Origin of the sequence: Microbacterium sp. NPDC086615 (assembly GCF_040686055.1) — a bacterium.
GTDB lineage: Bacteria > Actinomycetota > Actinomycetes > Actinomycetales > Microbacteriaceae > Microbacterium.
In genome coordinates this window covers 1-57671 of sequence record NZ_JBFBJJ010000019.1, presented here as the reverse complement: position 1 = coordinate 57671, position 57671 = coordinate 1, and the positions used below count along the sequence as shown (strand labels likewise).

Annotated in this window: 46 protein-coding genes (1 of these 46 running past the window's edge); 22 read left to right on the top strand and 24 right to left on the bottom strand. The window is 71.0% G+C overall.

Features of this window, described 5'->3' with window-relative positions:
- On the top strand, positions 1–2134 hold the 3' portion of the coding sequence (locus AB0O24_RS16090; protein WP_363376335.1) for a DEAD/DEAH box helicase. Its footprint begins 62 nt before the window's first position; 2134 of the gene's 2196 nt are visible here — the last part of the coding sequence; the start codon falls outside the window, past its left edge; the stop codon is at positions 2132–2134.
- 68 nt (positions 2135–2202) lie between these two features.
- Here AB0O24_RS16090 and AB0O24_RS16085 read toward each other — a convergent pair whose 3' ends face one another.
- Positions 2203–4338 (bottom strand): intein-containing Rv2578c family radical SAM protein, encoded by a 2136-nt coding sequence (locus AB0O24_RS16085; protein WP_363376332.1) that lies wholly within the window; start codon positions 4336–4338, stop codon positions 2203–2205.
- Between the two features lie 65 nt (positions 4339–4403).
- Positions 4404–5834 (bottom strand): ATP-binding protein, encoded by a 1431-nt coding sequence (locus AB0O24_RS16080; RefSeq protein ID WP_363376330.1) that lies wholly within the window; start codon positions 5832–5834, stop codon positions 4404–4406.
- A 135-nt stretch (positions 5835–5969) separates the two neighbouring features.
- On the opposite strand from AB0O24_RS16080, the gene AB0O24_RS16075 reads away from it, so the two are divergent.
- Positions 5970–7106: a M15 family metallopeptidase gene (locus tag AB0O24_RS16075; RefSeq protein ID WP_363376327.1), complete on the top strand. Its 1137-nt coding sequence runs from the start codon at positions 5970–5972 to the stop codon at positions 7104–7106.
- Between the two features lie 79 nt (positions 7107–7185).
- Here the strand turns inward: AB0O24_RS16075 and AB0O24_RS16070 are convergent, their stop codons facing one another.
- The 6 genes from AB0O24_RS16070 to AB0O24_RS16045 all read right to left on the bottom strand — a co-directional run bounded on the left by AB0O24_RS16070 (position 7186) and on the right by AB0O24_RS16045 (position 13140).
- Positions 7186–8424 (bottom strand): LCP family protein, encoded by a 1239-nt coding sequence (locus tag AB0O24_RS16070; protein WP_363376324.1) that lies wholly within the window; start codon positions 8422–8424, stop codon positions 7186–7188.
- A gap of 64 nt (positions 8425–8488) precedes the next feature.
- Entirely contained in the window at positions 8489–9280 is a 792-nt protein-coding gene (locus tag AB0O24_RS16065; RefSeq protein ID WP_307383085.1) for an energy-coupling factor transporter transmembrane component T, read from the bottom strand.
- Positions 9277–11034: an ATP-binding cassette domain-containing protein gene (locus tag AB0O24_RS16060; RefSeq protein ID WP_363376322.1), complete on the bottom strand. Its 1758-nt coding sequence runs from the start codon at positions 11032–11034 to the stop codon at positions 9277–9279. Before AB0O24_RS16060 ends, AB0O24_RS16065 begins: the two co-directional genes overlap by 4 nt.
- 64 nt (positions 11035–11098) lie before the next feature.
- On the bottom strand, positions 11099–11656 hold the full coding sequence (locus AB0O24_RS16055) for an ECF transporter S component (RefSeq protein WP_275796322.1): 558 nt from the start codon (positions 11654–11656) through the stop codon (positions 11099–11101).
- Between the two features lie 129 nt (positions 11657–11785).
- Entirely contained in the window at positions 11786–12805 is a 1020-nt protein-coding gene (locus AB0O24_RS16050) for a pirin family protein (RefSeq protein WP_363376319.1), read from the bottom strand.
- Positions 12802–13140: a GNAT family N-acetyltransferase gene (locus tag AB0O24_RS16045; protein WP_363376316.1), complete on the bottom strand. Its 339-nt coding sequence runs from the start codon at positions 13138–13140 to the stop codon at positions 12802–12804. Before AB0O24_RS16045 ends, AB0O24_RS16050 begins: the two co-directional genes overlap by 4 nt.
- Positions 13141–13570: 430 nt before the next feature.
- Here AB0O24_RS16045 and AB0O24_RS16040 point away from each other — a divergent pair, with 430 nt between their 5' ends.
- The 5 genes from AB0O24_RS16040 to AB0O24_RS16020 are packed head-to-tail and all read left to right on the top strand — an operon-like array spanning position 13571 to position 18153.
- The gene (locus AB0O24_RS16040; RefSeq protein WP_275800569.1) at positions 13571–13759 is read left to right on the top strand and encodes a hypothetical protein; all 189 of its coding nucleotides are present in this window, start codon (positions 13571–13573) and stop codon (positions 13757–13759) included.
- Entirely contained in the window at positions 13756–16020 is a 2265-nt protein-coding gene (locus AB0O24_RS16035; protein ID WP_363376312.1) for a carbon starvation CstA family protein, read from the top strand. Before AB0O24_RS16040 ends, AB0O24_RS16035 begins: the two co-directional genes overlap by 4 nt.
- 9 nt (positions 16021–16029) lie before the next feature.
- Positions 16030–16266, top strand: coding sequence for a YbdD/YjiX family protein (locus AB0O24_RS16030; protein ID WP_363376309.1), 237 nt, complete (start codon positions 16030–16032; stop codon positions 16264–16266).
- 13 nt (positions 16267–16279) lie between these two features.
- Positions 16280–17452, top strand: coding sequence for a histidine kinase (locus tag AB0O24_RS16025; protein ID WP_363376307.1), 1173 nt, complete (start codon positions 16280–16282; stop codon positions 17450–17452).
- A complete protein-coding gene (locus AB0O24_RS16020; protein WP_363376304.1) occupies positions 17449–18153 on the top strand; it encodes a LytTR family DNA-binding domain-containing protein in 705 nt (234 codons plus the stop codon). Before AB0O24_RS16025 ends, AB0O24_RS16020 begins: the two co-directional genes overlap by 4 nt.
- A gap of 227 nt (positions 18154–18380) precedes the next feature.
- Here AB0O24_RS16020 and AB0O24_RS16015 read toward each other — a convergent pair whose 3' ends face one another.
- Complete coding sequence (locus tag AB0O24_RS16015) at positions 18381–18896, bottom strand: CGNR zinc finger domain-containing protein (RefSeq protein ID WP_058597576.1); 516 nt, start codon at positions 18894–18896, stop codon at positions 18381–18383.
- A gap of 25 nt (positions 18897–18921) precedes the next feature.
- Here AB0O24_RS16015 and AB0O24_RS16010 point away from each other — a divergent pair, with 25 nt between their 5' ends.
- The 5 genes from AB0O24_RS16010 (at position 18922) to AB0O24_RS15990 (ending at position 25671) form a co-directional block, all read left to right on the top strand.
- A complete protein-coding gene (locus tag AB0O24_RS16010) occupies positions 18922–19113 on the top strand; it encodes a hypothetical protein (protein WP_363376301.1) in 192 nt (63 codons plus the stop codon).
- 49 nt (positions 19114–19162) lie between these two features.
- Positions 19163–19555 (top strand): heavy metal transporter, encoded by a 393-nt coding sequence (locus AB0O24_RS16005; protein WP_363376298.1) that lies wholly within the window; start codon positions 19163–19165, stop codon positions 19553–19555.
- Complete coding sequence (locus AB0O24_RS16000; RefSeq protein WP_363376295.1) at positions 19552–21006, top strand: cation acetate symporter; 1455 nt, start codon at positions 19552–19554, stop codon at positions 21004–21006. Before AB0O24_RS16005 ends, AB0O24_RS16000 begins: the two co-directional genes overlap by 4 nt.
- A 65-nt stretch (positions 21007–21071) precedes the next feature.
- Complete coding sequence (gene recQ / locus AB0O24_RS15995) at positions 21072–23105, top strand: DNA helicase RecQ (RefSeq protein WP_275800557.1); 2034 nt, start codon at positions 21072–21074, stop codon at positions 23103–23105.
- A 463-nt stretch (positions 23106–23568) separates the two neighbouring features.
- Positions 23569–25671 carry an acyl-CoA dehydrogenase gene (locus AB0O24_RS15990; protein ID WP_363376293.1) on the top strand — a complete coding sequence of 701 codons (2103 nt, stop codon included), beginning with the start codon at positions 23569–23571 and terminating at the stop codon, positions 25669–25671.
- A gap of 247 nt (positions 25672–25918) precedes the next feature.
- On the opposite strand, the gene AB0O24_RS15985 is transcribed toward AB0O24_RS15990, so the two are convergent.
- The 10 genes from AB0O24_RS15985 to AB0O24_RS15940 form a co-directional block, all read right to left on the bottom strand.
- Positions 25919–28810: a chitobiase/beta-hexosaminidase C-terminal domain-containing protein gene (locus tag AB0O24_RS15985; RefSeq protein WP_363376290.1), complete on the bottom strand. Its 2892-nt coding sequence runs from the start codon at positions 28808–28810 to the stop codon at positions 25919–25921.
- Between the two features lie 671 nt (positions 28811–29481).
- The gene (gene eda / locus AB0O24_RS15980) at positions 29482–30108 is read right to left on the bottom strand and encodes a bifunctional 4-hydroxy-2-oxoglutarate aldolase/2-dehydro-3-deoxy-phosphogluconate aldolase (protein WP_363376288.1); all 627 of its coding nucleotides are present in this window, start codon (positions 30106–30108) and stop codon (positions 29482–29484) included.
- Positions 30105–30830 (bottom strand): SDR family oxidoreductase, encoded by a 726-nt coding sequence (locus tag AB0O24_RS15975; RefSeq protein WP_363376285.1) that lies wholly within the window; start codon positions 30828–30830, stop codon positions 30105–30107. The genes eda and AB0O24_RS15975 overlap by 4 nt, the downstream gene beginning before the upstream one ends.
- A complete protein-coding gene (locus AB0O24_RS15970) occupies positions 30827–32338 on the bottom strand; it encodes an FGGY family carbohydrate kinase (RefSeq protein WP_363376282.1) in 1512 nt (503 codons plus the stop codon). The genes AB0O24_RS15975 and AB0O24_RS15970 overlap by 4 nt, the downstream gene beginning before the upstream one ends.
- Before the next feature lie 3 nt (positions 32339–32341).
- Positions 32342–33310: a shikimate dehydrogenase gene (locus AB0O24_RS15965; protein WP_363376280.1), complete on the bottom strand. Its 969-nt coding sequence runs from the start codon at positions 33308–33310 to the stop codon at positions 32342–32344.
- Positions 33307–33996, bottom strand: a complete 690-nt coding sequence (deoC, locus tag AB0O24_RS15960) for a deoxyribose-phosphate aldolase (RefSeq protein ID WP_363376277.1) — start codon at positions 33994–33996, stop codon at positions 33307–33309. Before deoC ends, AB0O24_RS15965 begins: the two co-directional genes overlap by 4 nt.
- Positions 33989–34591, bottom strand: coding sequence for a glucose-6-phosphate isomerase family protein (locus AB0O24_RS15955; protein WP_363376274.1), 603 nt, complete (start codon positions 34589–34591; stop codon positions 33989–33991). The genes deoC and AB0O24_RS15955 overlap by 8 nt, the downstream gene beginning before the upstream one ends.
- 276 nt (positions 34592–34867) lie before the next feature.
- Positions 34868–35797 (bottom strand): aryldialkylphosphatase, encoded by a 930-nt coding sequence (locus AB0O24_RS15950; RefSeq protein ID WP_275800803.1) that lies wholly within the window; start codon positions 35795–35797, stop codon positions 34868–34870.
- The gene (locus AB0O24_RS15945; RefSeq protein WP_275800805.1) at positions 35794–36750 is read right to left on the bottom strand and encodes an NAD(P)-dependent oxidoreductase; all 957 of its coding nucleotides are present in this window, start codon (positions 36748–36750) and stop codon (positions 35794–35796) included. The genes AB0O24_RS15950 and AB0O24_RS15945 overlap by 4 nt, the downstream gene beginning before the upstream one ends.
- Positions 36747–37664 carry an SIS domain-containing protein gene (locus AB0O24_RS15940; protein WP_363376271.1) on the bottom strand — a complete coding sequence of 306 codons (918 nt, stop codon included), beginning with the start codon at positions 37662–37664 and terminating at the stop codon, positions 36747–36749. Before AB0O24_RS15940 ends, AB0O24_RS15945 begins: the two co-directional genes overlap by 4 nt.
- An 82-nt stretch (positions 37665–37746) precedes the next feature.
- Between AB0O24_RS15940 and AB0O24_RS15935 the strand changes: the two genes are divergently transcribed.
- On the top strand, positions 37747–38505 hold the full coding sequence (locus tag AB0O24_RS15935; RefSeq protein WP_307383040.1) for an SDR family oxidoreductase: 759 nt from the start codon (positions 37747–37749) through the stop codon (positions 38503–38505).
- 685 nt (positions 38506–39190) lie between these two features.
- Here the strand turns inward: AB0O24_RS15935 and AB0O24_RS15930 are convergent.
- The 4 genes from AB0O24_RS15930 to AB0O24_RS15915 form a co-directional block, all read right to left on the bottom strand.
- A complete protein-coding gene (locus AB0O24_RS15930) occupies positions 39191–40030 on the bottom strand; it encodes a hypothetical protein (protein ID WP_363376268.1) in 840 nt (279 codons plus the stop codon).
- Positions 40031–40108: 78 nt separating this feature from the next.
- Positions 40109–40393 carry a hypothetical protein gene (locus AB0O24_RS15925; protein WP_363376267.1) on the bottom strand — a complete coding sequence of 95 codons (285 nt, stop codon included), beginning with the start codon at positions 40391–40393 and terminating at the stop codon, positions 40109–40111.
- 259 nt (positions 40394–40652) lie between these two features.
- Entirely contained in the window at positions 40653–43160 is a 2508-nt protein-coding gene (locus AB0O24_RS15920; RefSeq protein WP_363376264.1) for a family 78 glycoside hydrolase catalytic domain, read from the bottom strand.
- Positions 43157–44464, bottom strand: a complete 1308-nt coding sequence (locus tag AB0O24_RS15915; protein WP_275800812.1) for a DUF3863 domain-containing protein — start codon at positions 44462–44464, stop codon at positions 43157–43159. The genes AB0O24_RS15920 and AB0O24_RS15915 overlap by 4 nt, the downstream gene beginning before the upstream one ends.
- Before the next feature lie 179 nt (positions 44465–44643).
- Here AB0O24_RS15915 and AB0O24_RS15910 point away from each other — a divergent pair, with 179 nt between their 5' ends.
- The 8 genes from AB0O24_RS15910 (at position 44644) to AB0O24_RS15875 (ending at position 55636) form a co-directional block, all read left to right on the top strand.
- Positions 44644–45906: an extracellular solute-binding protein gene (locus tag AB0O24_RS15910; RefSeq protein WP_363376261.1), complete on the top strand. Its 1263-nt coding sequence runs from the start codon at positions 44644–44646 to the stop codon at positions 45904–45906.
- 68 nt (positions 45907–45974) lie between these two features.
- Complete coding sequence (locus AB0O24_RS15905; protein ID WP_363376258.1) at positions 45975–47240, top strand: extracellular solute-binding protein; 1266 nt, start codon at positions 45975–45977, stop codon at positions 47238–47240.
- Between the two features lie 266 nt (positions 47241–47506).
- The gene (locus AB0O24_RS15900; protein WP_363376256.1) at positions 47507–49576 is read left to right on the top strand and encodes a DUF6259 domain-containing protein; all 2070 of its coding nucleotides are present in this window, start codon (positions 47507–47509) and stop codon (positions 49574–49576) included.
- Complete coding sequence (locus AB0O24_RS15895) at positions 49573–50562, top strand: sugar ABC transporter permease (RefSeq protein ID WP_275800816.1); 990 nt, start codon at positions 49573–49575, stop codon at positions 50560–50562. The genes AB0O24_RS15900 and AB0O24_RS15895 overlap by 4 nt, the downstream gene beginning before the upstream one ends.
- Positions 50559–51425: a carbohydrate ABC transporter permease gene (locus tag AB0O24_RS15890; RefSeq protein WP_275800817.1), complete on the top strand. Its 867-nt coding sequence runs from the start codon at positions 50559–50561 to the stop codon at positions 51423–51425. Before AB0O24_RS15895 ends, AB0O24_RS15890 begins: the two co-directional genes overlap by 4 nt.
- Positions 51426–51429: 4 nt before the next feature.
- Complete coding sequence (locus AB0O24_RS15885) at positions 51430–54195, top strand: glycoside hydrolase family 2 TIM barrel-domain containing protein (protein ID WP_275800819.1); 2766 nt, start codon at positions 51430–51432, stop codon at positions 54193–54195.
- A gap of 2 nt (positions 54196–54197) precedes the next feature.
- On the top strand, positions 54198–54902 hold the full coding sequence (locus tag AB0O24_RS15880) for a peptidase E (protein WP_275800820.1): 705 nt from the start codon (positions 54198–54200) through the stop codon (positions 54900–54902).
- 161 nt (positions 54903–55063) lie between these two features.
- The gene (locus AB0O24_RS15875) at positions 55064–55636 is read left to right on the top strand and encodes a DNA-3-methyladenine glycosylase I (RefSeq protein WP_275800821.1); all 573 of its coding nucleotides are present in this window, start codon (positions 55064–55066) and stop codon (positions 55634–55636) included.
- A 12-nt stretch (positions 55637–55648) separates the two neighbouring features.
- Here AB0O24_RS15875 and AB0O24_RS15870 read toward each other — a convergent pair whose 3' ends face one another.
- Entirely contained in the window at positions 55649–55774 is a 126-nt protein-coding gene (locus AB0O24_RS15870; protein WP_275044487.1) for a hypothetical protein, read from the bottom strand.
- Between the two features lie 242 nt (positions 55775–56016).
- Between AB0O24_RS15870 and AB0O24_RS15865 the strand changes: the two genes are divergently transcribed.
- The gene (locus AB0O24_RS15865) at positions 56017–57564 is read left to right on the top strand and encodes a DEAD/DEAH box helicase (RefSeq protein ID WP_275800822.1); all 1548 of its coding nucleotides are present in this window, start codon (positions 56017–56019) and stop codon (positions 57562–57564) included.
- Positions 57565–57671 lie beyond the last annotated feature (107 nt).

Here is a 57671-nt window from a genome sequence, read left to right as displayed (position 1 = left end):
CGCGAAGACCTCGTTCCAGGACCGCAAGCGCCGCCCCGGCACCGACGCGCCCGCCAAGCCCGGCAGCAAGAGCCCGAACCACCGCGGTTACCGCCCCGAGGCCGAGGCCGCTCCCGACAAGCGCCGCTGGAGTGCGTCCGACCGCGCCGGTCGCGACGAGGCCCGCAGCATCCGTCACTCCGCTCGTGACGACCGCTTCGGTCGTTCGGATCGGGATGCCACGGCCGGCCGCCGCGACGAGCGTCCGGCGCGTTCGTTCGACGACCGCCCGCGTCGTGACTTCGGGGATCGCCCGGCTCGCTCGTTCGACCGTCCCGCGCGTTCGTTCGACCGTGACGAGCGTCCTCGTCGTGATGCCGGCGAGCGTCCCGCCCGGTCGTTCGACCGCAGCGATCGCCCGGCCCGGTCCTTCGACCGGAACGACCGCCCGGCCCGGTCCTTCGACCGCAGCGACCGCCCGGCCCGGTCCTTCGACCGTGACGAGCGTCCTCGTCGTGACGCCGGGGAGCGTCCGGCCCGTTCGTTCGACCGTAACGACCGTCCCGCACGCTCCTTCGACCGCGACGAGCGTCCGCGTCGCTCGTTCGACGACCGCCCGGCGCGCTCGTTCGACCGGAACGACCGTCCCGCGCGTTCGTTCGATCGTGACGAGCGTCCCCGTCGCGATGCCGGTGAGCGTTCGGCCCGTTCCTTCGACCGCAGCGATCGACCCGCCCGTTCGTTCGATCGTGACGAGCGTCCCCGTCGTTCCTTCGACGACCGCCCCTCGCGCTCGTTCGACCGCAGTGACCGCCCGCAGCGTTCGTTCGACGACCGTCCCCGACGCACGGACGGCCCGAGCCGCAGCGATTGGAGCGCCACCCCGAAGCGCTCCGCCGAGCACGAGCAGCGCGTCGACGTCGTCCACGAGCGTCTGCAGGCCGAGGCCGTCGACGCCGCGACCGTGACCGACGCCGGCTTCGCCGACCTCGGACTCGGCGACAACATCGTCCGCGCGCTCGTCGGTCTCGGTGCGGCGAGCCCCTTCCCGATCCAGGCCGCCACGGTGAAGCCGATCCTGGAGGGCCGTGACGTCCTCGCCCGCGGCCGCACCGGCTCGGGCAAGACCATCGCCTTCGGAGCCCCGCTCGTCGAGAGCATCCTGCGCGCGCAGGCGGGCAAGCGCCGCGAGTTCGGCCGTGCGCCGAAGGCGCTCATCCTCGCTCCGACCCGTGAGCTCGCGCTGCAGATCGACCGCACGGTCCAGGTCATCGCGCGCAGCGTGGGCCTGTTCACCACGCAGATCTACGGCGGCGTGCCGCAGGCTCGTCAGGTGGGCGCCCTGAAGAAGGGTGTCGACATCGTCATCGGCACGCCGGGCCGCATCGAGGACCTGCTCAACCAGGGCAAGCTCGACCTGTCCGACGTGCAGATCGCCGTCCTCGACGAGGCCGACCACATGTGCGAGCTCGGCTTCCTCGAGCCCGTGCAGCGCATTCTCCGCGCGACCGCCGACGGCAGCCAGAAGCTCCTCTTCTCGGCCACGCTCGACCGCGAGGTCGCAGCCCTCGTCGACGAGTTCCTCGTCGAGCCCGCTGTGTACGAGGTCGCCGGCGAGGACCAGGACTCGGGCACGATCGACCACCGCGTCCTCGTGATCGACCACCGCGACAAGGCCGAGATCCTCGGGTCGCTCGTCGACCGCGACGGCAAGACACTCGTCTTCGCCCGCACCCGCGCGTACGCCGAGATGCTCGCGGAGCAGTTCGACGAGGCCGGGATCGCCGCGGTCGCCCTGCACGGCGACCTGAACCAGCAGAAGCGCACGCGCAACCTCGAGAAGCTCACCTCGGGTCGCGTGAACGTGCTCGTCGCCACCGACGTCGCCGCCCGCGGCATCCACGTCGACGACATCGATCTGGTCATCCAGGCCGACGCGCCCGACGAGTACAAGACGTACCTGCACCGCTCAGGCCGTACCGGCCGCGCCGGTCGCAGCGGCACCGTCGTGACCCTCATCACGCGTCAGCGTCAGCGACGGATGACCGAGCTGCTCGACCGCGCCGAGATCGACGCCCCCTTCGAGCCGGCGCAACTCGGTGACGACCTGATCGAAGAGATCTCGGGTCGCCAGCTGGCCGACGTCACGTCCTGATCCGGCCGTTCCCGAGACCCCCGTCGCTCTCCGCGGCGGGGGTCTCGTGCGTTCGGAGTCCCGCGCGCTCAGAACAGCGTCGGCTCGCTCGCGGGGGCGACACGGGGTCTCACGGATGCCGAGCCCCCGGTGCCGCGCACCGGCCCGAGGCTGCTGGTCGTCGGCGTGCGCGCGGCGAGTCCTGGTTGGGGTCGCCCGCGGGGGTGGTCGTCTTCGTCCCAGCCGTCGAGGCGGTGCATCCGCAGGAGCGGGCGCATGCGCTTGCCGAGCCATGTGCGGTAGGCCTTGGGGGCCGAGACCGAGACCCCTGGGTAGAGCCCTCGGTACGACGACACGAGGTGCGGATGCTCGCGTTCGAGCCACTGGAGGAACCATTGCTTGGCGCCGGGGCGGAGGTGCAGGACTCCGTAGACCACGCGCGCGGCACCGGCCGCCCGGATGCGGGCCAGTGCGTCGTCGAGCACGTCGATCGAGTCGGTGAGGTGCGGCAGGATCGGCATCAGGAACACGGTGACGCGGAAGCCCGCCGCGGTCGCCGCGCGCACGGTCTCGAGTCGCGCCTCAGCGCTGGGGGTTCCGGGTTCGATCGACCCCTGCAGGTGGTCGTCGAAGACGGCGATAGACATCGCGAGAGACACCTTCACCTGTCGGGCGGCGTCCGACAGGAGCGGCAGATCGCGCCGCAGTAACGTGCCCTTGGTGAGGATCGAGAACGGGGTCCGGTTCTCGGTGAGGGCGCCGATGATCTCGGGCATGAGGCGATAGCGGCCCTCGGCGCGCTGGTACGGGTCGGTGTTCGTGCCGAGCATGACCGGCTCGCGGGTCCACGATCCCCGGCGCAACTCGGTGCGCAGCACGTCGGCGACATTGACCTTCACGACGATCTGCGAGTCGAAGTCGCTGCCGTAATCGAGGTCGAGGTACTCGTGCGTCTTGCGGGCGAAGCAGTTGTGGCTGACGACGCCGTTCGCGATGAAGTCGCCCGTCCCGGTCGTGATGTCGATCATGTCGATCTCGTGCCCGAGGTCGTCGATCGAGGTGATCCGGAGGTTTGAACTGGTCTTGACGGCCCCGCCGATCAGATCGAGCTTGCGGGTGATGGCGGGCCGGGCGATGCCGAAGAACCGATCGCGCGCTGCGTGACCGCCTCTCAGTCGGATGCTCGTGACGCCGTGGGGACGAAGCGGCTCCCTCACCGCGTCGAAATCGAATGCGCGCATCCCCTCGTCGATGAGGTCGAGAACCTCCGCATCGGCGTTCGAGATGCGGAGGATGCCTCGGGAGTGCGAGCCCTCGGCGTCGAAGATCCCGCCGAGAAACCCGGCCAGCCACTCCGTCGAACGGTCCTGCGGGATCGCGATGAAATTTTCGAGGCGTGCGATGGCTTCGCGTCGGGCGGTGTGCAGTGCCGTCATGGGTCGTCGACCGTGGGGGACGACGAACGGTCGCACCAACGTGGGCACCTCGATCTCGTCGAGGAGGACGCGAGTGAGTTCGAGCGCCTCGCGGTCGACCAGTGCGAGCCGGAATCGATGGATGTGGCGCACTCGACGGCCGTCGTCATAACTCTTGTGAAACAGCATTCCGTCGCCACGGACCATGCCCGTGAGATAGCCGCGCCTCCAGTCCGCGCCCTCGGTCGGAGCGCCCGCACGGGCTCCCGTGCCGAACCCCTGGAGTCGGTTCATCGCGGTGAGATGCGGACGCTGGTCGCGTCCGCTCATCGCCCCCGTCACATGCTTCCATCCGCGATTGCTGAGGAACCGGTGGTCGCCGCTCGCGACGATCTCGGTACCGTCCGCGAGGGTCACCCGGTGCGCGCGCTTGCGCGTCGACCACTTCGCCAGAACGGTCGTGCGGACGTAGTGACGGTACGTCGGTCCTTGTTCTGTTCCGATGATCTCGTCGCCGACGCGAAGCTCGGACAGCGGGACGTGGCGGCCGTCGGCGCGGAGGATCAGCGTTTCGGGGGACAGACAGTAAGCGCATGCGTGCGTGCAGCCCCGATACGGGTTCACCGTCCAGTCGAACGGCATCGCCGAGACGCCGGGCACGCGGTTCAGTGCGCTTTTGCAGAGCACCTCGTGAAAGGTCATCCCCGCGAACTCCGGCGTGGTCACCGAGCGGACGAGTCCGTCCATCCGCTCCATGCCGGGCAGCGCGGCGGTATCGTCGACGCCCAGCTGTTGCCCCTGCCACCTCATGAACACAGTCGAACACATGTTCTACGAGAGCGCAAGGCAGAGGGGGACCCCGTCGCAGATAAAGACTAGTGAGGGTGGTAAGACGCGCCGTGGTGGATCTCGACGTGGGCGGGGCTCGCCTCGCCGGTCCGCGCCCCGAGCAGCAGTCGCGTGAGAGCGGCGCCCGACGACAGCAGATCGTTCAGGGCCGTTTCCAGGTCGGCGTCGGTGACCGCGGTGCCGTCCCCGCGGACCGCGGCGAGGAGGACCGTGCGCCGGATCAGCTCCTTTGCGAATGACCCCGTGGTTCCCTCGGCGCGGGCGGCGGCGGCATCCAGAGCTCCATCCGACAGCGGAAGGTCGGCGGCGTAACGGCGGAAGAGCCGGCGTCGGGAATCCGGTCCCGGCAGGGGGATCTCGACGCCGAGGTCGACGCGACCCGGCCGGGCGGCCAGCGCCTCTTCGAGGATGTGCACGTGGTTCGTCGTCATGACGAACGCGACGTCGGCATCCCCCTCGAGGCCGTCCAGCGCGTCGAGCACCTCGAAGAGAATCGGTTGCGGCGAGTACCCGCGATCGGCGGCGACGAGGTCGATGTCCTCCAGCACGACGAGTGACGGCGGGAAGGTCCGGGCGATCTCGGCGGCGGCAGCGATGAAACGGATGCTCGACCCGGTGAGGACGACGGCCGTCGTCTCGGGGGTCCGCGTCAGGAGATGCCGAACGGTCAGGGTCTTGCCGGTCCCCGGCGGGCCGTAGAGGAGCACACCGCGCTTGAGGTGCTGTCCGGCCGCGCGAAGGGCCTCGCGGTGCTCGCCGACGCCGACCACGTGCTCGACGACCCGCTCGAGCACCCCCTCCTCGAGCACGATGTCGTCGGCGCGGACGTCGGGACGCTCGAGGAACGTCGCGCCCGCGTCGTGGCCGTACTCCGTCGGCACGAACGACAGCACGCGCCCCTTCAGGACGCTGCGTTCGACCATCAGGCGCCGCAGCTCGGCGATGAGAGAGGTCGCGGCATCCTGATCGGGACTCAGCACCTCGAGACGGGCCGTCTGCTCACCGTGGCGGGGCGAAGCGCCGCGTTGCACGACCACGATCGGGTGCCCCGCGAACGACAGCAGGCGCACGCCGAAGGCCACCACGCGACGCTCGGTGTGCGGTCCGGTCGCCCGCATCTCGTACGACACCGGCCCGGGGGCGAAGCGGGTGTGCGCGTTGGCGATCAGGTCGGCGACGGAAGAGTGCAGACGCTGCTCTCCGCCGGTGACGCCCAGGAGGGTCCCACCGCCCGCGGTCGTCAGCTCGTCGAGGGCGATGTCGGCGTCGACCAGCCGGTGGGGCGGGACGGTCTCGGTCAGGACGGGAACGGACGCGGCGTCCACGCCCAGGTGCTCGCTGAGCGCGACACCCAGGGGCGTGCGTTCACCGGCGGCTTCGGTGGCGGCGAGTCGTTCGACGTGTTTCAGGTAGCTGCGCACAGCGCGCATGAGGTCGCGATCGTCGTCGTCGAGCATGGGTGCTCCTCTTCCTCGGATCGGGACACGGTCTTCCCAGCGTGCCCCCGACCTCGTCGGGTCGCAACCGAGGATTCACCGAGTGCGCCCCCGCCCGGGTCGACCCGGGCGAGCGCTCGGGAGACAATGGGGTGAATGAACTCCTCCGATCCGACGTTCCCGACCCGTCGCGCCGCGCGCGCGGAGGCCGAGCGTCGGGCGACGGCGGCCATCCCGATCGCCGAGGCCGACTCCGGCCCCCGCCGGTCCACCTTCGAGGAGCACGTCCCCTCCGACCAGCCCCTCACGCGACGTGCGCGGCGTGACGAAGAGAGCCCGCGCACGGCCCTCGGCGCACTCCTTCTGCGTCGACGTCTCGCGGTCGCGGCCGCGGGGATCGTCGTCGTCGCGGCGTGCGCGGTCGCGATCGGTGCCGCCGCCACCGGAGGACGACAGGATGCCGCGGGTCCGGCCAACGCCGCCGGGGCCGACGCGGTGGCCGTGGTGCAGGGACCCCCGGCCGTTCCCGCCGAGGGGCTGCCGGTCCCCACCCTCGCCGCCGCCCCCGCGGCCGCGACGCCCTGCGACAACCCCGCATTCACCGCCGCTCTCGCCGCGAAGGACGACGGAGCGGCGATCGCCGCGGCCGGTGGGGGAGCGAAGTTCCGTGACGCCGTGGCATCCGGGATCGCCCCGTGCGTCTCGCTGAGCGATCCGACGCATCAGTGGGTCGTGGTCAACAAGCAGCGGCCCTACGACCCCGTCGACTGGCGTCCCGACGACCTCGTCATGCCCGACGGCGTCCGGGCGCTGGAGCAGAGCGCGATGCGTTCGTCGGCGGCGAAAGCGTTGTCGTCGCTCGTGCGCGCAGCCGACGATGCGGGTGCGGGCGAGATCGGATACCTGAGCGCCTTCCGCTCGTACGCGACGCAGCAAGAGACCTACGCCGGTCGCGTCGCGGTGGGCGGCGTCGAGGCGGCCGACCGCGAGAGCGCCCGCGCGGGGTACAGCGAACACCAGTCCGGAATGGCCGTCGACATCGTGCCGTGCAGCGGTTCGTGCGGGTCGCTCGATGACATCGCCGGCTCGTCGCAGGGCGCGTGGGTGCGCGATCACGCGTGGGAGTACGGCTTCATCGTCCGCTACGTGGACGGGCAGGAGAGCGTGTCGGGCTACGAGCCCGAGGCCTGGCACCTGCGGTACATCGGGCCCGAGCTCGCCCAGGCGTACCACGACGGCGGGTACTCGACCCTCGAGGCCTTCTTCAACCTCCCGGCTGCGCCGACGTACTGACGGATGCGGCCCGCGGCGTCCGAGTGGCGCGCGTGGCGCCTGCCCGCGCGTGAAACCGACCCGCGTGCGCGCTCGCGCGTCAGTTCACGACGCCGTTGCTGCAGGTCTGCTGCGCCGCACTCGAGCCGGTGATCGACTCGGGCAGGGCGACGGAGCCGGTGGTCGGGTCGACGGTGCCCGGCTCGACCTCGGGAGCGTCGGTCGGCGCCGCGGTCTCGCCGGGCGCGGGCTCCGCGACGACGCCGTCGTTCGCGCCCACCGCGCCCGTGACCTCGATCCCCTGGTTCGCCGAGAGCGCGTCCCACAGCACCTGCGCCGCGGCGTAGTTCGGCTCGACCCGGTTCGCGTCGGAACTCGCCGTCACCGTCGGGTACTGCACGAACACGATGTCCTCGAACGGCACGTCCTTGACCGCGGAGGCGATCTGGACGAGGGTCAGCGGATTGGTGAGGCTCTGCGTGGGCGTGACGTTGCGCAGTCCCGTGGATGCCAGACGGAACACCGTCGCGGGGTTGGAGAGCACCTCTTCGCTGACGAGCTTGCGAGCCAGGCGCGACATGTACTGCTGCTGGTTGCTGATGCGCGCGAGGTCGCTGCCGCCGACGCCGTAGCGCGTCCGGAGGAACTGCAGCGCCTCGTAACCCTGGATCGTGCGGGGGCCGGCGGGCCAGTCGATCGCCGTGTTCTCGTCGCGCATGGGGCTCGCGAGACAGATCTCGACACCGCCGATCGCGTTCGTGATCTCGATCACGCCGCCGAAGGTCACCATCGCGCCGAACTGCACCTGCTGCCCACTCATGTCGGACACCGCGGTCATGACGCACGACAGCCCGCCGTACGAGTAGATCTCGTTGATCTGCACGGGTCCACCGCCCCAGCGACCTCCGTCGGGGGTGTCGCACGCCGGGGCCTCGAAGAGCAGGTCGCGCGGGAACGACACGACGGTCACCCGGCGCGGGGCGTCGGAGATGTGCAGCAGGATGTTGACGTCGTTCAGCTGGCCCTCGGCATCCGGACCTTCGCACCGCTCGCCGAACAGGGCCTTCAGCTGCTCCTCGCACGCGTCGATGCCGACGACCATCATGTTCACGCCGCCCTCGAGCTGCCCGAGGTCGGGCGGGATCGCAGGCTGGTTCTCGACCACGACCGCCTCGGCGACGTACTCCGAGGTCAGATCCACCGCGGTGTACGCGGTGACACCGGCGACCGCGACGAGCACGACCGTGGCCGCGACGGCGAGCAGTTTGACCAGCTGCGTGAATGGGTGAGGGGAGCGCAGACGAGCGTGTTGCGCGACGGTGCGACGGCGCCGGGGCATGGCTTCTCCTGAGGTTTCCCCGAGTCTAGGGGGACGGATGCCGCGGCTTTGGCGCGCGAAACGCTCAGAACGGACGCACGACGACGAAGACCGCGGCCGACACCGCCCAGCAGAGCGCGACGAACACCGTGTCTCGTCGGCGCCACGGGACCCGGTGGCGCTCGGTGCGGTCGGGGTGGGCGCCGAAGGCGCGGGCGTCCATCGCGAGCGCGACGCGTTCGGCGTGCCGGATCGCCCCGGCGAGGAGCGGGACGACGTATCCCGCCCACCGTGCGGGTGCAGACAGCACCCCGCCGCGCGCGCCCCGGACGCGGTGCGCCTGCCGGATCACCGCGAGCTCGTGCCCGAAACGCGGGACGAACCGGATCGCGGCGAGGGCCGCGTAGCCGACCCGGTACGGCACGCGGAGCTGCTGGACGAGCGCGCGGACCAGGTCGGAGCCCTCGGTCGTGAGCCCGCCGATGAAAGCGAGGGCCATGATCGCCGCGAGACGCAGTCCCGTGGCGAGGCCGATGGCCAGCGCGCCTTCCGTGATCGCCCACGCGCCGAGGCGGAGGACTTCGCTCGTGCCCTCGACGCGCGCGGGGTCGACCCACAGCGCGAACCCGACGGCGACGACGACGGTCGCGGCCGGGATCACGGCGATCAGGATGCCGATCACCCGCCGGGTGAGACGGGCGCCGAGCAGCAGCACGACGTACGCGAGAGCGAGGAACACGAGCGGACTCGCGAGGTCGCGGACGAAGACGAGGGCGATCATCGCGGGCAGGGGCCCGGCGAACTTCGCGAGCGGATTCAGCACGGCGAGGCCGCGTCGCTCCTCTGCGCGAGCGGCGACCTCCGCGACCGCGGTCATCCCGCACCGCCGGGGAGGTCGCGCAGACGGGTGATCGCCGCGAGTTCGGGATGGCTTTCCAGTCCGGCGAACGCCTCGCGCAGGGGCGGCGGCCGGAGCCCGGCGCGCGCGAGGAGCGCGTCGTCCGCGAAGACGTGCGCGGTGGGGCCGTCTGCCACGATGCGCCCGTCGTCGACGACGAGCAGTCGGTCGGCGTGTTCGGCGACCACCTGCATGTCGTGCGTCACCACGATGATCGTCGTGCCGCTCTCGCGCAGGTCGTCGAGGAGCGCGAGCAGTTCATCGGCGCGGGCGCGGTCCTGCCCGAACGTCGGTTCGTCGAGCACGAGCAGCCGCGCACCGCCGACGAGCGCCGTCCCGACCGACAGCCGACGCTTCTGGCCCCCGGAGAGGAGGAAGGGATGGATGCCGGCCTTGTCGGCCAGACCGAAGCGGACGAGCAGGTCGTCGGTGCGCCGGCGCACCTCGGCGTCGGCGAGGCGGCGACCGTCGAGACGCTGCGCCCGCAGGCCGTGCGCGATCTCGTCGAACACCGTCGTCGCGATGAACTGGTGCTCGGGGTTCTGGAACACGAACCCCACGTGCCGCGACAGGGTGCGCGCGTGGACGCGGCGCACGTCGAGCCCGTGGATCCGCACGGTCCCGCGCGGGGGACGCAGGACGCCCGCGATCGCCTGGGCCAGCGTCGTCTTTCCCGCGCCGTTCGCGCCGACCACGGCGACGAACTCGCCCGTCGTCACTTCGAGGTCGACCCCGTGGAGCACGGGCGTGCGCCCGCGCGAGAGTCGCAGCCCCTCGACGCGCACCAGGACATCGCGACTGTGCCTCTCGCGCCGGGGAGCGAAGGCCGCGATCGGTGCCGGGGCATCGTCGAGCGCGGCGCGCAGCTCCGCCGGCGTGAGCGGCAGCCGGTCGAAACGATGGCCGGCGCTCTGGAGGCGGAGCGCCGCGAGGGTCGCGGTGGGGAGCCACACGCCGAGCGCGTGGAGATCGGCGGCGCGGTCGCGCAGGATCGCGTCGATCGGGCCGTCGGCGACGAGGCATCCGGTTTCGTCCAACACGACGACGCGGTCGACGAGTTCGACCGCCGCATCGAGGTTGTGCTCGACGAGGACGATGGCCCGATCGCCCGCGGCGACCACGTCGCGCAGCGCCGAATACACGTCGTCGACGCCGGCCGGGTCGAGGTTGGCCGTGGGCTCGTCGAGCACGAGGAGCGGCGATCCCATCGCGAGGGCGCACGCGATCGCGAGGCGTTGCCGCCCGCCGCCGGAGAGCACGTCCGGTGACTCGCGGCGCCGGTGCCAGAGTCCCATCCGCCGCAGGGCCGCCTCGGCGCGCGCGAGCACCTCGTCGACGGGGAGGCGTAGGTTTTCCGGGCCGAAGGCGACCTCGTCGAGCAGCGTCCCGGTGATCAGCTGAGCGTCCGGGTCTTGGAAGACCATGCCCACCGCGGTGGCGAGCTCGGCGACCGTCGCGGTCGCGGCATCCTGTCCCGCCACCCGCACCGTGCCCTCGACCGTCGCCGGGACCGCGTGCGGGACGAGGCCGTTCATCGCGAGGGCGAGCGTCGACTTGCCCGAGCCGCTCGGACCGAGAAGAAGCACGACCTCGCCGGGTCGCACGTCGAGACTCACGGCGGAGGGCGTCGCGCGTGGAGCGTCGAGGTGCGTGATCGTCACGTCGCGCAGGCTCAGCAGTGCCGCCGTGTCCGCCGCGGCGGAGGCGACGACGGGGTGGGGGCGAGTGGTCACGGGCGAGTCCTCGGAAGCGCGTACGCCCCCCAACTTAGTGCACCCTAACTCGGGTGGTTCGCGCTCATCTCGGCGTCGAGAGACCGCGCGCCACGCCCGCGCCGCGCAGTCCCGAGCCGATGGCCAGGCCCACGGCCGTCCACGCCACCGGACCCAGGATGCTGATCGCCACCGCCGCGACCCGGGCGATCGGGGCGAGGCTCGCGATGTCGCCCGCGAACCACACCGGGACGGCGATCACGACGCCGACGATGACCGCCGAGATGAAGAAGCGGGCCGCCGCCCACACGCGGTAGCGGGTGAGGGCGGCGACGCCCTCCTGGATCCCGCCGATCAGGATCGCGGTGCCGAGGAAGCGAAAGGTCCACTGCGGTGCCATGGCGCTCGCGACGAGGGCGGCGAGCACGTGGGTGACGAGCGCGACCCAGGGGCGGCGGATGACCTGCTGCGCGATGATCCCGGGCAGAACGTGCGAACCGAGGACGAGTCCGTACGCCCACGGCGCCGCCGCCAGGACCGCGAGGGTCAGCCATCCGGCCGCTCCGCCGAGGATGCCCGTTCCCACCCCGATGGCCGCGCAGACGAGCAGCACGCGGGTCGAGAGAACGGATGCCGAGGCCATGGGGCCAGCGTATCGGCGGTCACGCGGCGTCGGTGCTCGCGTCTCTCGACGTCGAGTGTCCAAGAAACCCGGAAAAGACGCACCCGATTACCGGGTTTCTTGGACACTCGACGGGGGTGCGCGGGCGGGTCAGCGCCGCCGACGCGGCGTCAGGCGCACCGCGGGCAGCGGCGGAGCGGGGATGCGCTCGGGGCCGTGGTCGACGACCTGCCCGAAGCGCGGGGCATGCGCCTCCCAGGCCTCGCGCGCCTCGACGATCTCGTCGTGCGAGCGGCCGACGAAGTTCCACCACATGACGATGTCGGCCTCGAACGGCTCTCCGCCGAGCAGGAAGACCCGAGCGCCGTCCGCGCTGACGATGTCGACGTGGTCGCGTCCCGTGCCGAGGTAGAGCAGGCGGGATCCGTCGACGGATGCCGTGCCGTCGTCCCTCGCCGAGGGTGAAGAGCGCCGTGCGGCGTCGGCGTCGACGGCATCCATTCCCGTCTCGACATCCGCGGTGCCGATCATTCCGTAGAGTGCATGCTCCCAGTCGGGTCGGAGAGGGATGCGCACTCTCACGCCGGCCGGGAGGCGCAGTTCAGCGCCGACGATCGGCGTGTGCACGGTCGCGGGGGAGGTCACCGTGCCCAGCTCGCCCATGACGACGACCGCGTCCGCGCCGTCGCCGAGATCGAGGACGGGGAGATCCTCGTGCCGCTCGAAAGCGGGAGCTCCGTGACGGCGCGACTCGGGGAGCGCGACCCACAGCTGCAGGGCGTCCAGCGGGATCGCCTCGTCGCCCACCGAGTACTCCGAGTGCGCGATGCCCTCACCGCTGGTCATGAGGTTGAGCGCACCCGGGCGCACCACGACGTCGCTGCCCACGGCATCCCGATGACGCACCTCGCCGATGATCGGCCAGGTCACGGTCTGCAGGCCGATGTGCGGGTGCGGCTCGACGCGCATGAGGGTCTCCTGCGGACCGAATCGGTCGAGGAAGCACCAGGCGCCGACCATCGGCAACGCGCGGTGCGGGAGCGTGCGGTGCACCTCCATGGCGCGCACGCCGCCCAGCGGAACCTCGCGCGCCTCAACCACGAGGGCGCGAGGCCCGTCGCACTCGACGGGGCCTTCGGATGCCTCTGGCGCGACGTCGAGTCGGGTCATGCCGGTTCGCTGGGGTCGGCCGAATCGGCCGCGTCGGTGTCGTGCGGCCACTCGATGATGAGGCCGGGAACGTCGTGCTCGCGGAGGTAGTGCGCCACGAACGGGCACGAGGGGATGACGCTGTCGCCGCGGCGGGCGAGATCGCCCAAGGCTTCGCTTGCGAGCGTCGAGCCGAGGCCGCGTCCCTTGAACGCGGAATCGACCTCGGTGTGCGGAAGGAAGACGCGGCCCTCGCCCGCGGGACGGAACTCGAGGAACCCGCCCAGCTCTTCGCCCACGTGGATCTCGTAGCGGTGGGCGTCGTCGTTGCGGGTCACGGTTAGTGCGTCGGTCATGGCGCCTCCTGTCGTCGGTCTCTCCAGCAACGTACGGGGGCCTCGCCGTGTTCCGCACCCCCTCGACAAACGTCGAGGTCGGTCCCGGTCCCTTCGACAGGCTCAGGGACCTCGCGCGGTTGGGTGTGGCGGAGGTGGCTGAGCGTGTCGAAGCCTCCGGTCCCTTCGGCAGGCTCGGGGATCTCGCGCGGTTGGGTGTGGCGGAGGTGGCTGAGCGTGTCGAAGCCCCCGGTCCCTTCGACAGGCTCAGGGACCTCGCGCGGCTGGGTGTGGCGGAGGTGGCTGAGCGTGTCGAAGCCTCCGGTCCCTTCGGCAGGCTCGGGGACCTCGGGTGGCTGGGTGTGGCGGAGGTGGTTGAGCGTGTGGAAGCCTCCGGTCCCTTCGGCAGGCTCGGGGACGTCGCGCGGCTGGGTGTGGCGGTGTGGCGGAGGTGGCTGAGCTTGTCGAAGCCTCCGGTCCCTCCAGCGAGCCCGGACAGTCGCAGGGTGAGAACCCCGCCCTGCCGCTCACCGCACCGTTCACGCCGTTCACCGCACGATCGACGGATGCCACGGCCTCGGGCGCGCGGCATCCGGTTCACTATGCGAGTCCGCAACGCCGCGAGCAGGAGACAACATGAGCGCTTCCGTCGACGACGATGTCGTCACCGACCCGACCCTTCCCCCGGTCGCCGTCCCTCCCGACAAGCTCCGGAGCAGATGGACCCCCGCGAAGATCGCGCTGTGGGTCGGCATCGCGCTGCTGGGCGGCCTCGCTTGGACGATGCTCGCGATCGTGCGCGGAGAGACGGTGAACGCGATCTGGTTCGTGTTCGCCGCCGTCTGCACGTACCTCATCGGCTATCGCTTCTACTCGAAGGTGATCGAGCGCTACATCACGCGTCCCGACGACCGTCGGGCCACCCCCGCCGAGCGCAAGGCGGACGGCAAGGACTACGTCCCCACCGACCGCCGCGTGCTCTACGGCCACCACTTCGCCGCCATCGCCGGCGCCGGTCCCCTCGTCGGGCCCGTGCTCGCCGCGCAGATGGGCTACCTCCCCGGCACGATCTGGATCATCGTCGGCGTGATCCTCGCGGGCGCCGTGCAGGACTACCTCGTCCTCTTCTTCTCGATGCGCCGCGGTGGCCGCACGATCGGTCAGATGGCGCGCGACGAGCTCGGCAAGATCGGCGGCACCGCCGCGATTCTCGCGAGCCTGCTGATCATGCTGATCATCGTCGCGATCCTCGCGCTCGTCGTCGTGAATGCCCTCGGTGAGAGCCCGTGGGGCGTCTTCAGCGTGTCGATGACGATCCCGATCGCCCTCTTCATGGGGCTCTACCTGCGCTACATCCGCCCGGGCCGTATCACCGAGATCTCGATCATCGGCTTCGTCCTGCTGATCGGCGCGATCATCGCCGGCGGCTGGGTCGCCTCGACCGAGTGGGGCTACGCCGCCTTCCACCTCGACCGCTCGGTCATCGCGTGGGGCATCATCGTCTACGGCTTCGTCGCCGCGGTGCTGCCCGTCTGGCTGCTGCTCGCTCCGCGCGACTACCTCTCGACCTTCATGAAGGTCGGCGTCATCGTGATGCTCGCCGGCGCCATCGTGCTCGTGCGTCCCGAGATCTCGGTACCCGCATTCAGCGAGTTCGCCGGGGGACAGACCGGTCCGGTGTTCAGCGGCCCCATCTTCCCGTTCCTCTTCGTCACGATCGCGTGCGGCGCGTTGAGTGGATTCCACGCGCTCATCGCCTCGGGAACGACGCCCAAGCTCGTCGAGAAGGAGCGTCAGACGCGCTTCATCGGCTACGGCGGCATGCTCATGGAGTCGTTCGTCGCGATCATGGCGCTCGTCGCCGCCCTCTCGATCGACCGCGGCATCTACTTCGCGATGAACGCCTCGCCGGCGGCCACCCTGGGCACGGTCGAAGGTGCCGTCGCGTTCGTGAACGGGCTGGGGCTCGCGGGCGTCAACCTCACGCCCGACATGCTCACGACCACGGCGGCGGCCGTCGGTGAGACCTCGATCGTCTCGCGCACCGGCGGTGCACCGACCCTCGCGCTCGGTCTCGCGCACATCATGCAGCAGGCCCTCGGCGGTCAGGCGATGATGGCGTTCTGGTACCACTTCGCGATCATGTTCGAGGCCCTCTTCATCCTCACGGCAGTGGATGCCGGCACCCGCGTCGCCCGTTTCATGCTCCAGGACTCGATCGGCACCGTGATCCCGAAGTTCAAGGACCTGTCGTGGCGCCCCGGCGTCTGGATCTGCACGGCGGTCATGGTCGCGGGATGGGGATCGATCCTGATCCTCGGTGTCACCGATCCGCTCGGCGGCATCAACACGTTCTTCCCGCTGTTCGGCATCGCCAACCAGCTGCTCGCGGCGATCGCGCTCGCCGTGGTGCTGGCGATCGTCGCGAAGCGGGGCCGGTCGTACTTCCGCTGGCTGTGGATCGTCGCCCTCCCGCTCGCCTTCGCCGCCGTCGTCACGATCACCGCCTCGATGTACAAGATCTTCTCGCCGGTTCCGGCGGTGGGGTACTGGGCGAACCACTTCGCGTTCCGCGATGCGCTCGCCGCGGGGAAGACCGAGTTCGGCACCGCGAAGACGGTCGCCGCGATGGAGGCGGTCGTGCGCAACACCTTCGTGCAGGGCGTGCTGTCGGTGATCTTCGTGACCCTGGCGATCGTCGTGATCGTCATGGCCGTGATCGTGACGATCAAGGCCCTGCGCAACGGCGGCGGTGCCGACCTCGAGGACGCCCCCGTGGCATCCCGTCGCTTCGCCCCCGCCGGCTTCCTCGCCACGAAGGCCGAGCGCGAGATCGAGAAGGAGTGGGAGGCCCTCCCCGCCGACCACCCCGCCCGTCCGACCGCGTCGGCGCACCACTGAGAGGTCGTCATGGCTCTGTCACACGCGGAATCCGGTCCGGCCCTCACTCGCCTCAGGGTGCGCCTCGCGCGGCTCGGGCGTGGCATCCGGTGGTACGTCACGACACTCATGGGCGACCGTGCCTACGACGTATACGTCGCGCACCACCGGGTGCACCACCCGGGGGAGGAGCCCCTCACCGAACGGCAGTTCTGGCGGCAGCGTGCGGCGGACCAGGATGCCGACCCCGGCGCGCGCTGCTGCTGACTAGGCTGCGAGCATGCTCGACGCACCGCTGCTCGCCGGGGCCGCGGGGGTCGTCGTCGGTGCGGCGCTGACCCTCGCGCTGGTCCTCGCACGCCGCTTCGCTCTCGCGCCGCGCGACCTGGGGAGCGACGCCGAGCGGGCGACGCATCGGACCCTGCACCTGGCCGCCGCGGCGGCATCCGCCCTCCGCGGGGGACGGGACGAACCGGATGCCGCCCGCGCGGCCAAGCACCTGCGGACGCTCCTCGCCGCCGACGCCGTGGCGATCGTCGACGCGGCCGCGGACCGGGTCGCGTTGGACGGCCCCGAGACGCTGACCGCATCGGCGCGCCGCATCGCCGCCCGCGTCCGCGAGACCGGGCGCCGGCAGGTGTTCACCGAGAGCGACGGCGATGCCGTGGGGGCGCCGATCGTCGTGGACGGGCGCGTCTGGGGAGCGGTGATCGCCTTCGCGTCGCCCGTGCGCGGACCGCTCGTGCGCGCGACGGGCGACGTCGCCGAGTGGTGCGCGGCGCAGCTCGAGCTGGCGGGTCTCGACGCCTCTCGTGCCGCGCTCGCCGAGGCGGAGCTGCGCGCCCTGCGGGCGCAGATCAGTCCGCACTTCATCTACAACGCCCTCACGGCGATCGCCTCGTTCATCTCGACCGACCCGCCGCGCGCCCGCGACCTCGTGCTCGAGTTCGCCGACTTCACCCGGTACTCGTTCCGCCGTCAGGGGGAGTTCACGACGCTCGCCGAAGAGCTGCGCAGCATCCACTCGTACCTCGAGCTCGAACGCGCCCGGTTCGGCGACCGGCTGTCGGTGCGCCTGCGGATCGCTCCCGAGACCCTCGCGACGGTGATCCCGTTCCTGTCCGTCCAGCCCCTCGTCGAGAACGCCGTGCGGCACGGCCTCGAACCGGGGGAGCGCGGCGGGGTCATCACGGTGACCTCGATCGACGACGGCACGCACACCGAGGTCGTGGTCGACGACGACGGGGTCGGCATGGACCCCGAGGAGCTCGCGACCCTGCTCGACCTCGATGCGACGTCGACCCACGTGGGGCTGCGCAACGTCGATGCGCGCCTGCGGCAGCTCTACGGACCCGCGGGAGGTCTGGTGGTCGAGACGAACGTCGGCTCGGGAACGGCCGTGCGCCTGCGGGTGCCGAAGTCGCAGCCGCGACACGAGACGGCGCTGCCGTGAGCGTCGCGGTCCTGGTCGCCGACGACGAGGCGCCGGCGCGCGCCGAACTGGTCGCGCTGCTCTCGGCCGACCCGCGCGTGGCCGAGGTGCACGCGGCGGCGAGCGGGGCCGAGGCGCTGCGCATCCTCGACAGGTTCGACGTCGCGGTGGCGTTCCTCGACATCCACATGCCAGGGCTCTCGGGGTTCGACCTCGCCCGCGGTCTGGCGCGCCTGCGCGAGCGCCCCGCGATCGTCTTCGTCACCGCCGACGATGCCGGGGCCGTCGAGGCGTTCGACGTCGAGGCCGTCGACTTCGTGCTGAAACCCGTCCGTGTCGAGCGTCTCTACCGATCGCTCGGGCGCGCCCTCGCGGCGCGCGCGGACGCCAACGCAGACGACGACGAGACGATCGCGGTCAGTATCGGGTCGACGACGCGCCTGGTTCGTCGTGCCGAGATCCGCTGGGTCCAGGCCAGTGGCGACTACTCGCGCCTCTACACCCCGACCTGCGACCACCTGGTGCGCCTGCCGCTGTCCGATCTCGCCGATCGCTGGGCGCACGCCGGCTTCGTCCGCGTGCACCGGTCGTACCTCGTGCACCGGGATGCCATCGTCGAGGTGCGCCTGTCGGGTTCGGCGCCCTCGGTGGTCCTGGCCGAGATCGAGCTCCCGGTCAGCCGGCGGCTCGTCCCGTCGGTGCGCGACGCTCTGTTGCGGTGAGGGCGGTGTATGCGCTGTGCCCGCGCGGGGTGTGCGCGGGGCCGTGCCGGTGCCGGGCGGTGTCGGCGTGGCGCGGGCCGGTGCGGGGCTGCGACGGCGGGGCGGTGCCGGCGCGGGAAGGGGATTCTGTGAGCGGAGGACCGCCCGCGGGCTGTGGCATCCTCCCTTCCCTGGATCTCCTCCGCTGACGCGTCGCCAGCCGGGCCCGCGAGTCCCATCGCGGCCTCCTACCCCCGCGCGCGGTGCCGGCGCACGGCCGCTCGGTTCGCGCAGCGCACCGAGCAGTACCGCTGGCGTCCGTTGCGTGTGACGTCGACGACGACGTTGACGCAGGGCTCCGCCGCGCAGCGGCCGAGGCGGTCCTGACCCCGCGTGACGAGGTGCAGCGCGGTGCCGACCGAGATGACCGCGGCGAGCACGCGCGGGAGCGCGTCGTTCTCGTCGCGGTAGTGCAGGTGCCAGCCCTCCCCGTTGTGGTTCGTCAGCCGGGGGTAGGCCGTCACTTCGGCCATCTGCGCGTTCAGCAGGGCGGCGCGGGCGTCGTGATCGGGCTCGTCGACGACCCGCAACCACGCGTCGATGACCTCGCGTGTGCGCTCGTGATCGTCGGCGCCGACGGGGAACTCCATCGACATGCCCAGCTCCCTCGCCCTCTGCTCCACGCCGTCGCGGTCGGCGGGCCAGTCGTTCGCGAGTGACGCGGCGAGCAGGACCGCGTACTCGCCGTAAGGGTTGAGATGCATAAGGGCATTACAGCACGCTGGCTCCATGAGCGCCCCCGACACCCTCTCGCTTCCCGTCACGGCATCCGTCCACGAACACGCGTGGGTCACCGAATCCGTGCACGCGACGAGCGAAGGACGCGTGCGCTACGTCCGGTGCACCGGATGCCGCGCCCGCCGTGTCGACCTCGATCCCGCGGCCGCGGTGCCCCCGGTCCCGCTGTCCCGCGAGGTGTGAGCGAGGCCGCATCGACGCCGACCGCCCCGGATGCCACGATGGGGTGGCCATGTCCGACGAGACGCCGCGCCTTCCGCGCGTCCGGGTCACGGCATCCGGATCCGCTCGGATGCCGCGCCCGGCGACGCGCGGCTTCGCGCTGCCGGGACACGCCCCTGACGAGGCCGACGACGTGTTCTCCCGGGGGCTCGTGCGGGCGCAGCTGCGGCTCGCGATCGGCTGCGTCGCCGCGTTCCTCGTCGTCGCGGGGGCATTCGCGGTGGCGATCGCGGCGCTCCCCGCGCTGGGTGACCCCGTGCTGTTCGGTGTGCCGCTGTCGTGGCTCGCGCAGGCGTACGGCTTCTATCCGCTGATCCTCGTCTTCGCGCTCATCTTCGTGCGCGCGGCGGCGCGCAACGAACGGCGCTATCGCCACCTCGCCGACCCCGGATCCGACACGTGAACCCGGTGTTCGATCTCGCCGCGGTGGGGCTGCTGATCGCCGTCACCGCGGTGCTGGGCTTCTCGGGCGTGCGCCTGTCGCGCACGACGGGTGACTTCTTCGTCGCCTCGCGCAGCGTCGGGAGCGTGTGGAACGCCTCGGCGATCAGCGGCGAGTATCTCTCGGCCGGGACGTTCCTGGGGCTCGCGGGCCTCGTGCTGCTCTCGGGCTCCGAGGGGTTCTGGTTCCCGATCGGGTACGCGGCCGGGTATCTGCTCGTCCTGCTCTTCGTCGCGGCGCCGCTGCGACGAAGCGGTGCGTACACGATCCCGGACTTCGTCGAGGCGCGGCTCGAGTCGCGCGCGGCCCGCCGGGTCACGAGTGTCGTCGTGCTGATGATCGGCTGGTTGTACATCGTGCCGCAGCTCCACGGGGCCAGCCTCGCCCTCGGGGTGGTGGCCGACGTGCCCGACTGGACCGGTGCCGTGGTCGTCGCCACCCTCGTCGCCGGGATCGTCGCCGCGGGCGGCATGCGGGCGATCACCGCCGTCCAGGCGTTCCAGTACTGGCTCAAGCTCACCGCACTGCTCGTACCCGCGGTGTTCCTCCTCGTCGTGCTGTCGCAGGGCGGGCGCGACCTCGACCCCGCCGCGATCTTCCCCGCCGACTACGGGCCCGGCGCCGTCGACACCTACGCGACGGTGTCGCTGCTGCTCGCCCTCCTGCTCGGGACGATCGGGCTCCCGCACGTGCTCGTGCGCTTCTACACGAGCCCGAACGGCGGGTCGGCCCGACGCACGACCGTCGTCGTCATCGTGCTCATCGGCGCGTTCTACGCCGTGTCGTCGACGATGGGACTCATCGCGCGGGTGGTGGCACCCGATCTGGCGGTGCGCGGTCTCGCCGACACGGTCGTCCTCGCGCTGCCTTCGCGCCTCCTCCCCGGCGTGGTGGGCGAGCTGCTCACGGCGCTCATCGTCGCGGGAGCCTTCGCCGCCTTCCTCGCGACCTCGTCGGGTCTGGTCGTCTCGCTCGCGGGCGTCGTCAGCCAGGACGTGTTCGGCGGCAGCGTCCGTTCGTTCCGTCTGTCGGCGGTGCTGTGCACGGTGGTGCCCCTCGCGGTCGCGTTGCTGACCGAACCCGAGGGTCTCGTGTCGAGTGTCGGCGCGGTGTTCGTGTTCGCGGCATCCACGCTCTCGCCCGTTCTCCTTCTCGGGGTCTGGTGGCCGCGTCTGACGGCGCGGGGCGCGGTCGCGGGCATGGTGGTGGGCGCGGTCGCGTGCGGCGCGGCGTTCGTGGCCGGAGGGATGATCCCGGATGCCGAGGGCTGGGGCGCCGTCCTCGCTCAGCCTGCGGCCTGGACGATCCCGTTGACCACCGCCGTGATCGTGGCGGTGTCGCTGAGCGATCGCGCGGGGGTTCCGTTCCGCGTCGAACGCTACCTGGCACGTCTGCACACCCCGGATTCCTGAGGCTCCCTCCACAGATACCCGGACGGGCCCGCGCGGGTGTCGGTGCCCCGGGTTACCGTGGACGGGTGACTTCTTCCGGCGCCGCCCCCGAGCCCTACGCCGACGCGCCGCCCGAGCCGTTCGGCGGGTACGACGACCCGTACGCCGACGTCGACTGGGACCCCGATCTCTTCGCCCCGCCCGACGATCTCGATGCTCCGCCGCCGCCCGTCGACCCCACCTCCGCCTTCGCGCGCGCCGCGGCCGCGACCGGCACCGCGCGCGAACTCCCGGCGGTGCGCGACTTCACCGGTCGCGACCCGCGCGAGGTCCTTCACGAGGTCTACGGGTACGACGCCTTCCGCGGCGACCAGGCCGACATCGTGCAGCACGTCGTCGACGGGGGAGACGCTGTCGTGCTCATGCCCACCGGCGGAGGCAAGAGCGTCACGTACCAGGTGCCCGCGCTCGTGCGGCCGGGCACCGGACTCGTCGTCAGCCCCCTGATCGCGCTCATGCACGACCAGGTCGAAGCGCTCATCGCCAACGGCGTGCGCGCGGGGTACCTCAACTCGACGCAGGCCCCGGCCGAGCGCCAGGCGGTCGAGCAGGCGTACCTCGCGGGCGAGCTCGACCTGCTCTACGTCGCCCCCGAGCGACTGAACGGCGCTCAGACGCTCGGGTTGCTCTCGCGCGGTCGTCTGAGCGTGATCGCGATCGACGAAGCGCACTGCGTGTCGCAGTGGGGTCACGACTTCCGTCCCGACTACCTCGCGCTCGGCGATCTGGCCGACCGCTTCCCCGGGGTGCCGCGCATGGCGCTCACGGCCACGGCGACCCCGGCCACCGCGCAAGAGATCGTCGAACGGCTGCGGCTGCGCGACGCCCGCGGCTTCGTCGCGAGCTTCGATCGGCCCAACATCCAGTACCGCATCGACGCCAAGGTCGATCCCCGGCGCCAGCTCGTGCAGTTCATCAAGAGTCAGCCCGAGGGCTCTGCGGGCATCGTCTACGCACTGAGCCGCAAGAGCGTCGAGCAGACGGCGACCTATCTCTCGACGCAGGGGCTCGACGCCCTGCCGTATCACGCGGGTCTCCACGCCTCCGTGCGCGCCGCGAACCAGTCCCGGTTCTTGCGCGAAGACGGGGTGATCATGGTCGCCACGATCGCGTTCGGCATGGGCATCGACAAGCCCGACGTGCGCTTCGTCGCCCACATCGACCTGCCCAAGTCGGTCGAGGGCTACTACCAAGAGACCGGCCGCGCCGGCCGCGACGGCGACCCCTCGGTCGTGTGGATGGCCTACGGCCTCGGCGACGTGGTGCAGCAGCGCCGCATGATCGACCAGTCACCGGGCGATCGCTCCTACAAGATGCGACTCGGCCAGCACCTCGACGCCATGCTCGCCCTGTGCGAGACGGTCGGATGCCGCCGCCAGAACCTCCTCGACTACTTCGGGCAGAAGTCCGAACCGTGCGGCAACTGCGACACGTGCCTCACCCCGCCCGACACGTGGGACGGTCTGATCGCCGCGCAGAAGCTGCTGTCGACCATCGTTCGCCTACAGCGCGAGCGCGGTCAGGCGTTCGGAGCGGGGCACCTGATCGACATCCTCCGCGGCGCGAAGACCGAGCGCATCTCCCAGCAGGGGCACGATCGGCTCAGCACCTACGGGCTCGGCGCCGACCTCTCCGATCAGGACTGGCGAAGTGTCATCCGTCAGCTGCTCGCCCGGGGAATCATCGTCGCACAGGGCGACTACGGCACCCTCGCGCTGAGCGAGGCGTCGGCGGGCGTGCTGCGCGGGGAGACCCCGGTGCCGCTCCGCCGCGACGTCCTGGGTCGCAGCGGCGGGGGCTCCTCGCGCCCGCGGACCTCGGGCGCCGACGACGTGGCCCCCGACGACCGCGGCCTCTTCGAGGCCCTGCGCGCGTGGCGCGCCGAGAAGGCCCGCGAACAGGGCGTTCCGGCGTACATCGTCTTCGGCGACGCCACGCTCCGGGCCATCGCCGCCGCGCGCCCCGCGTCGATCGGCGACCTCGACGGCATCACCGGCATCGGCGCCAAGAAGCGCGAGGCGTACGGCGACGGCATCCTGACGGTGGTCGCCGCGAACTGACGCGGTGGTTCCGGTCCCTTCGACGAGCTCGGGGACCTTGCCGTGGGGTGGTCCCACGCGAAGTGGCTGAGCCTGTCGAAGCCACCGCGCGATCGCGCGGTGCCGCGGTGTTTCCGGTCCCTTCGACGAGCTCAGGGACCTTGCCGGGGGTGGTCACACGGGAGGTGGCTGAGCCTGTCGAAGCCACCGCGCGATCGCGCGGTGCCGCGGTGTTTCCGGTCCCTTCGACGAGCTCAGGGACCTTGTCGTGGGGTGGTCCGACGGGAGGTGGCTGAGCCTGTCGAAGCCACCGGGCGTTCGCGCCGCGCCCGGCCCACAGCCCCCGCACGGGAATGTTGACCCCCCACAACGACCCCGCCGCCCGTCGCCGGGCGGCATTGTCGACACCGCACACACCGTTTGCCGGTGCGTTGTGGGACTCCTACCGTGGTGGCATCCCTTTGCAACGTCGAAAGGTGCCGAAATGACCGACGCCGCCGTCCGTCCCACCACGCCCGCCACGAGCACGCGCACGCCCGTCGGGGGTGCCCCGTCCGCTCCGCACTCCGCCGCCGAAGCCGCTGAGGCGCGCATCGACATCGATCGGGTCACCGACCTGCTCCTCGGCACGTGGGGCGACACCCGCCGCCAGGCGCGCGAGATGTTGAAAGATCCCGCGCTGTGGCGCGACGACAGCCTGGGGATGGACGCGCACCGCGAGCGCACCCTGAGCCAGTTGCACCTGCTCGTGCAGAACAACGCCGTGCACCGCGCCTTCCCGAAGCGATTCGGCGGCGAGGAGAATAACGGCGCGAACATCGCCGGCTTCGAAGAGCTCGTTGCCGCAGACCCGAGCCTGCAGATCAAGTCGGGCGTGCAGTGGGGCCTTTTCGGCTCCGCGGTGCTGCAGCTCGGCACCGCCGAGCACCACGACAAGTGGCTGCCCGGCATCATGAGCCTCGAGATCCCCGGCGCCTTCGCCATGACCGAGACCGGCCACGGATCCGACGTCGCCGCGATCGGCACGACCGCCACGTACGACCCCGAGACCGAAGAGTTCGTGATCCACACCCCCTTCCGCGGGGCCTGGAAGGACTACCTCGGCAACGCCGCGCTCCACGGCAAGGCCGCGACCGTGTTCGCGCAGCTCATCACGAACGGCGTCAACCACGGCGTGCACTGCTTCTACGTCCCCCTGCGCGACGAGGAGGGCAACTTCCTTCCCGGCATCGGCGGCGAGGACGACGGGCTCAAGGGCGGTCTGAACGGCATCGACAACGGACGTCTGCACTTCGACCAGGTGCGTATCCCGCGCACGAACCTCCTGAACCGCTACGGCGACGTCGCCCCCGACGGCACCTACTCGAGCGACATCGCCAGCCCCGGTCGGCGGTTTTTCACGATGCTCGGCACCCTCGTGCAGGGCCGCGTCTCGCTCGACGGTGCAGCCGCGTGGGCTTCGGCGATCGGCCTCATCATCGCGATCACCTACGGCAACCAGCGTCGCCAGTTCGATTCGGGAAGCGGCACGCCCGAGGTCACCCTGCTCGACTACGGCAAGCACCAGCGCCGCCTGCTGCCGCGCCTGGCGACCACGTACGCCGAGATCTTCGCGCACGACGAGTTCCTGCAGAAGTTCGACGGCGTCTTCAGTGGCGCGCTCGACACGGACGCCGACCGCGAAGACCTCGAGACCCTGGCGGCGGCCCTCAAGCCGCTGTCGACCTGGCACGCGCTCGACACCCTGCAGGAAGCGCGCGAGGCATGCGGTGGTCAGGGCTTCCTCTTCGAGAACCGTCTCGTGGGGCTGCGCGCCGACCTCGACATCTTCGTGACCTTCGAAGGCGACAACAACATCCTGCTGCAGCTCGTCGGCAAGCGCCTGCTCGCCGACTACGCCCGCCAGTTCAAGGGCAAGGATGCCAAGCAGCTCGCCGCGTTCGCCGTCGGGCAGACCGCGGGCAAGCTCTTTCACGGAGCGGGGCTGCGTCAGCTCGGGCAGGCCGTCACCGACCTCGGGTCCACGGCGCGCTCGGTCGAGCGGGGACTCCGCGCCGATCAGCAGCACGAGCTGCTGGCGGGTCGCGTCCAGCAGATGATCGCCGACATCGCGGGGCGCCTGCGTCCGGCATCCAAGCTCTCCCGCGAGGACGCGGCGGCGCTGTTCAACGCGAACCAGGCCGAGCTGATCGAGGCGGCTCGCGCCCATGGCGAGTTGCTGCAGTGGGAAGCGTTCACCGACGCGATCAACCGCATCTCCGACCCCGGCACGGCTCGGGTCCTGACGTGGCTGCGCGATCTGTTCGGCCTGCAGCTCATCGAGAAGCACCTCGCGTGGCACCTCATCAACGGGCGTCTGTCGACCCAGCGTGCGGCGGCGGTCTCGAGCTACATCGATCGGCTGTGTGCGCGCCTCCGGCCGCATGCGCAGGATCTCGTGGATGCCTTCGGCTACGGCCCCGAGCACGTGCGTGCCTCGATCGCGACGGGTGTCGAGGACGATCGCCAGAACGAGGCCGCGGCCTACTACGCCGAACTGCGCGCCTCGGGCAACGCGCCGGTCCCGGAGAAGAAGCCGGCCAAGTAAGCGCGCGCGGGCGGCGGCCGTGGGGGACTGCCGCCCGCGCGCTCGTCGCCCGCGCGGGCGGCATCAGAACAGGCGATGCGCCGAGAACAGGACGATCAGGAGGATGCCGTCCTGTTCCGGGTGCATCGCCTGTTCTCGTGACACGGGGCCGCCGCGATCGACCGGAGCCGGACCGCGGCGACCCCCGACGCCCATGCGCGAAGAGGCCCGCCCCGCCCCGAAGGGCGAGACGGGCCTCGCGTGAGCGTCAGCGCAGCGTGAACGTCACCGTCGTGCTGTTCCCGGCGACGTCGTACACCACGAGCGTGTTCTCGCCCGAGACCGCACCGAAGACGCCCGGGGCGACGAAGCTGACGTCGGACCAGGTGTTGTCGGTCAGATCCTTCACCATGCCGTTGATGACCGCGCGGTCGATCTTGCCGGCGTCGTAGAGCTTGAAGCTCACCTTGTCGTAGGCGTCGGCGTCGCCCTGGGTGAACTCCGCGCCCTCCTTCACCGTGACTGTCGGGGCCGTGGTGTCCGCGTCGCCGGCAGCGACCACGCGGATGTCGTCGACGAATCCCGTGTTGTCGCCCTCGGTCGTGGTCGCCACGAACGAGATGGTGTGCTCGCCCTGCGTCACCGTGAAGGGCGCCGTCTCGTAGTACTGGTACTCGCCGCCGACCGGCACGTAGTGACCGAGCTTCTGCCCGTCGACCTCGACGTCGAACTCCTGCTGGCCGCCGAAGCCGACGCGGTTCGCCGCGGCGAACGTGATCGCGTAGGTGCCGGCTGGGAAGACCACGGTCTGGTCGATGCGGCTGGCCAGCCCCGAGTCGCTCTTCAAGTACGCCGTCCGCTCGCCCTGCGGGGCGGGCGAGGCGGGAACGAACACGCTGTTGTTGTGCTGGATGCCGGCGCGAGCGCTGAAGGTCCAGCCGTTCACCATCGGACCGTTCGCCGTCCCGCCGGTCGCGGGGCGCTCGAACCCGGCGTTGAGGATGCTCACCAGCGGCGGCTCCTCCGACACGTCCGGGTTGACGAAGCAGCGGTTGTCGCCGCCCGGGTTCGGGTTCGAGCCGAAGGAGGCGACCGCGCAGTCCACGCCGTCGGTGAACGTGCCGAAGACGAAGAGCCCGTCCGACCCGAACGCGACGTTCGCCTCCCCGTCGAAGGCGCACTCGCCGCCGTCCGCGTACTGGCAGAAGGTGTACCCGTCGGGCGCGTTCTGCACGTCCCTCACCTTGTACAGGCGTGACGTGACTCCCGATGCGTCCGCCCCGGGTGCCACCGCGACGGCGCGCAGGTAGGTCGTCTTGAGTGGCTCGAGGAAGATCTGCCCGGTGTACGGGGTGGAGGATGCCGCGGGCTCGCTGCCGTCCGTCGTGTAGAAGATCTGCGCGTCGGGGGTGGCGCTCGTGATCGTCACGGCCTCGATCGAGTCGTAGACGCCTCGCTCAAGACTGAACACCGGAGCGTCGGTGACACCGGCCGTACTGGCCGGGGTGACCTCGACCTGCGCGACGCCGTACTCCCCGTCGGGAAGCGTGGCCCGCACGGCGACGGTGCGCTCGGTGGTCACGGACGGGGCCGTGAACAGACCGTTCGCGTCGATGGTGCCGTTGTCGTCTCCGACCACCGACCAGGTCGGCGTGCCGGTGCCGTCGATGACGTTCGCCCCGAGCTGCACCTGCGTACCGCCGGCGACCGAGGTGCGCACGGGGGTCATCTCGACCTGCGTGGCCGCGGGGGCCGTCGTGTAGATAGCGTAGGTGTGCTCGTCGCCGATCTCGGTGTCGGTGAAGGCGTTGGCATCCGGGGTCAGGGTTCCGCTCGAGGCCGGCAGCAGGGCGTTCTCGCCGGGCTGTGCGATCGAATCCGTGTACGCGATGCGGGTGAAGTCCGCGGTCGCGTCGCCGCCGTCGAACTGCACGCGCACGTCCTTCGGCGAGCCCGACTGCGTCTCGACGAGGACGGTGAGCTCGCCGTCCGGTGCGCGGAACGCGGTCGCGCGCACATCGGCATCCGACACCTCCGTGCCGAGCACCGTGCTGTGCGCGGGCACGTACCGCATGAGGGGGCCCGCCTCCGAGAACGCGGCCGTGGGCTCGAGACCGAGGATGAGCGAGTCCCACAGGTTGTAGGAGCCGTTCGTGTCGCCCGCGGGGTCGCCCGTCATGACGCCGTTGAGCTGCCAGATGAGGTTGGAGTGCACGCCGTCGTTGGCGCTGCGGATGATGTAGTTCGCGTAGCCGGTTTCCCAGACGCTGGTGCCCGGGTTGGTCCAGCCCATCTCGGAGAGGTTGAGGGGAGCATCGCCGATGACGGCGCGGCGCTGGGCGATGGCATCCCCCATCGCGTCGTACGACTCGCCGTACAGGTGGAACGAGTACTGGTCGAAGACGTCGCCGGCGTTCTCGGCCATGTACTGCGTCCAGGCCACCGCGTTGACCTCTTCGGGGCCCCAGATCTGCACGTCGTCGCGCAGTCCGTCGGCGGCGAGCCGGTCGCTCACCGCGCGAGCCATGTCGGCGTAGTACGCCTTCTCGTCGCCCGGGGCCCAGAAGTCCCAGCTGCCGTTGGGCTCGTTGTAGAACGTGAGGTGATCGACGTTGTCGTAGCCGCGGTCGAAGAGGTTCTGCAGCAAAGCGGATGCCGAGGCGCCGTAGGCCGGCAGGTCGGCCGGGGCCGAGATGTAGGGGTCGGGGGCTCCGGGGATGGTGAACCAGTCGTGGACGCGCGCGCCGACCTTCCATCCGAAGTTCAGCTCGACCTCGGTGCCCGCGTCCTTGAACGCGTCGAGGTAGCGGTAGAACGCGAGCATCTCGGGGCTCTCGAAGTCGTACTGGCCCTTCTCGAGCTCCATCCAGTCGATCTGGAACCAGATGCGGGCGACCTTGGGCTGCAGGGTGTGGATGCGCTCGACGTCGACCTCCCAGTCGGCGTCGTCGTAGCCGTACTTCGTGGTGCCCTCGAGGAGGCTCCACGGGATGACGTTGACGCCGACACCGAGGTAGTCCTCCTGCACGGTCTGGTCGAGGTGGACGGTGACGGTGCGCTGCTCGTCGGCCGCGGATGCCGCGGTCGCGGGGACGAGCAGGGCGGCAGCGACGACGCTCGTCGTCGCGGTCAAGGCGAGGGCTGTGCGCCGTCGTCTCATGGGTTCTCCTATCGCCGGTGATGGGAGGCGTCGCGGTGACTCATCACTGAATCGGTAGTAATGCTACGCCGGGGGGATGTATCAGCGAGGCTATGAGGGTTGCAGTGGTCGCGCAAGCCCGAATTGTCATGGTTTTTCACGCTGATCGTCACTACTGTTTGTAGTTGTACTACTCTACGTGAGGTCTTATGGGTGCGCGGAGTACCGTCTTACGGAGTCGAGGGTGGACACGCCGATCCCGGACGCCGGAACCCCGCGTGGCGGGTGCGGGTTCCGCGTGACGGTGCGGGGCGGGGGTCGCAGCGGCGTTGGTGCCGATGTGCCGTAGGGCGGAGTCGAGCCGCGACGCGCCGGTTCGGGGTGCCGTGGGCCGGCGTGTCGGGGTGGAACTCCGCGTGAGGGTACGGGGGCGGCGAACGTGCCGGTGTGCCGTCAGGCGGAGTCGGGCCGTGACACGCCGGTCCGGGATGCCGGAACTCGGCGTGTCGGGCACGGACTCCGCGTGACGGTACGGGGCCGGGGTGGCGGCGGCGAATGTGCCGATGTGCCGTCAGGCGGAGTCGGGCCGTGACACGCCGGTTCGGGATGCCGGGGGCCGGCGTGTCGGGGAGGAACTCCGCGCGACGGTACGGGCCGCGCGGGCTCCCACCCGGCGGCCCCGCGACGGTTCGTCAGATCGCCGAGGCCGCCGCGGACGCCTCGGCGGACAGGGCGCGCACGGTCTCGGCATCCCGTGCCGTGAGGGCTGCGGCCGGCACCATCCACGATCCGCTCACGGCGAAGACGTTGCCCAGGGCGAGGTACTCGCCGGCGTTCGCAGCGGACACCCCACCCGACGGGAGGAAGCGCACGTCGGGGAACGGGCCCGCGAAGGCCCTCAGCGCGGTGGGCCCGCCCACGGCGCCCGCGGGGAAGAGCTTGAGGCGGTCGAGTCCCGCGGCGATCGCCCGCTGGATCTCAGTCGCGGTCGCCACCCCGGGGAGGAACGGGATGCCGAGCTCCGCCGCCCGCTCGACCACGGCGTCGTCGAACCCCGGTGAGACGAGGTAGGTCGCGCCGGCGTCGACGGCCGCCTCGACCTGGGCGACGGTCGTCACCGTGCCGGCGCCGACGGCGAAGCCGGATCGTCCGGCGACCGCGCGGATCGCGTCGAGGGCGGCGGGGGTGCGGAGGGTGATCTCGGCGGTCGGGATGCCGCCGGCCTGGAGCGCGTCGGCGAGGTCGGGCGCGAAGGACGCATCGTCGAGCACCACGACGGGGACGATCCGGCTGCCGTGCAGCACATCGACGCCGGTCATGCGTCTTGAGAGGTCGGGGCGACCACGATCTCGCGGAAGCTCACGTGCTGGGTCAGCTGGTAAGCGGCGAGGATCGCGCGGGCGATGTCGTCGGGCACGAGTCCGCCGCCGATGCTCTGCTTGTACTCGCGGTAACCGTCGAGGACGTCGCCCTCGCCGGTGTTGCTGAGCAGGGCCGTGTCGACCATTCCGGGGGCGACGAGGAGCACACGGACGCCGTGCGCGGCGTTCTCGCGCCGCAGCCCTTCGGTCATCGCGTGCACCGCGTATTTCGTGCCGTTGTAGACGACGTGGTTCTCGTAGAGCTGCTTGCCGGCGATCGAGCCGATGTTGACGATCGTGCCGTGACGGCGCTCCTGCATGCCCGGGAGCACGAGCTGGCTGTTCTTCACCAGGGCGACGCAGTTGACGTCGAACTGCTCCTGCACGAGCGCGGGGTCCTGCTCGGCGACCGCTGACAGCGCCATCAGCCCGGCATTGTTGACCAGCAGGTCGACCGGACCGAACCGCTCCTCGGCGCGCGCGATGGCCGCGGCCACCGCGGCGGTGTCGGTGACGTCGGCCTCGGCGAGCTCGGCATCCGGAAGACCGAGGGCCTGCATCGGGGCGAGGCGCCGCGCGATGAGGAGCAGCGGGTGTCCGGCGGCCGAGAAGGCGCGCGCGGTCGCGGCACCGATGCCGGAGCTGGCTCCGGTGATGACGACGAGGGGAAGGGAGGTCATGCGTTCTCCTGGGAAGGGGTGGATCGGGCGAAGACCACCGCGGCGTCGGCCGCGGCGGTGTAACGGTCACGGAGCGCGGCATACGCGCGCACCCCGTCGGGGTCGGGATCGAGGCGTTCGATCACTCGGTGAGCGTCGTCGGCGGCGGCGAGCGAGGACCACACGCCCGACCCGGCGAACACGAGGGCCGCCGCCCCGAGGGTCGCGGCCTGCTGGTCGACGGTGGTGCGGACGAGGGGGGTGCCCAGGACGTCGGCGTAGATCCGGTTCCAGACGGCGGACCGACTGCCCCCGCCCGAGACGAGCAGGTCGGTGTCGGACGGCAGTCCGCTGAGCGTGCGGATGTGACGCAGGCTCCGGTCGAGCGCGAACGCCACCCCCTCGAGGCATGCCCGCACGAGGTCGTCGGCGTCGGTGCCGAGCTCGACACCGGCGAGGAGTCCCCGCACCCCGCTGCCGCCCTCGAGCGGGGTGCCGCCCGCGAGCGTCGGGACGAACACGGCGCCTCGCGCGCCGCGCGGGCTCGCCGCCGCACCGTCGATGAACGCGCCGATGTCGGCACCCGGACGCATCACGTCGCGCAGCCAGGTCAGCGTCGTGCCGCTGCTGAACGTCGACAGCGCGCTGATGTAGAGCCCCGGCACGGCGTGACGGAAGACGTAGGGGCGGGTCTCGACGTCGAGGACGGGGGCGCTCGCGGTCACCGTCATCCAGCTCGAGGAGCCGAGGGCGGCGTAGATCCGACCGTCCGTCGTGCCGCGGGAGCCGAGTGCCATCGCCGCGTTGTCGACCGCCCCCGCGTGCACGGGTACCCCTGCGGGGAGCCCAAGTGCCTCCGCGGCGTCGGCCCGGAGCGTCCCGACGACGTCGGACGACTCGCGCGGGACGGGGAGCAGGGAGCGGTCGAGCTCGGCCGCGTCGAGGATCGCGTCGTCGTAGTCGCCGCGGGTGAGGTCGTAGGCGCCCGACCCGGATGCCATGGAGTGGTCGGTCGCGACCTCGCCGGTGAGCCGCAGGGTGATCCAGTCCTTCGAGCCGAGCAGGGACCGGGTGCGTGCCCATCCCTCCGGATCCTCGGTGCGCATCGTCTGCGCCTTGAACACCGGGTACAACTGCGCGCCGAAGCCGTTGCCCGTGCGCAGGTACCACGCGTCCTCGTCGAGGTGGGCGAAGACGTCTTCGGTCCGACCGCGGGTGTCCGACCAGATCGGGGTGTCGCGGGCGACGAGCTCTCCGGCGGCGTCGACCTGCACGACGCCGAGGCTCTGCCCCGACAGGGCGATCCCGATGACGGCTTCACGCGCGCCGGGAGTCTGGGCGACGACCTCGCGGGTCGCCGAGACCACGGCATCCCACCACTCCTCCGGCCGCTGCTCGGCACGGCCGGGACCGGGATGCCGCGTCGGATACGACACGACCGTCTCGGCGACCGAGCGGCCCTTGGCCGACCAGAGAGACGCTTTACACCCCCCGGTACCGAGGTCGAGAGCGAGAGCGAGAGGACCCATCGATCAGCGGGTGGCCAGGGCGAGCTCGCTCAGCCGCTCGAAAGAGGGGCCCGACGTCGGGATCTCGATGTCGAAGACCTCGGCGATGACCTGCGTCCATCCGTGCACGAAATAGATCCACCCATCCTCGACCCGGAGGCGGCGCTCGGCGCTCTGCTCCCGCGCCTGGTCGAGGAAGACGAGATCGCCGCGGTAGTTGAGATCCCACGCGACCCCGTCGAGGGGGAAGACGGCGTCGTCGGGAAGGGGGGAGCCCGGGGCGTCCTTGCCGAGGCCGGTCGCGTTGACGACCAGCGAGCGCGGCGCCAGGTCGGCGAGCACGCGGGCGTTGTCGGCCGGGGTGGGGGTGAGGTGGTACTCGAAGAGCGTGTCGGTCGGCAGCGACGCGTGGATCTCGCGCAGGTGGTCCAGGCGCGCCGCCGAGCGGTTCGTCACGATGACCCGCGCGGGCCGGTCGAGGCCCCGCTCCTGCCGAGACAGGTACCAGCTGATCGCGATCGACGATCCGCCCGCGCCGAGGCAGAGCGCGTCGGCGGGACCGCGCGACCAGAACCCGGCCGGTAGGAAGGCGTCGAGGGCGAGACCGCTCGAGATCGGGTCCTTCGCGTGGCAGATGAGCCGGCCGTCGCGCTTGGAGATGCAGCTCGTCTCACCCATCAGCTCGGCGAAGGCGTCGATCTCGTCGAAGAGGTCGCGGCACGCGGCGAAGAGATCGATCTTGTGCGTGGTGACCAGGGCCCCGAGGCTCAGGGGGTCGTCCGCGATGAACCGCACGACTGCGCGGTAGTCGTCGGCGGGTGCGTGCAGGGGCAGGTCGATGCCCTGGAGCACGGCATCCTGCAATCCGAGGTGCGCGGCCCACCGGGGGAAGACGTGCTGGATCGAGGAACTCCCCGTCGTGACGCCGATGAAGTAGAGCGTAGGGGCCGTCGCCGGACGCAGGGTCGAGGCGGTGAGGGTGGGAAACGTCATCGGTGGTCCTTCGTGGCGGCGACCGCGGCCAGCGCGGCCGTGGCATTCATGCCGAATCGGGTGACGCCGAGCTCGGCCATCGTTCGGACGGTGTCGAGGTCGCGGATTCCTCCCGCGGCCTTGAGCGCTGCGCGACCGTCGGCCCGGTCGGCGATCAGTCGGATGTGCTCGATCGTGGTCGCAACGCCCGACCAGCCGGTGCCCGTCTTGATCCAGGGCACGCCCGCCTCGATGGCGGCATCCACCCCCCGCCGGATGTCGTCGTCGTCGAGGCGGCCGACTTCGAGGATCGCGCGCAGCGGCACGCGGCCGTCGACGACCTCGACGATCGCGGCGAGCTCGTTCGTCACGTAGGCGTCGTCTCCGGAGCGCAGGCGTCCGATCGCGACGACGACGTCGAGCTCTTGAGCGCCGAGGTCGAGGAGCTCGGATGCCTCGGTCACCTTCGTCGCGGTCGTGGCGCCGCCGCTCGGGAACGACACCGGCGAACCGGCGAGGACGCCCGTGCCCTCGAGGCGTTCGCGCAGGTATCCGAGCCACTCGGGGAGGACGTGGGCGCTGACGAAACCGCCCGCCACCGCCTGGTGCACGAGCTCGTCGATGTCGGCGCGTGTGTGCTGCGCTTGGACGCAGCTGATGTCGATGTGTCGAGCGAGGTCGGCGAGGACGGGACCGGGATCAGGCACGGTAGCCTCCGTGGTCGGGGTTCGGGCGGGTCGTCCAGTCGCTGCCGTCGGCCACGACGAGCTGTCGCATGCCTCCGGCCTCGGCGATGATCCCGTAGTCCTGACCGGCCTCGGTGGCGTAGGTGAAGAGCGTCACGAGCGTGTCGTCGCCGACGTTGACGCTGCGGTGGATCCAGCCGCCGGGGACGTGGACCACCACCCCGGGGGTGATCGGTAGGGCACGGGACTCGCCCTCGACCGACTCGAGCAGCATCACCCCGGAGCCGGCGACGCCGTAGTAGAGCTCGGCGAACTCGGCCTGCGCGTGAAGGTGCCCCCGCGTCATCGCGAACTCGTCGCCGATCCGGCCGGGCCGGAGGACGCTCAGGCCGATGGTGAGCGCTCCGCGCCCGGTTTCGGGGGTGCTGCTCTCGACCCAGTACACCGGCTCGCCGTCGTCGCGGGTGATCGCTTCGGCGTAGGCCTCGTCATCGCGATAGACGCCCGCGAGGTCGGGCAGGTGCTTCTCGTAGCGCTCGGATCCTCCGGCGAGGAGGCCACGGGCGATATCGACGGTCAGCCGGGCCGGTTCGGCCAGTCGTGCAGCGGCGCACATGCAGTCGTTCCCTTCGCCGACGACTGGGGTACGTCGTCGTGCGTAGTAACACTACAAGAAGTGGGGGAGTTTGGGTAATCTCCGACGCTTTGGTGCCAGTGGCGAGGCTTTGCGCGTAGTTCGGCTACTTCGTCCGTGTGTGCGGTGCCGATCTGGGGTGTACGGAGGAGACCTGGCGAGCGGAGGACGTGTGAGCGCTCCCGCGTCCTCCGCGCGCCAGATCTCCTCCCGTCGCCACGCGATGAGCGCGCGGGCTCGCGACGCCGGCGCCCCGGCTCAGCGCCAGGTGAGCCAGGCGGCGGGGTTGCGGCGCAGGACCGCGTCGGCCAGGTCGGCGCCGCCCTCGGCGCGCAGGCGCGGGACGAAGCGGTCGCCGAGGTAGCGCAGCCCCGGCATGCCGCCGTAGGCGACGTAGCGGGTGCGGCGAGCGACGTCGCCGCCCAGCAGGATGCGGTCCCCGCCTCCGGCCGCGGCGGTGGCGATCAGACACGCGAGCACCACGGAGTCGGGGTGCTCTCGCGCGCGAGCGGGTCCGTCGTAGCCGAGGAAAGCTCCCGTGGCAGCGAGCTCGGCGTGCAGCCCGGGGTCGGGATTGCGATCGACGTGCGCCAGGGCGACCCGGTCGGCCCGCACGCCGACGGATGCGAGCGCCTCCAGCGCCTCGAAGGCCGCCGTCCCGTGCTCGAGGTGCACCATGACCGGGGCACCGGTCGCCGCGTGCGCGCGGCCGATCGCCTCGATCGAACGTCGGGCGATGGCATCCAGTCGCCAGTAGCCCATCCCGGCCTTGAGGACGCCCGCGCGCACCGCGGGGTCGCGCTCGCCGCCGGGCTCCGCAGCTCCCCGCACCAGGTCGTCCTCGAACGCCGCGGCGAGTGTGTCGACGTCCGCCGAGAGGAGCGGATGTCCGTCTCCGTAGTGCTCGCGGCGGTGCAGGCCGGTGGTGAGCACGACGGCGACCCCGGTGGCCTCCGCGATGCGACGCGCGGCGGCGGGGCGACGGCCGAGGCCCAGGGGTGTGGCATCCACGAGGGTGTGGAATCCGGATGCCGCGAACTGGCGGGTCTCCTCGGTGCTGGCCTCCTCGTCGTCGAGATCGTCGTCGGGCAGCAGAGGCGAGACCTGGAAGAGGTGCTCGTGGTAGTCGACGGTGCCGAGCGCGTCGGGGGCGAGGTCGCCGATGACGGACCGGACGAACCCGCTCATGCGGGCACGGGGTGAGCGGGAGTCTGCCCGCGCAGGAGCGCGACCATGTCGTTCACCGCCATTCGCCCCATGCCGTCGACGCCCTCGCGGGTCTGCGCGCCGAGATGGGCGGTGACGATCACGCGGTCGGCCAGGTCGTCGGCTAAGAGGGGCGATGCCGCGTCACCGGTGGTCTCGATGGCGAGGGTGTCGGCGGCGTAGGCGGCCACGCGTCCACGCCGGGCGGCGCGGGCCACCGCCTCCTCGTCGACGAGGTCGGCGCGAGCCGTGTTCACGAGCAGGACGGGCCGGTCGGCGGCGGCGAGCCACCGCTCATCAATGACCTTCTGCCCGCCCGGCGCATGTAGTGTCACAACATCGCAGCGAGTCGAGAGCGTCTCGGTGTCGGCGCGCTCCACGGCCTCGAACAGCGGATCGCGGGCGTCGACCCACGGGTCGGCCCCGAGGACCGTGGCGCCGAACGCGCGCAGGCGTTCGGTCACGAGGCGTCCGATCCGGCCCAGTCCGACCACCCCGACGGTCAGCGCCGACAGCTCTCGCGCGGGCTTTCCCGACCAGTCGCCCGCGCGCACGCGACGATCGGCGGCCGGGATGCCCCGCAGGGCCGTCAGGAGGAGGGCGAGGGTGTGCTCGGCCACCGCGGCCGAGTTCGCGCCGGGAGTGTTCGTGACCGGGATGCCGCGCGCCGCCGCCGCGGCCAGATCGACGTTGTCGACGCCGACGCCGTAGCGCGCGATCCCCCTCAGGTGGGGGGCGAGGTCGAGGTGGGCCGCGGTGACCGGGCCCGTGCCGGCGATCCACCCGTCGGCCTCGGCGAGCAGGGGAGCGAGCTCCTCGAGGTCGTGCGACGAGCCGGCGCGGACGACGCGGTATCCCGCCTCCGCGAGGACCGCTCCGGGGTCGTACTCGCCCGACCCGAACGAGCGGGAGGTGACCAGCACGACCCCGGTCACGAGTCGGCCTCGGTGGTGTCGCCCGCGCGGTCGCCCTCGGCGTGACGCATGGCCGCGAGCTCGCTCTTCATGCGGCGGACGGCTTCGCTGTGGGCCGGCGAGCGACGCAGGGCGACACCGGTGGCGAGGATGTCGATGACCACGAGACCCGCCAGACGGCTCGTCGACGGCGTGTACACGTCGGTGTCTTCGAATGTGCGTACGATCAGGGGAATATCCGCGATCTCGGACAGTGGGCTGACGCGACCGGTCAGCGAGATGACGGTTCCCCCGGCCTTGCGGGCGGCCCGGGCGACCGTGAGCGTCTGCTCGGTGTGCCCGGTGTTCGAGATCGCGACGGTCACGCTGCGGGGACCCGACATCGTCGCGGCGATGAACTGCTGGTGGAAGTCCTCGGGTGCCTGGCAGGGGACGCCGAAGAGGGGGAACTTCTGTTGGGCGTCCTGCGCGATGATGCCGCTCGCGCCGAAGCCGACGAAGAGGATGTCGCTGGCATCCAGAATCGCCTCGATCGCTCGCTCCACGGCGGCGGGGGCGAGGGTGCGGCGTGCGCGGTCGAGGCTCGAGATGGTGTGGTCGAAGATCTTCTCGGCCACGTCGCCCGAGGAATCCGACGAGGTGATGGTCGAGTGGGTGACCGGCAGCCCGAGAGCGAGGGTCTGGGCGAGCTGGATCTTGAAGTCCTGGAACCCCTCGCAGCCGACCGAGCTGCAGAAGCGCATGACGGTGGGCTCGCTGACCTCGGCGGCTTCGGCGAGGCCGGCCATCGTGAACTGGGCGGCGCCGACGGGATTGTCGAGGACGATCGCGGCGACCCGTTGTTCGGAGCGGCGCAGGTGCGGCAGTTGGCGGGTGATGCGCTCGAGAAGCGTGTCGGTGGACTCTTCGCTGGCCTGCTCGACGTCGAGGGTCATCGCGAGCTCCTTCCATGTAGTATGGCTACATCTTAGCCGATGCGGGCTTCCCCGCACAGCGCGACAGCACAGGAGGACGAAGATGTACCGACAAAGGCTGGAACTCACCGACCGTGTGGCGGTTGTGACGGGAGGCTCCCGCGGCATCGGGCTCGCGGTGGTGACCGCTCTCGAGGAGTTCGGGGCGATCGTCGTGATCGCCGACGTGCTCGACGAGGCCGGAACCGCCGCCGCGGGGTCGTTCGAGAGCGGGCGCGTGTCGTACGTGCACCTCGACGTCACGGACGCCGCCGAGGTGGAGCGCGTGTTCGCCGACGTGGCCGGTCGTCTCGGATCGGTCGACATCCTCGTGACCTCGGCCGGCATCGCCAACCACCAGCCGTCGCTCGAGCTCGAGCGAGAGACGTGGGACCGGGTTCTCGCCGTCAACGCGACGGGCACGTTCTGGTGCGCGCGCGAGGCCGCGCGGCACATGCAGGAGCGCGGCGGCTCGATCGTCGCGATCGGCTCGATGTCGGGTGAGCTCGCGAACGCGCCCCAGCGTCAGGCCGCCTATAACGCCTCGAAGGGGGCGGTGCACCTCGCCGTGAAGTCGCTCGCGATCGAGTTCGCCGAGCAGGGCATCCGCGTCAACGCCGTCGCCCCCGGCTACGTCGGCACCGAGCTGACCAAGGAGGGCGTTCCCGGCGATTGGTGGGACGACTGGGTGCGCCGCACGCCGATGGGCCGCCTCGGCGCCCCCGAGGAGATCGGCTCGCTCGTAGCGTTCCTCGCGTCGGACGCCGCGTCATACATGACCGGCTCGGTCGTGCTGATCGACGGCGGCTACTCGGCCTGGTGACTCGCGCCGCGCGGGGCGGGGGCGGGCGTTGCCGCGCGCGGGCGTTGCCGCGCTGCCCGCGCGTCACGCATAAACGCTGTTTGCGCGCATAAACGCGCTCTCCCTGTGTTTATGCGAGTGGATCGCGTTTATCGGTGACACGGGGTGCCGACCCGCGGTCCCACGCGTCACGCATAAACGCTGTTCGCGCGCATAAACGCGCTCTCCCTGTGTTTATGCGAGTGGATCGCGTTTATCGGTGACACGGGGTGCCGACCCGCGGTCCCGCGCCGGCGTCCAGCCGCCCCCGCGCACGGACGGGCGCTACCGCACGGGCGTTCTCGCGCAGGCGGTCCGGGCGCGCCACGCATAAACGCTGTTTGCGCGCATAAACGCGCTCTCCCCGTGTTTATGCGAGTGAATCGCGTTTATGGATGCGCCGCCGCGCCGCCCCGCGCCCGCCGCGCCGCGCCGCCCCGCGCCCGCCGCGCGCATCCGCCACCCCGTCGCGCCGCTCCGCGCGCTCGCGCGCAGGCGCTTCCGCGCCACGCATAAACGCTGTTTGCGCGCATAAACGCGCTCTCCCCGTGTTTATGCGAATGGATCGCGTTTATGGGCGACCCGCCGCGCCGCCTCCGCGCCGCCTCCGCGCCGCGCCGCCCCGCGCCCGCCGCGCGCATCCGCCACCCCGTCGCGCCGCCCCGCGTCACTCCAGAAACGCCACCGGCAGCGCGGCGACGGGCAGACCCGAGTCGGCGATCAGCCGCTCGATCGCGTCGTGCTGCGCGTCGGGGGCGGTCACCTGCACCTTTTCGACGCCGTCGATCGGCGTTCCGCCGCCCCCGAACGCGAAGTACGTGACGTCGTGCTCGTCGATGAGCGTCGTGAGCAGGGCGTGGTACCCCGCGGCTTCGTCGGGGCCGATCTCCACGCCGAGCCGCGGACCCGAGACCTCGACCGGCATCTCGGGATCGACTCCCGCGGCCGCGCGCAGCGTGTCGGCGTGAGCGACGAGGGGGAGGAGTTGCGCCCCGACCTCCTCGGGGCGCCCGTCGAGCGACGAGAGCGCGAAGCGCTCGGCATCCCAGATCGCCGCTTGAATGACGCTCCCCGGGGCGACCCGGAAGATCTCGGATGCCACGGCCTCCAGGTCGAACCCGAACGCGGGGCATCCCCGCACGGCGTCGGCGTACGCCGAGACCCGGGTGGCTCCGGCGCCTTCGAGGTCGAAGCCCCACTCGACGGCATCCGGATAGGCGGTGTCGCAGGCGATCTCGCGGACCTCCGGGAACGCGGATGCCTCGGCCGTGACCTGCACCCAGGACGAGGGATTCGCGAACAGCGGCGCCTCGACCCAGCGCTGCTTCTGCACGTCGGACACACCGGGGACGGCCGCGATCTCCGCGGTCAGCGCGTCGAACGCGGGGTCGGGCCGGTCGAAGCGCGTCTCGTCGATCATCCAGCCGAACACCACCACGGCAGCGCCGCCGACGGCGATCGCCCCCACGACGGCGGCGGCGATCCCGATGCGGGCACGTGTGGTCACCGGCATCCGTCGACCTCCCTGTCGTCTCGCGGCGACCGTAGTGCGGTCGGGTGAACGAGGGGCGAACGCGCCGCGGCGTCAGGCTCCCGCTGTCGCTTCGCTACCGCGCGAGCGTGCGTGGCGGACGAAGAGCACTCCCGCGCGAAGCGCCGCGCCGACCGCGAGCAGGATCAGGACGACGGATGCCACGAGGCCCGCGACGATCACGACGAAACCGCCGGGCCGCTCGTCGTAGTAGTACGTGGAGTACTGCTCATCCCACACGAGGAACTCGGCCCCGTACGCCATCGCGCCGTTGTACACGACGGGGACCAGCAGTAGCAGAAGGGCGCTCAGACCGGCCCACGCAAGAGGCTTCGACATGGCCGACACGGTAGCTGCGTTCGGTGTCCGTCGGGTGAACCGCGAGAGGGCAGCGCACCGCACGCATAAACGCGATCCACGCCGATAAACGCGAGCAGAGCGTGTTTCTGTGCGCGGATCGCGTTTATGCCCGAGTGGGCCCCCGCAGGCTGCGGATCGCCGCGCCCCCAGCGCGGCGCCCCAAGCGCGGCGCCCCCAGCGCAGCGCCCCCCAGCGCAGCGCGCCTCAGCGCAGCCCCGCCCTCAGCCCAGCCCCGCCCTCAGCCCAGCGCCACCCGCACCTCGTGCCTCCCCGCCTCGACCCGGCGGCGGAGTCCCGGCAGCTCGATCTCGGCACGCATGCCGATCGGCACCTCGCACGACAGCGTCACCGCGCCGTCGTCGACCAGCCACTGCACCGACAGCTCGCCGTACGGCGTCCGTACGGCGGCCGAGGCCGACGACAGCGCCGTCCCGAGGACGCTCGGAGCGATCCGCGCTTCGCGCCATCCCGGCGAGACCGCCTGCAGCCCGGCCACGTCGGCGTAGAACCAGTCCTCGACCGTGCCCAGGAAGTAGTGGCCGCGCGAACGCGACTCCTCTTTCCAGTGCTCCCAGAGCGAGGTCGCCCCCTGCTCGACCCAGAAGCCCCAGCTCGGGAACGTCGTCTGCAGGGCGACCGCGACCGCGACGTCGGCGTGGCCGAAACGCGTGAGTTGGGGGAGCAGGTGCTTGGTCGCGAGCGCACCCGTGGACAGGTGGTGCCCGCGGTCGACGACGTCGGCGGCCAGGCGGTCGGCCGCGCGCTGCCGGTCCCCGGCGGGAAGGATGTCGAAGGCCAGGGCCAGAGTCGTGTGCGCCTGGCGATACCCGGCGTCGTCCCGTCCGCGCACCTCGGCGGTCTCGGCATCCCAGAACTCGGCGACGAACGCGGCACGAGAGGCCGCGGCGGCCCGCTCCCACTCGCCCGGATCCTCGCCCAGCACACGCGCGATCGCGGCCGCCGTGTCGCACATCGCGATGACGAACGCCGTGGCGGCGATGCGGGTGTCCTCCGGCGCGTTCCCGCCGCCCGGGTCGGTCTCGGGGCTCACCCAGTCGCCGAGGGTGGTGTCGAAGAGACCGTCGACTCCCCGCTCGAGCTCGAAGCGCAGGTAGTCACGCGCGTCGGGCCACACGTCGGCGAGCACCCGGTCGTCGCCGCGCAGCTGGTAGACGTCCCACGGCACGAGCAGAAGGGCTGAGTGCCACGTCGGTGCGGGCGTCCAGTCCATGCTCCAGCCGCCGTGCGGGGCGATCACCTCGGGTGCTCCCTGACCGTGACGGGATGCCGCGATGTCGGCGACCCACTTCGCCAGCAGCTCGTGCGTGTCGAGGTTGAGAAGCATCATGCGGGCGCCGACCATGCCGTCGCCGGTCCACCCGTTCTTCTCGTACTTCGGCGTATCGGTCGGGATGCCGTGCAGGTTGTTGAGGATCGTCCGCACCGTGAGCTCGTGCAGGGTGTTCAGCATCGGCGACGACGTCTCGAAGCGTCCCGTCCGCTCGGCGCGCGTGTGGACGACCCGCGCGCGAAGGGTGGGCAGGGACCGGGCGCGCACCTCGACGTGCTGGAACCCGTGCCAGGTGAATCGCGGATGCCACCGCAGCGGCCGATCCGCCAGGGTCACGCGATCGGTCTGGAAACGTCCGTCGAAGTACCCCTTCTCGTCGTCGGAGTTCGGCGTCCCGTCTGCGCGGAGGCTCTCGCCGAACCGCAGCTCGATCTCGGCCCCCGGATCCGCATCGGCGTCGACCTCGACCCAGCCGGCGATCACGCGGGGGAAGGAGACGACCCAGCGGCCCTCATCGAGCTGCGTCACTCGCGTCGGTTCGAGCGTCTCGCCCTCGACGATCGGAGGCTGACGCTGCGGCACGGGGACGCCGCGCGGCCCCTCGACCTCACGGGCCGAGACCCACGCGCGGTCGTCGAACCCGGCGGTGCTCCACCCCGGCTGCTCGAGGCGCGCGTCGTAGTCCTCGCCGGCGTAGAGATCGTCGAAGCGGGTCGGGCCCGCGGTGGTGGTCCACGCGGGGCCGCTCACGACGACGTGCTCGCCGCGGCCGTCGCGCCACACCAGCAGCACACGCGCCGAAGGATCGGCGTGCCAGGGCGCTGTCTCCCAGTTCCAGGTGTTGCGGCCGCGCATGCCGTAGAAGCCGCGACCGAGTTCGACGCCGATCGCGTGGCGACCGGGGGTCATCCGTTCGGTGACGTCGACGACCGTGTACTGCGCGCTCACCTCGTAGTCGGTGAAGCCGGGCCCGAGAACGCTGTCGTCGGGGGCGATGCCGTCGATCTCGACGCGGGCGAGACCACCCGCCCCGACCACGAGATACGCCTCGTCGGGGGTGGCATCCACCTCGAACTCGGTGCGCAGCAGCGGAGCGGCCGCGCCGTCGTCCGCGGCACCGATGAAGGTCGCGCCGCGCCAGTCGCCGTCGGTGGCGGCGGTGACGAACGTTCCCGTCGCGACCGCGTCGCCGGCGGTCGTGGTGACCACCACCGTCCACTCGTGGCGGCGGAGCGGGGCGAGCGGAGCCCCCTCGTAGGCGATGTCGACGCTGCGGTCGGACGCGACGGGTCCGCTCCGCCACCGCGTCTCGGTGCCGGTGCGCACGCTCAGGCGGTAGGAGAGCTGCCGGACGCCGTCGATGTCGGAGCGCAAAGTCCAGCCGAAGCGGGGCGATGCGGGGACGCCGACCGGGTCGACGGCGTGCTCGACGGTGAGGTCGGTGACGGAGATCATGCGGCGTCTCGCAGTTCGCGGAGTTCGGGGGCATCGCCCCAGTGGCGGTCGAGGGCGGCGTCGACGTCGGGATGCTGCGCGAGGAAGGCGGCCAGGGCCACCGGTCGGTCCTGCGGGCGCGTCTGCTTCTGGTTGATCTCGCCGAGCAGGCTCCACCGCCGGTCGCCGCGCTCCACCGGCTCGGCGAAAGCGCCGATATAGGAGGTGTAGTCGAACACCTCGACCGTGTCGCCGACCTGCACGACACCGAGGCGAAAGTCGGCGCACATGAACCACGTCACCGTCTCTCCCGCGCGCGACGCCTGCACGCCGCTGCCGCTCTGCTGCAGGAGGTAGGCGAGATCCTCGTTGTCGGCGTGCCGGGCGCGCCACTCGTCGCCGAACCGGCTGATCGTGGTCACTTCGAGATCGTTCCACTGCTCGCGGAGGCCTCCGAGCCAGCCCGCCCAGGCGTCGAGCGTGGTGGGGTCGTGCGCGAGCCCGCGCGCGACCTCGCTGATCTCGTAGTTCACCGTGAGCCATCCGAGGCCGTTGCGCGCGACGTTGCGCTCGTTCAGGTGCGCCTCGCTCGTGGCATCCAGTTCTCTCAGCGCGTCCGCGCGCGGCAGACGGTGCAGCGTCTCGATCGGACCGAGGCCGAGCCGTGAGTTGTACTCGGACGACATGCCCGCGGTGCGCGCGGCGACGAGGTCGACCGTCCAGCCGTCGAGCTGCACCGCGTCGATGCGATCGTCGCCGCGGCCGGGCACGAGGAAATGGTTGCGGGAGGGGTAGTAGGGGTACGCGAGCGAGCCGTCGCCGTCCTGCAGGTCGATGTCGAACTGGCTCCAGATGTTGCCCTGAACGGTGCGGATGCCGAGATCGCGCGCACCCGCGATGTTCGCGGCCGAGAGGAACCCGGCGACCAGCGCCGTGGTCGGGCGGTCGAAGTGGGTGTGGAGCAGGTCGACCGCGTCGGAGATGTCGCGAGCGACCTCGTCGCGGGTTCCGTAGAGGTTGGCGAAGAAGCCGCCGGGGACGAACGTGATGTCGTCGCCGTGCTCGGCGGCGAGACGCGCGAGCGTGCGGCGGATGTCGCGGTAGCGCGGGGAGTCGTCGGTCAGAGCGCCCCACGAGAGTGCCCATGTGAGAGAGGCGTCGGGGACCGCACTGCGCACGGCGTCGGAGAAGCGCTCGACGAGGGCTGCGGAGTGGAGTTCGGTCTCGTTCTCCCAGAGGGAGGTGTCTCTCGTCGCCTCGATCTGGTGGCGGCGGACGATGGTGTTGATGGTCAGTCGTCGGCCGAGTGGCGGGCGTGTCTGCATGGGGCCTCACCCTATCCGCCGACGCCCGCGTTTGCGTAGTCACACTAGCAATAATTGGGCGATGGGGTGCCGTTATGCATTCGATATGGGTAAATGAACCAATTTTGTGTAGTCTTGCTACCGACACCACGTTCCGCGGAAAGGGCCGCGCGACGATCGACGGAGATGAGGGAGTGGCCATGACGAAGTGGCTGAGGCACACGGCGGTAGCGGCGGTCGCGTTGACCACCGTAGGCGCGCTGAGCGGCTGCGCGGGAGGTGCCGGCGGCGGTCCCACCGAGCTCAGCTTCTTGATGTGGGGAGACGGCGGCGACACGCAGAAGGCGTACGAAGACGTCATCACCGAGTTCGAGGCGGCGAACCCCGACATCACGATCAACGCCGAGTTCTTCAACACGAACGACTACGACAACATCCTCAAGACCCGCCTCTCCGGTGGGGCCGGCCCCGACATCTACGGTTTCGACCTCGGCAACATCGACACCTTCGTCGCGGACGGTTTCGCAGCAGACCTCTCGCAGGGCGGCGAGAGCTACCTGTCGAAGCTGACCCCCGAGGCCGCGAAAGACAGCCAGCGCGCCGGCGGCACCTACAACCTGCCGATCTCGCTCTCGGGCAACGGCATCATCTACAACAAGGCGCTGTTCGAGAAGGCGGGTATCGACGCCCCGCCCACGACCTACACCGAACTGCTGGCCGACTCGAAGAAGCTCTCGGACGCCGGGATCATCCCCTTCGCGATGAGCGCGCAGGACAACTGGTGGCCGCAGTTCATCGTGTACTACGCCCTCGCCGAGCACGGCGCGAACGAAGAGCTCGGCGCCGAGATGGCCGCGGGCAAGACGACCTTCTCCGACAGCAAGGCCTGGGCCGAGTCGCTCGACGTCGTCAAGGAGCTCACGCCGTACTACATGCCCAACCCGGTCGGCACGAGCCAGACCGCCGCGCAGTCCGCCTTCCTCGGCGGGCAGGCGGCGATGTTCCCCGCGACGTGGATCCTGTCCGACGCCCGCGAGGCGGGCCTCGACCTCGGCTACATGAACTTCCCGACCGTCGACAAGCCGTCCGATGACATCTGGGGCACGTACCAGGTGCGGTTCGGCCTGAACCCGAACAACGGGGATGCCAAGCTCGCCGCCTCGCAGAAGTTCCTCGACTTCTTCCTCCAGGACGACACCTACAAGGCGTTCCTCGACAAGGTGAAGCTGTTCCCGACCACCAAGGACGTCGAGATCGGCGCTGACGTCGACCCGCTCTTCCCCGAGATGCAGGCCGCGTGGGAGGGCAAGACCTTCGTCGCCGCGTTCTCGCCCACCGACCCGAGCATCCAGGACGCTCTCCTGGTCGGGCTGCAGAACATCATCAGCGGACAGAAGAGCACCGAGCAGGTGCTGGGCGACCTCGACGCCGCCCTCGCGCAGTACCGCGCCAACAACGGTTGACCCCTTCGAACCGCCTCGCTCGGGAGTACCCGGGCGAGGCGGTTCCCTTTTCGAAAGACGGATCCCCCATGCCTCGTTCCCTCGCCCTGACAGCCACGACCGCGACCGCGCTGAGCGCCCTGGCCCTGGCATCCCTCACCGGATGCCAAGCCGCCTCGAGCGACACCACCACCCTCAGCTTCCTCATGTGGGGCGACGGCGGCGACACGCAGAAGGCCTACGAGAAGGTCATCGACGCGTTCGAAGCCGAGAACCCCGGCATCACGGTGAACGCCGAGTTCGTCAACACCAACGACTACGACAACGTGCTGAAGACGCGCCTGTCCGGCGGCGCCGGGCCCGACGTGTACGGGTTCGATCCGAAGAACCTCACCGATTTCGTCCGGGACGGGTTCGCCGCCGACCTGTCGGGCACCGACTTCTTCTCGCGTCTCGATGACGCCGCGGCGCAAGAGGCCCGCCGAGGAGCGGACGGGGATGCCGCGTACTCGGTGCCGATCTCGCAGTCGGGCAACGGCATCATCTACAACACCGCGCTGTTCGAGCAGGCGGGCATCGCCGAGGTGCCGCAGACCTACACCGAGCTGAAGGCCGCGGCCGAGAAGCTGTCCGCCGCGGGCATCACGCCGATCGCCATGAGCGCGCAGGACAGCTGGTGGCCCCAGTTCATCGCGTACTACGCGATGGCGCAGCACGTCTTCCCCGACGACCCGGGTGCGATCGAGGAGCTGCTCGCCGGAGAGAAGACCTTCGCCGACATCCCCGGCTACGCCGAGTCGCTCGAGGTCGTGAAGGACCTCGTTCCGGCCTACATGCCGGACCCGCTCGGGACGAACCAGTCGGCCGCGAAGTCGGCCTTCCTCAGCGGACAGGCGGCGATGTTCCCCGCGACGTGGATCCTCTCCGACGCGCGTGCGGCGGGGGTGGAGCCGGGCTACATGAACTTCCCGACCCTCGACGCCGACGTCGCCGACATGTGGGGGAGCTACCTGGTCGCGTGGGGGATCAACCCCGGCAACGATCGCGTCGACGCGGCCGAGAGCTTCATCGACTTCTTCTTCCAGGACGAGGTGTACACCGACTTCCTCACCTCGGTGAAGGCGTTCCCCACGACCGAGGGCATCGACGTCTCGGCGAACGACCCGCTCTTCCCCGACATGGTCGCGGCGTGGGAGGGCAAGACCTTCCGCCCCGTCGTGATCCCCGCGCACCCGCAGCTGCAGGAGACGCTCCTCGTCGGCATGCAGAACCTCATCGCCGGGCGCAGCGACGTCGACACGGTGATCGACGAACTCGACGCGACGCTCGTCGAGGTTCGCGCGAACGCCGACTGAGGCGCGACGGGTCGCCTGCCGCGTCGGTGGCCCGTGGCATCCCTCCCCTTTTTCGGGTTTGGGGCGTGTTTCTCCGTTCGGGGCGCGTGATTCTCCGCCCCAAACGGGAGAACGCGCCCCAAACCCGCGCGGGAGGGGATGCCATGCGTTTCGGGCGGTAGCGCAGCTACGCGAAACAGCGACGGCGGCGACGGATTCTGCATTCGCAGCGGCAGTATCGGCCAGAAGATGTAGTATGGCTACACAACGAGAACGAGGATGTGCTTGTGACCTCCCTGCTGACGATCACCGACGATCGCACCACCGCGACGTTCGACCCCGAGACGGGCGGACTACTTGCCCTCGACGGCGCGAACACCGGTCTCGCGCCCCTCGCCGGCGGGCGTCCGTCGCTGTTCGTGGTCGAGATTCCGCGGGGCGGCGACCGCACGGTCGTCGTCGAGACGGGTGCGCAGACGCTGGCGAACGTCGAGCGTGAGGGCGACGACGCGCTGCGCCTGGTGTGGCGCGATCCTGTGACCTCCGTCGGCGAGCGACTCACCGGAGAGATCGTCGTCGGTGCGCGCGTTTACGACGGGGCCCTGCGGCTGTCGCTGTCGTTCCACCTCGACTCCGGCGGCGTCGAGGCCGTGCGCTTCCCCTCGCTCGGCGGCATCCGTCCGGTCGAGGGAACGCTCGAGCTCCGCGGCGTCGACTACTCCACGGGCACGCGCGTGTCGCTGCTGCCGGTTTTCGACTCCAACGCCCCGTACTGGGGAACGCTGTACCCCGACTACGCCAGCGGCAACCTGCGCCCCGAGCTGGTGGGCACCCCGACATCGCCCTTCGTGGTGCTGGCGAGCGAGGCCGGCGGGATCACGGTGCAGCCGGCCGCGCGCACCCTCGACTTCATCGGGTGGCGGGCGAGCCTCGTGCCCGGTTTCGCCGACAGCCTGCGCCGCACCGCGGCGGACGACGCGGCCGTGACCCTCGACGCCATCCATTTCCCTGCGGCAGACGGGTCCGCCGCCGAGCTGCCCGAGATGGCCGTCGTCCCGTTCGCGGGGGAGTGGGAGCGCGGTCTCGACGCGTACCTTCCGACGCAGGATCCGACGCGGCGGAGCGCGGCATCCTGGCTCCGCGAGCCCCGCTCGTGGCTGCAGGTGCAGCTCATGTCGACCGAGGGCGAACCCCGGTACGACTTCGACGCGCTCGTCGACATCATCGAGGAGTGCGCGCGCGAGGGCATCGGCGCGATCCAGATCGTCGGGTGGAACGAGGGCGGCCAGGACGGTCTCGTCCCGCAGCACCGCCCGGCCGAGAAGCTCGGCGGTGAAGCGGGCCTCCGCCGCGCGCTCGACCGCGCGCGCGAGCTCGACGTCGCCACCGTGCTGTACGTGAAGTACGTGTGGGTCGAGAAGCCCGGGCCGCTCTGGGACGAGCTCGAGCCCTTCGTCTCGCGCGACCCGAACGGCCAGCCCTACGCCCAGCCCGGGCCGGTGTACCACTCGTCGCGCAAGCGCTACGGCATCAACACCCCCTGGTACGTGCCGCTGTGCTTCGGCGTCGAGGAGCTTCGGCGGCGCTTCGCCGACGAGGTCGCCGAGATGGCCGCGTGGGGGGCCGATGGCATCCTGGCCGATGAGTCGCTGTATCACGGTCGCGCTCTGCTGTGCTTCGCCGACGATCACGGCCACCCCGTGGGTGCCAGCGCGTTCACGTGGGATGCCGATTTCGTCGAGGACATCCGCGCAGGGCTCGGCGACCGCGCCGACACGTTCGTCATCGCCGCCGAGGGCGCGTACGACGACCAGTTCGCGCACTACGACGTGTCGTACTTCCGCAGTGCCTCGCCGACGCACCGCCCGCTCGGTCGCCAGCTGCGCCCCGACGCCCGCATCGTCACCGCCCTCACCGGGTTCGACGACCGCTCGATGGTCGCGCAGTGCCTCCTCTACGGCTACGCGATGAGCCTCGAGCCCTACAACTTCAAGGGGCGGCCGGGCGACATGCCCGCGACCGTCTCGCTCGCCCGACAGGCCGATGCCCTACGTGATCGCCACCGCGATCGCCTGTGGAACGGGCACCTCGTCGTCGATCACGACGTCGTCGCCCTCCGGCCGGACGGTTCCGTGCACGACCTCCTCACCGTGTGGGAGGGCGACGACGGTGCCCGCGCCCTCGTCGTGGCCAATCATGGCGACGAGGTGCTCTCCCTGCATCTGCGCGGTCTCGGCGACGCCGAGACCGACGACCTCGACGGGCTCCGCGCGCCGGTCTCGGACGGGCGCGTCGACGTGCCCGCCCGGAGCGTGACCGTCGTCCTCCCCTCTCTCGACTCGATTGGATCGCTATGAGCAGCACACGCGTCGAGGACCCGCGGGTCCTCGCCCTGGACGACCCCACCGTCACGCAGGCGGTGACGACGCGCTCGCTGAAGGCGCGCCTGTGGACGGGACGTTCCACCGCGGGCAGGTTCTGGATCGCCGTCGCTCCCGCGCTGATCCTCTACACCGTCTTCACGGTGTACCCGATGGGACAGGTGATCGTCGCGAGCTTCACCGATGCCCGCGGGTTCAACCGCGCGTGGGACTTCGTCGGTGCCGACAACTTCGTGCGCATCTTCTCGGGCGACCCCGTGCTCATGGAGGCGATCGGCAACACCGCGATCTACGGGTTCTTCAAGATCGTCGTGCAGACGATCCTGGCGTTCCTCATCGCCGTGCTCCTGCACCGCCAGCTCCGGCTCGGCAACATCTACCGCGCGATCTTCTTCGCACCGATGGTGATCTCGCCGGTGGCGATCGTGTTCACGTGGAGCTTCATGTACGACCCGACCACGGGAACGTTCAACACGCTGCTGCGCAGCATCGGGCTCGGCGGTCTCGCACAGGACTGGCTCGGCAACTACGACCTCGCGCTGTACAGCGTGATCCTCGTCGACCTGTGGAGCGGTCTCGGGTTCAACGTCGTCATCTTCCTCGCGGGACTCTCGACGATCCCGGGCGAGATCCTCGAGGCGGCCAAAGTCGACGGTGCGCGCGGGTGGAAAGCGATGCGCTTCATCACGATCCCGCTCATGATCCCCTCGATCGGACTCGTGCTCGTGCTGTCGATCAACGGTGCCCTGAGGGCCTTCGACACCGTCTACCTGATGACGCGAGGCGGACCGGGCAACTCGACACAGCTGTTCATGACCCAGGTGTTCCAGGAGGGCCTGGTGAACAACAACTTCGGCTACGCCTCGGCGATGGCCGTGCTGGTCCTGATCGTGCTGATCGCGATCGCGGCCGTGCAGAACAGACTCAACAACCGCGTCGCCGCCGAGGAGGGCAACCGATGACCACGCACGCGCCCGCGCGCTCACGCTTCGATTCCCGGTCGATGCTCCGCTTGGCCCGCCGCCTCCCGATCAACCTGCTGCTGATCGTCCTCAGCATCGCGATGATCTACCCGATCGTCATCATCGTCATCACGGCGTTCAAGCCGAACCTCGAGGTGCTGACGAACCCCACCGGGCTGCCGCAGTCTCCGACCTTCGACAACTTCGTCACCTCGTGGCAGGATGCCGGCTTCACCAACCTCTTCTTCAACTCGGTGCTGCTGACCGTCACGAGCATGACGATCGCCACGTTCGTCGCGGCCCTCGCGTCGTACGCGATCGTGCGCCAGGCCACGCGCATCGGCTCGGGCGTGTACCTGCTTCTCGCGGCGGGCATCTTCCTGCCGATGCAGCTCGCGCTCGTGCCGCAGTTCCGCGTGGTGCGCGATCTCGGCCTGATCAATAACTACGCCGGCGTCATCCTCATCTACATCGCGGGCGCCCTGCCGTTCGGCGTCTTCCTCATGGCGGCCTTCATGCGCCAGGTGCCGAAGGAGATCGTCGAAGCCGCGGTCATCGACGGCGCGGGCTACTTCACCCTCTTCCGCCGCATCTTCCTCCCGCTCGCCCGCCCCGCGATCGCGACCTTCTGGGTGCTGCAGGGCGTGGGCGTCTGGAACGACTACCTCGTCCCGCAGCTGCTGCTCACCGACCCCTCGAAGCGGACTCTGACCACCGGCGTGCTCTACTTCAAGGCGCAGTACCTCGCCGACTGGGGCAACATCATGGCCGCGGTGCTCATCATGAGCCTGCCGATCCTGCTGCTGTTCGTCTTCGCGCAGCGCTTCTTCGTCAGTGGCCTCTACGCCGGGGCGGTGAAGTGAGGGCATGAGCTCGCTCGACGATCGCGAGCGGGCGCAGTCGCTCGCCTCGCCGCTGTTCGGCGACCGGTGGGTGCAGGAGCACGCGACGCTTCCGGTGCTGGAGGTCGTCCCGGCATCCGTTCTTGACGGAGTCGGGCGAGCCCCGGATGCCGGGGCCCCGGCGCCGGCGACGGACGCACCGCCCACGCGCGAGACGGTCTCCCTCGACGGAGAATGGCTGCTCGCCGGCGCTCCCGCCGGCCGCGAGTTCGCGATCGAACGCTGGTTCGGCGGGCAGGCCCCTCCCGCGCCCGTGGGCTGGCACCGCCCCGACACCGACCGCTCGTCGTGGATCCGCGCGACCGTTCCGGGGACGGTTCAGGCCGCCCTCACCGCGGCGGGCGAGATCCCCGACCCGCTCCTCCACGACCACACGCACGCCGAGCTCACCGAGCACGGTGTGCCGCGAGAGTGGCCGTGGTACTTCCGTCGCACCCGCGTCGAGGAGCAGCAGTGGTGGTACGCCCGGCGTTTCGACGTGCCGGCCGAGTGGCGCGGGGATCGGGTGCGCCTGGCTTTCGACGGCGTCGATGACGCAGCATCCTTCTGGCTCAACGGCGAGCCGATCGCCCGGCACACCGGCATGTACGGCGGACCCGACATCGACGTGACGGCCCTGCTGCGCGGCGACGGCACCGACGAGATCGTCGTCCGCATCGACACGCCCCCGCGCGACTGGCACGGCGTGCTCAAGCCCTCGCCGGGGTGGGGGTGGCACTACGGCCACCTCATCTCGATCGGGATCTGGCGCGGCGTGCGCCTGGAACGGGTGCCCGACCTCGAGCTCGACGACCTGTTCGTCTCGACGGTGCACGCCGCCGAGGTGGCGGCGCGGATCCGGGTGCAGTGGGACCTGATCGCGCACACCGACGGCGGTCCCGCTCCGACGCGCGTCCGCGTGCTCGACCCCGAGGGCGCCGTCGTCGCCGACGTGACGGCGGAGACCGTGGCATCCCGAGGCACGTCCCGGCACGCGATCGAGATCGACGTCCCCGGCGCCCGGCTGTGGTGGCCGTTCGGCTACGGCGCGCAGCCGTTGTACCGCGTCGAGGCGAGCGTCGACGGGTCATCGCGCTCGACGAGTGTCGGCATCCGCACCGTCGAGATGCGGGCGCTGCCCGAGGTGTCGGGCGACGACGTCTACGACTGGCAGTTCGTGGTCAACGGGCGTCCGCTCTTCCTCAAGGGCGCGAACTGGTGCTTCACCGACCCGATGGCCCGACGCGGGTTCGATGTCGACCGACACATCCTCGACCTGTGCGTGCGTGCGAACCTCCAGATGCTCCGGGCGTGGGGCGGCGGGACGATCGAGAGCGACGCGTTCTACGACGAGTGCGACCGCCGCGGCATCCTGGTGCTGCAGGAGTTCCCGCTTTCGTTCGGACTCGACGCCACGGGAGCCACCCTCGCCGTCGTCGACGAGCAGGCGTCGCGGATCGTCCGGCGTCTGCGCACCCACCCGTCCCTGGTGATGTGGGGCGGCGGCAACGAGAACCCCGAGACCGTCTCGGGCGACGACCTGCTCACCGTGATCGGCACGCGCGTGCGGCAGTACGACCCGACGCGGCCTTTCCACCGCACCGACCCGTGGGGCGGGAGCGAGCACTACTACGGCGTCTATCACGAGGGGCAGCCGGTCGAGGCGTACGCGACGCACGTGCCGCCGGTGTTCGGCGAGTACGGGCTGTCGAGTCAGTGCGACCTCGACAGCATGGCGCGCTTCCTCGACCCCGCGCTGCTGGAGCAGTGGCCGCCGCCCGCGCACGGCGCGATCCTGCAGCACCAGGCGCAGTTCTCGCTGTTCGACCTCTTCAAGCAGGCGCGCTACGCGCACTACGGACCCCTCACCGACTGGGCGACGTTCGTGGAGTACTCGCAGCTCGCGCAGGGCGACGCGTTGCGCTTCGCCTCGGAGCGCCTGCGCGCGCACGCCGGCACGCGCACCTCGGCGTACTGGTTCTACAAGGTCGGCGAGGTGTTCCCGGGCGCCTCGTGGGCGATCGTCGACTACTACGGCCGGGCGAAGCTGTCGTACTACCGCGCGCGCCAGTTCGGCGCGGCACGCTCGGCGTTCGCGGTGTACGAGCGCACGTCGCTCGGCGCGGGCGAGACGTTCTCGGCCGAGGTGCACGCGGCGAACGACACGCCCTCGGGGCTGACCGGTTCGGTGAACGCCCGCCTCTACGACGCCCGGTTCGGCGTGATCGCCGAGCGGGCGGCATCCGTGGATCTGGATGCCGACGCCCACGCGCTCGCGTTCACGCTCGAGGCCGAGGCTCCCGACGCAGGTCCGCTGGTGCTCGCGGTGTACCTGCGCGACGCGCACGGCGAACGCGTCTCGTCGGCCTGGTACGCGCTCAACGCGCAGCCGAAGAGTGCCGAGGTGGCCGCCCTCGAGGCGGAGCCGCTCGACAGCCTGACCGACCGCCCGATCGAGGAGCTGCTCGCGCCCTACGCGACCGGACCGGCGCCGCTGAAGGAGCAGCCCCGCACACGGCTCGAGGCCCGCTTCGCGGGCGGGGCCCTGCGCGTACGCAACGTCGGCGACGTGCCCGCGCCGATCGTGCTCGTCGACGGATTCCCGACGGCGCCGGGCGCGTGGCTCGACGACAACGCCTTCGGCCTCGAACCCGGCGAGGAGCGTCTCGTCGCGTTCTATCTGGCGGGGGCGTCGTGGGACGACCCGCGCGTGCGGGCGTGGAACGCGGATGCCGTGGCGGTGACGTTGTGACGGTGCCCCGCATCCTCGCGACCTGCGGCGGGTGGGCCGACGCCTCGTGGGGCGACCTGGCCTTCGGCCCGCTGCTCCGGCACGCGCTCGATCTCACCGGCGTCGAGGGGCGCCCTCGGATCGTGTTCCTCGGCACCGCGGGCGGCGACCAGCGCATCGACGAAGGCCGCGAGCTCGCCGCGGCGATGGCGGCGGGCGTGGATGCCGTGCACCTGCGCCTCTTCGGACGCACGGTGCTCGACCTGGCCGAGGTTGTGCAGTCCGCAGACCTCGTGTGGACGGGCGGCGGCAGTGTGGTGAACCTCCTCGCGGTGTGGCGCGCGCACGGACTCGACACCGTGCTGCGCGCGGCGTGGGAGAGCGGCATCCTGCTCGCCGGCACGTCGGCTGGGGCGCTGTGCTGGCACACCGGCGGCCCCACCTCGGGCTTCGGCGAGGTCCGCACGATCCACGACGGCCTCGGCTTCATCCCCGGGTCGCTCGGGGTGCACTACGACTCGCAAGCCGAGCGACGGCCCGCGCTTCATCGCGCGATCGCCGAGGGCACGCTCCCCGGCGGCTTCGGTCTCGACGAGGGCACCGGGGTGCTCTACGAGGGGACCCGCGCGGTGGACTTCGTCACCGAGCTGCCCGGGGGCGCCGTGCATCGGGTCGACCGCGACGGGGACGGGGCGGTCGAGGAGGCCGTGCCGACGCGGGTGCTGTGACGCGCCGATCGCTGCGTCGAGAACAGGGAACGCTGCGAAAACAGGGCGTCTGCGCGCGGTGCGGCCTGTTTTCGTGGCATCCCCTGTTCTGGTGACGTCGGCGGGGACGCCGGTGCCCGGCCGCCGGGGCCGGTGTCGGAGGGCACCCGTAGCCTGTGGGCATGAGTGATCTGGTGACCGGGGCCGACGGTGTCGTGCGGTGCGCGTGGGCCGGCTCCGACGCCGAGTACCAGCGTTACCACGACGAAGAGTGGGGATCGACGCTGCGCGGCGACCGCCCCTTGTTCGAGAAGCTGAGCCTCGAGGGCTTCCAAGCGGGTCTCGCGTGGATCACGATCCTGCGCAAGCGTTCGCGTTTCCGCGAGGTGTTCCACGGCTTCGAGCCGGCCGCCGTCGCCGCCTTCGGCCCCGACGACGTCGAGCGACTGCTTCAGGATGCCGGCATCATCCGCCATCGCGGGAAGATCGAGGCCGTGATCGGCAACGCGACCATCGTGGCGGGCATGGCCGAAGGAGAACTCGACACCCTGATGTGGTCGTTCGCCCCCGCGACGCATGAGCCGCCGCGCACGTTCGCCGAGGTCCCCGTGGTGACGCCGGAGTCCACGGCGATGAGCAAAGAGCTGCGCCGTCGCGGCTTCCGTTTCGTCGGGCCGACCACGATGTACGCGCTCATGCAGTCCTCCGGCATGGTCGACGACCACGTCGCGGGGTGCTGGCGCGCGGCGGCCTGACGCCGCGGTCGCTCAGGCGGACCCGTCTTCCCGCTCCGCGTCGAGCTCTTTGAGGCGGCGCAGCTTCGACCAGGGCACGAAGGCGATCCAGGCGACGGAGGCGATCGACGCGCCCATGATCATCGATGAGATGTCCATGCCTCGACGCTAGGGAAGGGGCCGGTCCCGCGGATCCGTCGGGCGACGGAGATGTGCGCTCACCCGCTAGACTGGTTGACGGAGCTTTCGCTCCTCGCGTCGTCGAACGCACCGGCCCCTTTCTCTCGGGCCTTTGACCTTCACGGCGAACGGATGCGCCACCCGGCGCCTTCGCCCCTTGCAGCCGCAGCATCGCGGCATCCCGAATCGCCGTGTGCGCGTGCGCCGCGGCAGGAGTATTCATGACGTCCCAGACTTTCGCCGACCTCGGCGTGCCCGCCCCCCTCATCGCCGTTCTCGCCGCCCAGGGCAAGAACGAGCCTTTCCCGATCCAGGCCGACACTCTGCCCGACACCCTCGCCGGGCGCGACGTGCTCGGCCGCGGAAAAACCGGGTCGGGCAAGACCCTCGCCTTCTCGCTGCCGCTCGTCGCGCGTCTCGCCGCGAACACCGACCGCCGCCGTGGCCGCAAGCCTCGCGCGCTCGTGCTCGCACCGACCCGCGAGCTGGCCAACCAGATCGACGAGGTCATCAAGCCCCTCGCCGCGGCCTATGGTCTGGTCACCGCCACCGTCTACGGCGGCGTGAACCAGAAGCGCCAGGTCGACGCGCTCGCCGCGGGCGTCGACATCCTCGTCGCCTGCCCCGGTCGCCTCGAAGACCTCATCGGTCAAGGCTTCGCGAACCTGAGCGACATCGAGATCACCGTCCTCGACGAGGCCGACCACATGGCCGACCTCGGCTTCCTCCCCGGTGTCACGCGCCTGCTCGCGCGCACGCCCGCCGACGGGCAGCGCCTGCTCTTCTCGGCGACGCTCGACAACGGCGTGGACAAGCTGGTCAAGCGGTTCCTGCGCAACGAGGTGCTGCACTCGGTCGATGAGGCGCACTCGCACGTCGCCGCGATGACCCACCACGTCTTCGCGCCGGTCGACGCGGACGCCAAGAAGGACCTCGTGCAGACGCTCGCCTCGGGCACCGCGCGACGCATTCTCTTCATGCGCACCAAGCACCAGGCCAAGAAGCTCGCGAAGCAGCTGACCGCCTCGGGCATCCCCGCCGTCGACCTGCACGGCAACCTGTCGCAGCCCGCGCGTGACCGCAACCTCGCCGCTTTCGGCGACGGCCGCGCGAAGGTCCTCGTCGCCACCGACGTCGCCGCGCGCGGCGTGCACGTCGACGGCGTCGAGCTCGTTGTGCACGTCGACCCGCCCGTCGAGCACAAGGCGTACCTGCACCGCTCGGGTCGCACCGCCCGCGCGGGCTCGGCCGGCGACGTCGTCACGATCATGCTCCCCGAGCAGCGTCGTGACACCCTCGACATCCTCCGCAAGGCCAAGATCTCGGCCACCCCGCAGCAGGTCACCTCGACCTCGCCCGAGGTCGTCGCCCTCGTGGGCGAGGTCGCCCCGTACGTCAAGCCCGAGCCCGTCGTCGCGCAGCCGCAGGGCGGGGGCCGTTCGCAGGGCGCCAACGCGCAGCGCAAGCGCGCGGCGCGCGGCGAGGGCCAGCAGCCCGCCGGCCGCTCCGGTGGTCAGGGCGGCGGCGGTCGTCGTCGCGGCGCGGGTGCCGCGGCATCCGATGCTCCGGCCGCGGGGCGCGCTCCCCAGGGCGGTCGCGGCGGTCAGCGCTCCGGCGCGGGCCGCGGTCAGGGCGCGGGCGGCGCGCAGCGCGCCGGTGCGTCCGCCGGCCGTCCGCAGGGCGCCGGCCGCTCGGCATCCGGCACTCCCACGACCGGCATGGTCGTCGGCGCCCGCAACCCGCGCACGAACCGTCGCGCCCAGGGCTGAGTCTTCATCCGGTGCCCCGTTACTTTCTTCGTGATCCGTTCGGCGGCATGCTGAGCGGTGGCAGCCTGCCGGGCCTGGCATGGTTTTCTGCCCCCTGTCGCTCATGA

Excerpts from the sequence above, each read along its gene's own strand:
- AB0O24_RS16085 (WP_363376332.1), bottom strand. The coding sequence starts at position 4,338 with ATGAGGTGGCAGGGGCAACAGCTGGGCGTCGACGATACCGCCGCGCTG.
- AB0O24_RS16080 (WP_363376330.1), bottom strand. The coding sequence starts at position 5,834 with ATGCTCGACGACGACGATCGCGACCTCATGCGCGCTGTGCGCAGCTAC.
- AB0O24_RS16075 (WP_363376327.1), top strand. The coding sequence starts at position 5,970 with ATGAACTCCTCCGATCCGACGTTCCCGACCCGTCGCGCCGCGCGCGCG.
- AB0O24_RS16070 (WP_363376324.1), bottom strand. The coding sequence starts at position 8,424 with ATGCCCCGGCGCCGTCGCACCGTCGCGCAACACGCTCGTCTGCGCTCC.
- AB0O24_RS16065 (WP_307383085.1), bottom strand. The coding sequence starts at position 9,280 with ATGACCGCGGTCGCGGAGGTCGCCGCTCGCGCAGAGGAGCGACGCGGC.
- AB0O24_RS16055 (WP_275796322.1), bottom strand. The coding sequence starts at position 11,656 with ATGGCCTCGGCATCCGTTCTCTCGACCCGCGTGCTGCTCGTCTGCGCG.
- AB0O24_RS16050 (WP_363376319.1), bottom strand. The coding sequence starts at position 12,805 with ATGACCCGACTCGACGTCGCGCCAGAGGCATCCGAAGGCCCCGTCGAG.
- AB0O24_RS16045 (WP_363376316.1), bottom strand. The coding sequence starts at position 13,140 with ATGACCGACGCACTAACCGTGACCCGCAACGACGACGCCCACCGCTAC.
- AB0O24_RS16035 (WP_363376312.1), top strand. The coding sequence starts at position 13,756 with ATGAGCGCTTCCGTCGACGACGATGTCGTCACCGACCCGACCCTTCCC.
- AB0O24_RS16030 (WP_363376309.1), top strand. The coding sequence starts at position 16,030 with ATGGCTCTGTCACACGCGGAATCCGGTCCGGCCCTCACTCGCCTCAGG.
- AB0O24_RS16025 (WP_363376307.1), top strand. The coding sequence starts at position 16,280 with ATGCTCGACGCACCGCTGCTCGCCGGGGCCGCGGGGGTCGTCGTCGGT.
- AB0O24_RS16015 (WP_058597576.1), bottom strand. The coding sequence starts at position 18,896 with ATGCATCTCAACCCTTACGGCGAGTACGCGGTCCTGCTCGCCGCGTCA.
- AB0O24_RS16010 (WP_363376301.1), top strand. The coding sequence starts at position 18,922 with ATGAGCGCCCCCGACACCCTCTCGCTTCCCGTCACGGCATCCGTCCAC.
- AB0O24_RS16005 (WP_363376298.1), top strand. The coding sequence starts at position 19,163 with ATGTCCGACGAGACGCCGCGCCTTCCGCGCGTCCGGGTCACGGCATCC.
- AB0O24_RS15990 (WP_363376293.1), top strand. The coding sequence starts at position 23,569 with ATGACCGACGCCGCCGTCCGTCCCACCACGCCCGCCACGAGCACGCGC.
- AB0O24_RS15985 (WP_363376290.1), bottom strand. The coding sequence starts at position 28,810 with ATGAGACGACGGCGCACAGCCCTCGCCTTGACCGCGACGACGAGCGTC.
- eda (WP_363376288.1), bottom strand. The coding sequence starts at position 30,108 with ATGACCGGCGTCGATGTGCTGCACGGCAGCCGGATCGTCCCCGTCGTG.
- AB0O24_RS15975 (WP_363376285.1), bottom strand. The coding sequence starts at position 30,830 with ATGACCTCCCTTCCCCTCGTCGTCATCACCGGAGCCAGCTCCGGCATC.
- AB0O24_RS15970 (WP_363376282.1), bottom strand. The coding sequence starts at position 32,338 with ATGGGTCCTCTCGCTCTCGCTCTCGACCTCGGTACCGGGGGGTGTAAA.
- AB0O24_RS15965 (WP_363376280.1), bottom strand. The coding sequence starts at position 33,310 with ATGACGTTTCCCACCCTCACCGCCTCGACCCTGCGTCCGGCGACGGCC.
- AB0O24_RS15955 (WP_363376274.1), bottom strand. The coding sequence starts at position 34,591 with ATGTGCGCCGCTGCACGACTGGCCGAACCGGCCCGGCTGACCGTCGAT.
- AB0O24_RS15950 (WP_275800803.1), bottom strand. The coding sequence starts at position 35,797 with ATGAGCGGGTTCGTCCGGTCCGTCATCGGCGACCTCGCCCCCGACGCG.
- AB0O24_RS15940 (WP_363376271.1), bottom strand. The coding sequence starts at position 37,664 with ATGACCCTCGACGTCGAGCAGGCCAGCGAAGAGTCCACCGACACGCTT.
- AB0O24_RS15935 (WP_307383040.1), top strand. The coding sequence starts at position 37,747 with ATGTACCGACAAAGGCTGGAACTCACCGACCGTGTGGCGGTTGTGACG.
- AB0O24_RS15925 (WP_363376267.1), bottom strand. The coding sequence starts at position 40,393 with ATGTCGAAGCCTCTTGCGTGGGCCGGTCTGAGCGCCCTTCTGCTACTG.
- AB0O24_RS15920 (WP_363376264.1), bottom strand. The coding sequence starts at position 43,160 with ATGATCTCCGTCACCGACCTCACCGTCGAGCACGCCGTCGACCCGGTC.
- AB0O24_RS15915 (WP_275800812.1), bottom strand. The coding sequence starts at position 44,464 with ATGCAGACACGCCCGCCACTCGGCCGACGACTGACCATCAACACCATC.
- AB0O24_RS15910 (WP_363376261.1), top strand. The coding sequence starts at position 44,644 with ATGACGAAGTGGCTGAGGCACACGGCGGTAGCGGCGGTCGCGTTGACC.
- AB0O24_RS15905 (WP_363376258.1), top strand. The coding sequence starts at position 45,975 with ATGCCTCGTTCCCTCGCCCTGACAGCCACGACCGCGACCGCGCTGAGC.
- AB0O24_RS15895 (WP_275800816.1), top strand. The coding sequence starts at position 49,573 with ATGAGCAGCACACGCGTCGAGGACCCGCGGGTCCTCGCCCTGGACGAC.
- AB0O24_RS15890 (WP_275800817.1), top strand. The coding sequence starts at position 50,559 with ATGACCACGCACGCGCCCGCGCGCTCACGCTTCGATTCCCGGTCGATG.
- AB0O24_RS15885 (WP_275800819.1), top strand. The coding sequence starts at position 51,430 with ATGAGCTCGCTCGACGATCGCGAGCGGGCGCAGTCGCTCGCCTCGCCG.
- AB0O24_RS15875 (WP_275800821.1), top strand. The coding sequence starts at position 55,064 with ATGAGTGATCTGGTGACCGGGGCCGACGGTGTCGTGCGGTGCGCGTGG.
- AB0O24_RS15870 (WP_275044487.1), bottom strand. The coding sequence starts at position 55,774 with ATGGACATCTCATCGATGATCATGGGCGCGTCGATCGCCTCCGTCGCC.
- AB0O24_RS15865 (WP_275800822.1), top strand. The coding sequence starts at position 56,017 with ATGACGTCCCAGACTTTCGCCGACCTCGGCGTGCCCGCCCCCCTCATC.